Source organism: Pseudomonas sp. 13B_3.2_Bac1 (assembly GCF_025466205.1).
Lineage (GTDB): Bacteria > Pseudomonadota > Gammaproteobacteria > Pseudomonadales > Pseudomonadaceae > Aquipseudomonas > Aquipseudomonas fluorescens_H.
Window position 1 is genome coordinate 1 of sequence record NZ_JANLOG010000138.1, and the last position, 43910, is coordinate 43910.

Consider the following 43910-nt stretch of genomic DNA (forward strand, 5'->3'; position numbering starts at 1 on the left):
AGCAAGCCCGCTCCCACATGGGATGTGTGTTGCCCCTTCAATAATCGAAAAACACCGTCTCCGCCTCAGTGCCCTGCAAAATCACATTCCACTGATAAACACCCGCCGCATCCGGCTTCGCCAGCAACGTCCCGCGGCGCTCAGCCGGCACACATTCCAGCAGCGGATCATTGACGTTCGCCGGATCGCCTTCAAAGTAGATGCGTGTCAGCAAGTGTTTGACCAGACCGCGGGCAAACACCAGCACCACCAGGTGCGGGGCCTGGGTCGAGCCCTTCAGGCCTTCGACCGTGCCCGGTTTGATCGTGGTGAAACGGAAGCGCCCTTCGGCGTCTACCGGCACCCGGCCGAAACCTTCGAAGTGCGGGTCCAGCGGTTTGTCCTGCTCGTCTTCCGGGTGCGCGTATTTGCCGGCGGCGTTGGCCTGCCAGACTTCGAGCATCGCGTCGTTGACCACATCGCCGTTGCCGTCAACGACTTGGCCGGTGATCGCCACGCGCTCGCCGAGGGTTTGTTCGACCGCGAGGTTTTCGCGGTTCAGCCAGGTCAGGCCGATGTGGTAGTACGGCCCGACGGTATGGGACGTGGTGGCAGTCAGCGTCATCTTATTTCTCCATCGGCGTGGCGTCGCGGCCACGCAAGACGATGTCCCAGCGATAGCCGAGGGCGTAAGACGGAATGGTTTTTTCCAGATCGAAAGCGGCGATCAGACGCTCCTTGGCGGAGGTGTCCGGCACGCAGTTGTAGATCGGGTCGTAGGCCAGCAGCGGGTCGCCGGGGAAATACATCTGCGTCACCAGACGGGTGAGGATGCTCGGCCCGAACAGCGAGAAATGGATGTGCGCCGGGCGCCACGCGTTGTGGTGGTTGCCCCACGGATAGGCGCCGGGCTTGATGGTCTGGAACTGATACCAGCCGTCGGCGTCGGTCACGGTGCGGCCGGTGCCGGTGAAGTTCGGGTCCAGCGGCGCGTCGTGCAGATCGCGTTTGTGGTTGTAGCGGCCGGCGGCGTTGGCCTGCCAGATCTCCACCAGAATCCCCGGCACCGGCAGACCGTTTTCGTCGAGCACACGGCCGTGAATGATGATGCGCTCGCCCAACGGCTCGCCGTCGTGCTGAGCAGTCAGGTCGTTGTCTTTCTCGGCGACGCGTTCGGCACCGATGGTCGGGCCGGTGATCTCCGACAACGAATGCGGCAGAAACACCAACGGCTTGGACGGCGAGCGCAGGTTGGTGGATTGATACGTCGGGTGCAGGTACTCAGGCTGGGTGCCTTCCTGCGGACGACGGTAGCCAGGCTTGTCAGTCATTTCGCTTTCCTCAGTTCTTATTCGTGCAGCTGTGCGTCAGACGCGTTCGATGGCCAGCGCCAGACCCTGCCCGACGCCGACGCACATGGTTGCCAGACCTTTCTTGCCGCCGGTCTTTTCCAACTGATGCAACGCGGTCAGCACCAGTCGCGCGCCGCTCATGCCCAACGGGTGACCCAAGGCAATCGCGCCACCGTTCGGGTTGACCTGCGGCGCGTCGTCGGCCAGACCCAGTTCACGCAGCACCGCCAGGCCTTGGCTGGCGAAGGCTTCGTTGAGTTCGATCACGTCGAAATCGCTGACCGCCACCCCGAGACGCTCGATCAGTTTGCGCACCGCTGGCACCGGGCCGATGCCCATCACCCGTGGCGCGACGCCGGCACTGGCCATGCCCAGCACTTTGGCGCGGGCGGTCAGGCCGTGTTTCTTCACCGCTTCAGCCGAAGCGAGAATCAGCGCGGCCGCGCCGTCGTTGACCCCGGACGCGTTGCCAGCGGTCACGGTTTTGTCCGGGCCGTTGACCGGTTTGAGTTTGCTCAGGGCTTCAAGCGTCGTGTCGGCGCGTGGATGTTCGTCCTGGCTGACCACGGTTTCGCCCTTCTTGTGGGCGATCCGCACTTCGACGATTTCCTCGGCGAAGTAGCCCGCCGCCTGCGCGGCGGCGGTGCGTTGCTGACTGCGCAGGGCGAACGCGTCCTGGTCGGCGCGCGATACTTTATAGTCGTCGGCGACGTTGTCGGCGGTCTGCGGCATCGCATCGACGCCGTACTGCGCTTTCATCAACGGGTTGATGAAACGCCAGCCGATGGTGGTGTCTTCCAGTTTCATGTTGCGCGAGAACGCCGCGTCAGCCTTGCCCATCACGAACGGCGCGCGGGACATCGACTCGACGCCGCCGGCAATCGCCAGCTCCATCTCGCCACTGGCAATGGCGCGGAACGCGGTGCCGATCGCATCCATGCCCGAAGCACAGAGACGGTTGAGGGTCACGCCCGGCACGCTGTCCGGCAAGCCCGCCAGCAGCAGCGCCATGCGCGCCACGTTGCGGTTGTCTTCGCCTGCCTGGTTGGCGCAGCCGAGGAACACTTCGTCGATGGCATTCCAGTCCACCGAGGGATTGCGCTCCATCAGCGCCTTGATCGGCACGGCGGCCAGATCGTCGGCGCGCACGGCGGCCAGACCACCGCCGAACCGGCCGATGGGGGTGCGAATCGCATCGCAGATATATACGTCACGCATCATGCTTCTCCCGGTGCCTGGCCGTGGGCGGCGGCGGTGCGCGCTTCGAGATCGCGCAGTGCAGTGAGTTCGACCTCGGTCGGTGCCGCCGTGGTTTCAACGTTGTCGGCAAAGCGGATCGCCCAACCGGTGGCTGCGATCACCTGCTCGCGGGTCACGCCCGGATGCAGTGCGGTGACCACAAATTCGTGGGTGCCCGCTTCCGGCTCCATGATGCACAGGTCGGTGATGATCCCGACCGGACCGGCCCCCGGCAGGCCCAGACGCTTGCGCGAATCGCCGCCCTCGCCGTGACCGACCGAGGTAATGAAGTCGAGCTTGTCGACGAACGACCGCGCCGACTGTTTGAGGATGATCAACACGCTTTTCGCCGAACCGGCGATTTCCGGCGCGCCACCGGCACCCGGCAGGCGCACTTTCGGTGCGTGATAGTCGCCGACCACGGTGGTGTTGATGTTGCCGAAACGGTCGACCTGCGCCGCGCCGAGAAAACCCACGTCGATGCGCCCGCCCTGCAGCCAGTAGCGAAAAATCTCACCGGTCGGCACGACAGTGTCGGCGGTCTCCGCCAACTCGCCGTCACCGATCGACAGCGGCAACACGCTTGGCTTGGCGCCAATCGGGCCGGATTCGTAGATCAGCACCACGTCCGGCGACGAAGTCAGGCGCGCGAGGTTGGCGGCTTTCGACGGCAGGCCGATGCCGACGAAGCACACCGAGCCGTTTTTCAGGCGACGGGCCGCAGCGACGGTCATCATTTCGTTGGTGGTGTAAGTCATTACTTGGCCTCCGAAGCAGCGGCCAACTTGGCCTGGAACTCGCTGAAGTCAGCGCAGCCATGGATGTATTCGTTGATCCAAGCGGTAAACGTCTCACGGTCACGGGCGATCGGATCCCACGCCTGATAGAAACGATTGTCACGCTCGGTGTAACCGTGGGCGTAGGACGGATGCGCACCGCCCGGCACGTGGCAGACCGCGCTCAAGGCCCAGGTCGGCAGCACGCAGGCGTTCATCGGGGCGTTGAGGTTATCGACGATCTCCTCGACGGTGACGATGCAACGCTTGGCCGCCAGTGCGGCTTCTTTCTGCACACCAAGAATGCCCCACAGCAGCACGTTGCCTTGGCGGTCGGCCTTCTGCGCGTGGATCACGGTCACGTCCGGACGTACCGACGGCACCGCCGCCAGCACTTCACCGGTGAACGGGCAGGTCACGGATTTGATCAGCGGGTTGACCTTCGGCAGGTCGGATCCGGCGTAGGCCCGCAGCACGGCGAACGGTAGGCCGGAAGCGCCGGCGACGTAAGCGTTGGCCAGGTCGGCGTGGCTGTGCTCTTCGATTTCCAGCGCATGCGGCCACTGCTTCTCGACCGCATCGCGCAGGCGGTGCAGCGAACCCACACCCGGGTTGCCACCCCAGGAAAAGATCAGCTTGCGTGCACAACCGGCACCGATCAGTTGGTCGTAGATCAGGTCAGGCGTCATCCGCACCAGGGTCAGATCTTTCTTGCCCTGACGAATGATTTCATGACCTGCGGCTGTCGGAATCAGGTGAGTGAAGCCTTCGAGCGCGACGGTGTCGCCGTCGTTGACGAATTGCTTCACCGCGTCGTGCAGCGAAAGGATCTCAGCCATGGAGCAGGCTCCCGTTTTTGTAGTGAATCGCCAGTGAGAAAAAGGCGCGAGGTTCAGCGCCGGAGTCACTGCAGATTAAGCCGCTGAAAATTGCCAAACAATCCGATAATCGACTGAGTGTTCGTTTATCGAACGGATTGTTACCACCCTATCAATCACAAGCAAAAGCTTCGCGAGCAAGCCCGCTCCCACATTTGAAATGTGTTTTCCCTGTGGGAGCGGGCTTGCTCGCGAAGGCGTCGGAACATGCAGCGCGGATCAAAATGACTCGACTCAAGTCGCATCCGCATGACTCACCATGCCTTTAATCACCACCGCCGTCGTCGCCAACGCCGCCGGAATCACCAGTGCCGTCAACACCTGCTCAAAGTTCCAGCCCAACCCCAGCAACGTCGCGCCCATCCACGCCCCGAGAATCGCGCCAAACCGGCCAATCCCGAGCATCCACGACACCCCGGTTGCGCGGCCCTGGGTCGGATAAAACCGCGCCGCCAGCGACGGCATCGCCGATTGCGCGCCGTTGACGCACATCCCAGCCACCAGCACCAACGTCGCGAGCAAGGTGATGTTGCCCAGGCTCTGCCCCACCGCGTAGGCAAACACCCCGGCCAGCAGATAGAACGTGCCAATGACCTTGTGCGGATTGAAGCGGTCCATCGCCCAGCCCACAGCGACCGCGCTCAACACCCCGCCGAACTGGAACAACGCGCCGATGAACGCCGCCTGCTCCATGCTCGCGCCGCTGTCACGCATCAGGGTCGGCAGCCAACTGGTCAACAGGTAGACGATGACCAGGCCCATGAAGTAGGTCAGCCACAGCAGCAAGGTGCCGGCGCTGTAGGTGCCGGAGAAAATCACCGCGAACACGTTGCGCGCCTTGACGGTTTTCTGTTCCGGCACGCTGAAGCTCGAGGCCTGCGCGACGGTGACCGGATCGATCGGCGACAAGGTCTTGCGCACTTTGTCGGTGCCGCGATTACGCACCACCAGATAGCGCGCGGATTCCGGCAGCCAGAACAGCAGCACCACCGCGAGGATCAGCGGCAGGATCCCGCCGATCAGCAACAGGCTGTGCCAGCCAAACGCCGGGATCAGCTTCGCCGAAATGAAGCCGCCGCCGGCCATGCCGAGGTTGAAACCGCAGAACATGCTGGTCACCAGCAAGGATTTCTTCCGCTCCGGGGTGTATTCCGAGAGCAGCGTGGTGGCGTTGGGCATGCCCGCGCCCAGCCCGAGACCGGTGAGGAAACGCAGCACCAGCAATTGCTCGACGTTGGTGCTGTAGGCCGAAGCCAGACTGAAAGCGCCAAACAGCAGCACCGCGCCGACCAGTACCACTTTGCGCCCGAAGCGGTCAGCCAGTGGGCCGGAACCCAGTGCGCCGAACACCATGCCGATCAGCGCAGCACTGATCACCGGGCCGAGGCTGGCGCGGTCGATGCCCCAGTCCTGGGACAAGGCCGGCGCAATAAAACCCATCGCCGCGGTGTCGAGGCCGTCGAGAAACACAATCAGGAAACACAGGATCACCACGCGCCACTGATAGCGCGAGATCGGTTGGGCATTGATGAAGGTCTGCACGTCGAGGCAGTTACCTACAGCGGACTGAGGCTGGTTCATTATTTTTATTCCACGCAAAAAACGCAGTCGAACGGCGGCCGGCCAAAAAGCGGCACGGTCACAAGAATAGAAGGCTGGAATCAGGCGTTGCGGTGAATCCGGCAACAGGGAATGGGGCTGAGACAGTCGGGGAGCATGCGCATGGTGAGTTGCCTCTTGTCATTATTATGGGAGTCGACAATCCGGCAGGCTCATTCACATCTGCGCCGGATGACGCTGCCGCGACATTAATGATCCGAGGCTTTTAGCGTCAATTCGATAAACGCAACACTGTGCGTTTATCGAACAGCTTCATCAGGCGAACAACTGGGCGCTGAGGTCGCGGCTGGCACTGAGCAGGCCCGGCAGAAAGCGTTGCTCCAGCTCGGTACGGCTGACGCGACCGGCGTGGGTGCTGACGTTGAGCGCCGCGACCACCTGGCCCGACGCGTCGTACACCGGCACGGCAATCGAACGCAGGCCTTGCTCGAGTTCCTGATCGACGATGCACCAGCCCTGCTGCCGAACTTCCTGCAGGCATTCGAGCAGACTTTCCGGGGTATGCAGGGTGCGACTGGTTTTGGCCACCAGTTCGGCATGGTCGAGGTATTCGCCCAGCGAGGTGTCGTCCAGCGCCGCCAGCAGGATTCGGCCCATCGACGTGCAATAGGCCGGCAGCCGACCGCCCACCGACAGGTCCACCGAAATCAACCGCTGCGTGGTCGCCGAACGGGCGATGTACAGAATGTCGTCGCCTTCAAGTGTGGCCATATTGCAGGCTTCGTGCAGTTGCTCGCTCATGCGGTCGAGGTACGGCTGGGCCGACACCGCCAGCGGCGTCGATGACAGATAGGCGTGGCCAAGGGTCAGGACTTTGGGCAGCAACGAATATGTGCGGCCATCGGTGGTGGCGTAACCCAGTTTGATCAAGGTGTGCAGGCAACGACGCACGGCGGCGCGGGGAATTTCCGTGCGGTGGCTGATCTGGGCGATGGTCAGGTGTCGCTTACGCTCCTGAAACGCCTGCACCACCGCCAGGCCACGGGCCAGCGAAGTCATGAAATCCGGGTCGCCGGTCAACGCCTGGATGCGCTTGGCCGGCGAAGCGACGATCGGCGGCGCCACGGAGGTGAAGGAGTTGCGCATTTGATCGTTCATTTCTTGTCCTTTTGCATCACGGATCAATGGCTATACAAGCGGCTCGCCGACAGATGCACAAGGGCCGAGACGCCAAGATTGGGCGATTATCGAACTGACGACCGATTATCGCAATCCATCAGCCGCCGTCCTTCGCGGCTTCTTCAATCGTTGGGCCAACCTGTTCAGCCAACTTTGCATGACCCATTAGTTGCTCGACTTAATGGCGCCAGAAACTGAACGCGCGTCCTTAAAGGTTTCGACAAATTTCAACTAGCGATAAAACTTGTCAGCAACAAAACGATCACACATCCCGAACCGTTTTTAACTTGGCAAAGATAGTCAATCCCGATTCGACCGCTATAATGCACCTCAGTGGCGCCGCGTTTTCACTGGCCGAGGGTGCCGCCCGCTGATGCGCTGCCTATTGCCGTCAGCCCCGGCCAGCGCCTGACGCTCATTATTCATGCACCGCCAGCGCGCTTGCTGAAACAGGAAACTGATGCTGCGTCAGTTTTAATCTGGTGCCGTAGCCGCCTGCAACATGGAAGTCTTGATCGCCCTGCCGACAACTCCAATGCCTGAACTGGCATTGCCCCTCGGTGGACGTGTTCAATCGACTCGTTGCCGTGCGTTTCACCAGACATTTATCTCAACTCAAACAGGTAGCACTGTGACGAAAGACGAACTGCGCGCGGAACTTGAGCGCCAGGAACAACGTTACAAGGAAGTTTACGGCGGGGAAGTCACCACCTACGCCGCTCAACCCGAACCGGAACGCAAGGCATGGCGTAAACGCCCCACAGTTCAGGATCAGGTTTTCCAGCAAGAACTGAAAAAGATGGAAGAAGAACTCAAAACCGAAGAGCCATGAACGGGCGATCCTGAGTTTTTCGAGGGCCTGCGTCGCCACCGGCTACAAGCACGGTGACCCGATGATGCCTTGCGCGCCCGCTACCCGCGGGCAGCGGCCACCTCCCCCGTCCTGCACGGGAAAGGAGCGTGTCTGACTCGTTTCAGAGATATTTCACACAAACGTTTGAGGCCCCTGCGCACTCGACAAAATGCCTGTTGCCTGAAAGTTTTTCCAAGCGAATCAAACACTTGAAAAACCCTGCAACACGCTCGGGCTTTGCACCTTGCAACAATTTAATTCGACATTGATTGCTACCGATGAGCAGGTAGGGGATCGATTTCCAGTCTTTTCTGGCATAATCGCGCCCCCTTATGACCGGGTCAGAAAACCTTCATGATCGATTTATTCAGCGGACTGGATGCTTGGGTGCTTGTGAGCCTCTTGCTCGCCCTGACGTTTGTCCTCGCCTTCGAGTTCATCAATGGATTTCATGACACCGCTAACGCGGTAGCCACTGTTATCTACACCAAAGCCATGCCGCCTCACCTGGCGGTGTTCTTCTCCGGTGTGTTCAACTTCCTCGGCGTGTTGCTGGGCGGCGTTGGCGTGGCGTATGCCATTGTTCACCTGCTGCCGGTAGAACTGCTGATCAATGTGAACACCGGCCATGGCCTGGCGATGGTGTTCTCGTTGCTCGCCGCGGCGATCACCTGGAACCTGGGCACCTGGTACTTCGGTATCCCGGCCTCCAGCTCCCACACCCTGATCGGCTCGATCCTCGGCGTCGGCCTGGCCAACGCCCTGATCAACAACATCCCGTTGGCCGACGGCGTGAACTGGCAGAAAGCGATCGACATTGGCGCCTCGCTGGTGTTCTCGCCAATGGCCGGTTTCCTGATCGCCGCGCTGATCCTGATCGGCCTGAAGTGGTGGCGCCCGCTGTCGAAGATGCACAAGACCCCGGAACAGCGCCGCAAGATCGACGACAAGAAGCACCCGCCGTTCTGGAATCGCCTGGTCCTGGTGATCTCGGCCATGGCCGTAAGCTTCGTGCACGGTTCCAACGATGGTCAGAAAGGCATCGGCCTGATCATGCTGGTACTGATCGGTATCGTGCCTGCGCAGTTCGTGCTTGACCTGAGCAGCACCACCTACCAGATCGAGCGCACCCGCGACGCGACCCTGCACCTGAGCCAGTTCTACAAGCGCAACGCCGATTCCCTGGGCGAATTCCTGGCCCTGGGCAAAAGTGTTGAAGGCGATCTGCCGGAAAAATTCCGCTGCAACCCGCAGCAGACCGAACCGACCATCAACGCCCTGCTTGGCACCCTTAAAGGTGTAGCGGACTACCATTCGCTGTCCTCGGAAAGCCGCATCGAAGTCCGTCGCTACTTGCTCTGCCTGGACGACACCGCGAAGAAAGTCGGCAAGCTGCCAGGCCTCGAAGCGCGTGAAAAAGCTGACCTGGACAAACTGCGCAAAGACCTGACCACCACCACTGAATACGCGCCGTTCTGGGTGATTCTGGCGGTCGCACTGGCCCTGGGCCTGGGTACCATGGTCGGCTGGAAACGCGTGGTACTGACCATCGGCGAGAAGATCGGCAAGCAAGGCATGACCTACTCTCAGGGCATGTCGGCGCAGATCACTACTGCCAGTCTGATCGGCATGGCCAACATTTTCAGCCTGCCGGTGTCCACCACCCACGTGCTGTCCTCGGGCGTGGCCGGCACCATGGTCGCCAACAAGAGCGGCCTGCAGGGCGGGACTGTTCGCACTATCCTGCTGGCGTGGGTGCTGACCTTGCCGGCGACTGTGGCGTTGTCGGCTGGGTTGTTCTGGTTGGCGTCCAAAGCGTTGGGTAGCTGATAGACCGCTGCACATGAGAAAGGCGTGATTCGTGAGGATCGCGCCTTTTTTTGTTTTGGTTGGGGTTGGAGTTGGATTGGGGGCATATCCGTTGCTGCGGGGGTTGCTGATTACGGTTCCGCCCTTACGGCGGGTCACTTTTTCCAAACGCCGGAGTGCCGGCCCAGCGAAAAAATAACCAAAAAGGCTTCCCCCGGCGTACGGCACTTCGCTGAGGCTCAGTGTTCCCTCGCTACGGTGTCCATCAGGGGGCATCGCCTACGGTTTGCTTCGCTGCACCTCCTCTCGATGTATGCGGCTCCGCCGCATGGCGCTGCGCGCCTACCCCCTGATGGACACCTTCGCTCGGCCTGTCGAAGGGGCTTGAAGATCAAAAGCCACATCAAGAGCCAGAGCCAGAGCCAGAGCCAGATCAAAAGATCGCAGCCTTCGGCAGCTCCTACATGGGATTGGGTGTATTCAGTAAGAGATTGTTCGGCTGGCAGGCCGCCTTCGCGAGCAAGCCCGCTCCCACAGTGGGGCCGGGCATATCAGTAAGAGATTGGTCGGCTGTCAGGCCGCCTTCGCGAGCAAGCCCGCTCCCACAGTAGGGCCGGGTATATCAGTAAGAGATTGGTCGGCTGTCAGGCCGCCTTCGCGAGCAAGCCCGCTCCCACAGTGGGGCCGGGTATATCAGTAAGAGATTGGTCGGCTGACAGGCCGCCTTCGCGAGCAAGCCCGCTCCCACAGTGGGGCCGGGTACATCAGTAAGAGATTGGTCGGCTGACAGGCCGCCTTCGCGAGCAAGCCCGCTCCCACAGTGGGGCCGGGTACATCAGTAAGAGATTGTTCGGCTGGCAGGCCGCCTTCGCGAGCAAGCCCGCTCCCACAGTGGGGCCGGGTACATCAGTAAGAGATTGTTCGGCTGGCAGGCCGCCTTCGCGAGCAAGCCCGCTCCCACAGTGGATTGGGGTAGGCAGTTGGAGATTGGTAGGCTGGTCGGCCGCCATCGCCAGCAGGCTGGCTCCTACAATTTAGAGAGCGTGCCCCCCCCTGCGGCGCAGCCGCCCCACTCAACACAATGAGCGTTAGCTCGAGTACCGCTTTTGATCTGAGGGCCCGTCGGCAGGCTGAGTGGAGGGATTTATCCGGGGGTGGGAGCGCAGCGACCGTTTGGCGCAGCCAAACACAGCGAGAGGAGGTGCAGCGAAGCAAACCGTAGGCGCTGCCCCCCGGATGAATCCCGGAGCGAAGGAACCCGAGCCCAGGCGAGGGCCGAACGTCAGGGTAAAGCCTTTTTGGTTACTTTTTCGGCGTCTGGAAAAAGTGACCCGCCGTAAGGGCGGAACCCTAATCAGCAACCCCCACAGAAACGGATATACCCCCAAAACCCCAAGAACATGGTCGGCCCAAAGGCCGCCAAAAACACAAAAAAAAGGGCAACCGAAGTCGCCCAAAATGCCTTGCGTGCTCATCAAACCCAGAAAGACTACTTCTTGCGCTTATTCGCATCTTTCCAGATAAAAAATCCAAACCCTGCAAAAAACAGAACCATGAGACCTACGGTCAGAACCCCGGCAAACACCACGTTATCGAAAAACATGACTGTGGCCTCCTGGCCCCTGCTTTGCTGCGATGGAGCTAAGTTAACCAATCACGCAGGCGCAGAAATTGACCAGGATCAAGTCCGGTCAACACAGAAGGCAAAGGCGGGAAAATAACTGACCTGCATCAAAGGACGCAGGGGGAGATCAACGCTTTTTCGGCTTGTTTTTCGACTTTTTCTTGGCTTTTCCCAGCGGCATCGCTTGCTCGAAGGCCTTGCGCACTTCGTTCAGGCGTTTCTCGTTGAGGTCATGCACACGCTTGGCGCGCTCGGTGCTGAGGTCGATCAGTTTGTCGTCTTGGCTCATGGCGGGTGCATCACTTAGAAGAATCACAACTGCCGCATCAAAGGCAGGACTGCGCCAATAATGCCGCCTGGCGCCGAGCCTGACCAGCCATCGACGCTGGCGACCTGGAACAATTGATATACCGCATGACGGTTTTCACCGCACAATCTGCACTTTGCCGCGAACCCAAGGATGTTTGCCGTGCCCCTGCATCAGGACCTGCCACCGCTGATGGCCCTGCGCGCCTTTGAAGCCGTGGCCCGCCATTTGAGTTTCATCAAGGCTGCCGACGAGTTGTCAGTGACCCAGAGTGCGGTCAGTCATCAGGTGCAAAAACTCGAAGAATTTCTCCGCCTGCGTCTGTTTGTCCGACGCACCCGGGCCATCGATCTGACGCCGGCCGGGCAAGCGTACTACCAGCAAATTGAACCTGCCCTCGCCGCCATCGCTGCCGCCACCCGACCACTGCGCGGTGAGCAGCCAAGCACCTTGCGCATTGGCCTGCTCGCCTCGTTCGCCACTTTATGGCTGGCACCGCGACTGGCGGATTTCAGCACGAAAAGCCCACACATCCACGTCGAACTGCTGCCCTCCGTGCAATTGGCCGATGTCGATGGTGGCGAGGTGGATCTGGCGATCCGCTATGGCAAGGGTGGCTGGCCGAAAGTCCAGGCCCGACGCTTCATGAGCGAAACCCTGACCCCGGTATGCAGCCCGGACTTCAAAGCCAATGGCGTGAAAAACGGCCCGTTGCTGATGGCCAAATCGCACCAGCCTTTCGAATGGACAGACTGGTATCAGCACAGCGGCATCGACCTGAGCCACGTCCCCAGTGTCATGCTCCATGACTACAACATCGTCGTCGAGGCGGCGGTCGCCGGTCAGGGCATCGCCATGGGCCGTCAATGCCTGATCGAACGCCGGCTCAAGGAGGGCTCGCTGGTCCCTGCCTTTGACACGCCGCCGTTGCACGGCGAAATCGGTTATTGGCTGGTCACTCCCCAGCGCCCGCCCGAGGCAGACGTGCAGAGTTTCAGCCAATGGCTGGATGAAAAAACCCACGCATGAGCGATTTCGATACATCGGATTAGATCTATCCGTTTGTCGGTGATCCGTCGCTTCAACATGCTGACGCCCTCACTCAGGAGGACTCAACATGACAGATCTGCTCAGCAAGCGCGTTGAACAACTCGGGCTGCAACTTCCGCCTCCCAGCCAGCCCATCGCCAATTACGTCAATCAGGTCGGTACGCAAAACCGCCTGTACATCTCCGGACAAATTCCGTTGATTGACGGCAAACCGGCCTTCATTGGGCGTCTGGGTGAAGCCATCAGCGAAGAGGAAGGGGTCAAGGCTGCCGAACTGGCAGCCTTGGGCCTGCTCGCACAACTGGGCGATGCCTTGGGCGATGATCTGTCCAGGCTGGGACGTATCCTGCGACTCGGCGTTTTTATCGCCACCACGCCCGACTTTCAACGCCAGGGCGCTGTGGCCAACGGTGCTTCGAATCTGCTGGTCAACGCGCTCGGTGAAAAGGGCAGGCATGTCCGTACCGCCGTGGGTGTGTGCAGCCTGCCGAGCGGTGTGGCGGTTGAAGTCGACGCGATTTTCGAGCTGCTCCCGTGAATGCCGAGGCCGTCGAATATCTGCGAGCGGCCACGCCCGGCTGCGCCCGGATCATTCACTTCAACCATGCGGGTGCCTCCCTTCCGAGCCAGGCAACCCTCGATGCAATCATCGAGCAGTTGCAACGCGAAGCGCTCGGCGGCCCGATGGAGGCTGCTGATACTCAACTGCAGCACAGAGCTCGCAGCGCCGCCGCGACACTGCTCAATGCTCCCCCGGACGACGTCGCTTTCGCCAGCAGCGGCTCTGCGGCATGGAGTCAGGCGTTCAATGCGCTGGGGCCGTGGCAACCCGGCGAGCGGATCCTCGTCGGACGTCACGAATGGGCCGGTAATCTGGCCTGCATGGCTGAAGCGGTAAAGGCCGGTGCGCGACTGCAGGTGATCCCCTGCGATACCGATGGCGCTGTCGATCCGCAAGCGCTCGCGCAGATGATCGATCGTCACGTGCGCCTGATCGCCCTGACCTGGCTGCCGGCCAATGGCGGCCTCATCAACCCGGCCGCGCGAATCGGTCAGGTCGCTCGACAACATGGAGTCCCATACTTCATCGACGCCGGTCAGGCGCTGGGGCAGTTGCCCTGCGACGTCCAGGCCTTGCAGTGCGATGTGCTCAAGGGGGCCGGGCGCAAGTTTCTGCGCGGGCCGCGGGGTACGGCATTGATGTACATCCGGGGGGCGTTTCTGCAACGGCTGTTGCCACAGCAACGCGATGTGTTTTCGGCGCCTTGGGATGGCCGGCGCTTCACCCTGCGCGATGATGCGCGCCGTTTTGAAACCAGTGAAGTGTCGCTGGCCCTCCTGGCCGGGCTGGCCAATGCGCTGGAAGAACACAATCGGATCGGCGCACGCTCGATTCGCCAGCGCATCCGGCGCTTGAGCGATCACCTGCGTCAACGCCTGCCGAGCATTCCCGGCCTGACCCTGCGCAATCTCGGTCCGGCGGACCAACAGTCCGGGCTGATCGCCTTCACCCTTGAGGGCTGGGATTGTGTCGAACTGAAGCAGGCGCTGGCTGCACGGCGAATCAACATCGGCGCCAACGGCGTGGCCTACACGCCCCTCGACATGCAGGCCCGCGGGCTCGAAAGCCTGGCGCGGGTGGCGGTGAGCTATCTGAATACTGAAGAGGAAATCGATGTGTTGCTGGCCAGTCTGGGCGAGCTGGCGGCGGCGCCTCAGATCTCGATATCGACCCACAAGCCTTGACGCGGCTGATCTTCCATCAGCGGCACCACCGGCACGGTGTTGTCAGCATTCAGCTCGGTGCCCGGCACGGCCAGATGTTCTTCCGGGTCTTCGTCGGCTTCGCGACGGCGACGATCACGCTCCTGCTGGCGACGCTGTTCTTCGCGCGCCAGTAGTCGATCCTCTTCCGGATCGCGCTTTTGCAGATCGATCGTGCTTTCGTTGGAGCTTTCCTGCACCGGCACCACCGGAGGAATGTCCGGCCGCTGGCGAATCGGATCCTGCTGGGAAGTGATCGGCACAGCGCTCAGGGGGAGCATCGGTGGCAGCATATATAGGGTCTCCTGTCAGCTAGCTATCGGCTGCGGCAAAGGCGCCTTGAGCCATCCGTCGCAAATCTGTGACGCACTTGGCACCTGCAGGAGCTGCCGCAGGCTGCGATCCTTTAATCGGACACCACGAATCTCAAGTGTTTCCAAAGATCAAAGGATCGCCGCCTGCGGCAGCGCCTACCCAGTAATCTTTGGCCCTGAAGCCTGCATTCCGTTAAGATAGCCCGCTTTTTCAAGGTGGGAGTCAGGCAGCATGGCGCAGCAGTATCAACCGGGGCAACGCTGGATCAGTGACAGCGAAGCAGAGCTTGGTTTAGGCACCGTTCTGGCACAGGACGGCCGCTTGTTGACCGTGCTTTACCCGGCCACTGGCGAAACCCGCCAGTACGCGCTACGGAATGCGCCCCTCACCCGCGTGCGGTTCTCGCCGGGTGACACCATTACTCACTTCGAAGGCTGGAAGATGACCGTGCGCGAAGTCGACGACGTCGACGGGTTGATGGTCTATCACGGTCTCAACGGGCAGAACGAAGCCGTTACCCTGCCGGAAACCCAGCTGTCGAACTTCATTCAGTTCCGTCTGGCCAGCGACCGTCTGTTCGCCGGGCAGATCGACCCGCTGTCGTGGTTCTCCCTGCGCTACAACACCCTGGAACACACCAGCCGCCAGTTGCAGTCCTCGCTCTGGGGCCTGGGCGGCGTGCGTGCGCAGCCAATCGCGCACCAGTTGCACATCGCCCGTGAAGTCGCCGACCGCATCGCGCCACGGGTTCTGCTGGCGGACGAAGTGGGTCTGGGGAAAACCATCGAAGCCGGTCTGGTGATCCATCGCCAACTGCTCTCGGGCCGCGCCAACCGTGTGCTGATCCTGGTTCCGGAAAACCTGCAGCACCAGTGGCTGGTGGAAATGCGCCGCCGTTTCAACCTGCAGGTCGCGCTGTTCGACGAAGAACGCTTCATCGAAAGCGATGCCACCAACCCGTTCGAAGACACCCAGCTGGCATTGGTTGCCCTGGAATGGCTGGTCGAAGACGAGAAGGCGCAGGACGCCTTGTTCGCCGCCGGCTGGGACCTGATGGTGGTCGACGAAGCCCACCACCTGGTGTGGCACGAAGACAAGGCCAGCCCTGAGTATTCGCTGGTCGAACAACTGGCTGAAGTGATTCCCGGCGTGCTGCTGCTCACCGCAACCCCGGAACAGCTCGGTCAAGACAGCCACTTCGCCCGTCTGCGCCTGCTCGACCCGAACCGTTTCCATGACCTGGCCGCGTTCCGCGCCGAGAGCGAGAACTATCGCCCGGTGGCCGAAGCCGTTCAGGAACTGCTCGACAAAGGGCGCCTGTCGCCTGCAGCACACAAGACCATCCACGGTTTCCTCGGCAACGAAGGCGAAGCCCTGCTGACTGCGGTCAACGATGGCGACAGCGAAGCCAGCGCGCGTCTGGTGCGTGAACTGCTCGACCGCCACGGCACCGGCCGCGTGCTGTTCCGTAACACCCGCGCCGCCGTGCAGGGTTTCCCGGAGCGCAAACTGCACCCGTACCCGCTGCCATGCCCGGACGAATACCTCGAACTGCCGCTGGGCGATCACGCCGAGCTGTACCCGGAAGTCAGCTTCCAGGCCCAGCCTGACGCCAGCGAAGAAGAGCGCTGGTGGAAATTCGATCCGCGCGTCGAGTGGCTGATCGATCAGCTGAAAATGCTCAAGCGCACCAAAGTGCTGGTGATCTGCGCCCACGCCGAAACCGCGATGGACCTGGAAGACGCCCTGCGCGTACGCTCCGGCATCCCGGCCACGGTGTTCCACGAGGGCATGAACATCCTCGAGCGTGACCGCGCCGCCGCCTACTTCGCCGACGAAGAGTTTGGCGCACAGGTGCTGATCTGCTCGGAAATCGGCAGTGAAGGGCGCAACTTCCAGTTCGCGCACCACCTGGTGCTGTTCGATCTGCCGTCGCACCCGGACCTGCTCGAGCAGCGTATCGGGCGTCTCGACCGGATCGGTCAGAAGCACATCATCGAACTGCACGTGCCGTACCTGGAAACCAGTCCGCAAGAGCGCCTGTTCCAGTGGTACCACGAAGCGCTGAACGCGTTCCTCAACACCTGCCCGACCGGCAACGCCTTGCAGCATCAGTTCGGCCCGCGCCTGCTGCCGCTGCTTGAAGAAGCCGATGACGGCGAGTGGCAAGCGCTGATCGACGAAGCCCGCGCCGAGCGCGAGCGTCTGGAACAAGAGCTGCACACCGGTCGCGACCGTCTGCTGGAACTCAACTCCGGCGGTGCTGGCGAAGGTGACGCGCTGGTCGAGGCGATCCTTGAGCAGGACGACCAGTTCGCCCTGCCGATCTACATGGAAACCCTGTTCGACGCGTTCGGCATCGACAGCGAAGACCACTCGGAAAACGCCCTGATCCTCAAGCCGAGCGAGAAGATGCTCGACGCCAGCTTCCCGCTGGGTGACGACGAAGGCGTGACCATCACCTACGACCGCAACCAGGCGCTGTCGCGCGAAGACATGCAGTTCATCACCTGGGAACACCCGATGGTGCAGGGCGGCATGGATCTGGTGCTGTCCGGTTCGATGGGCAACACCGCCGTCGCGCTGATCAAGAACAAGGCGCTGAAACCGGGCACCGTTCTGCTGGAACTGCTCTACGTCAGCGAAGTGGTTGCACCGCGCTCGCTGCAACTGGGCCGCTACCTGCCGCCGGCCGCCCTGCGCTGCCTGCTCGACGCTAACGGCAACGATCTGTCGCCGCGGGTCTCGTTCGAAACCCTCAACGATCAACTGGAAAGCGTGCCACGTGCCAGCGCCAACAAGTTCATCCAGGCCCAGCGCGATCAGCTGACGCCACGGATCAACGCCGGTGAAGACAAGATTGCCCCGCGTCACGCCGAGCGCGTGGCCGAGGCCCGTCGTCGTCTGGCGGCCGATACCGAAGAAGAACTGGCGCGCCTGACCGCGTTGCAAGCGGTCAACCCGACCGTGCGCGACAGCGAACTGGATGCGTTGCGCAAGCAGCGTGAACTGGGTCTGGCGATGCTGGATAAAGCGGCGCTGCGTCTGGAAGCGATCCGGGTGTTGGTAGCGGGTTAAACCGCCCTGCTTCAGTGCTGAAAACAAGAAGGCCCGCAGTGATGCGGGCCTTTTTGTTTGTCTGTTATTTATCCGGTGATGCTACTGGCCCTTTCGCGAGCAGGCTCGCTCCCACAGGGATTGTGTTCACGCTGGAGATCCAATGTGGGAGCGGGCTTGCTCGCGAAGGCGATCATGCAGTCGCCACCGCACCATCAGGTTCACTCACCGCCACCAACCCCTCCTTCATCCGCTGCGCATCCCGCACAAAACACCGCGCCGCCAGAAACAGAAACACCATGGTGAAAAACAGCGCCACCGGAATCAGATACATCGCGTCATGCAGCCCGACAGCCTTGAATGCCTCGGTCATCTGCTCAGCCCCCGCCGAAATCATCGCCGACTGGGCGAAGTGATCCGACAAACCACCGACCACCACCGGCCCCAGGCCACCGCCCAGCAAATACAACCCGGCGAAGAACAACGCCATGGCCGTGGCCCGCAGGCGCGGCTCGACCACGTCCTGAATCGCCGTGTACACGCAGGTATAGAAGTTGTAGGCAAACAGCCAGCCGACGCTGAACAGCGCGACGAACACTCCGATCTCGACACGCCCGACATACAGTGCCCACACCGTGCACACCGTTGAGACGATCAGGCTGAACCCGGCAAACAGTAGGCGTCCGTTGGCAACACGCTGATGAATCTTGTCAGCGATCCAGCCACCCAGGGTCAGGCCGATCAACCCGGTGATACCGACAATCACCCCGGTCGCCACCGCCGCATCGTGCAGAGGCATCAGGAAATAGCGCTGCAGCATCGGCACCATGAACGAGTTGCAGGCATAGGTGGCGAAGTTGAAACACAACCCGGCCAGCACCAGCCAGAGGAACGTCGGCACCGCGAGCACCCGGCGAATCGGTTTGTCGACTCTCTCCTGAGACACCTGCACGGTTTCTGCCGCACCGCGTTTGGGTTCCTTGATGAAAAACATGAACACCGCAAGGATCAGCCCCGGCACTGCCGCGATAAAGAACGGTGCGCGCCAGCTGTCGAACGCCTTGACCATCGCGCCGATGGTGAAGAACGCCAGCAGCAGGCCCAGCGGCAGGCCCAGCATGAAAATGCCCATGGCCCGCGCCCGACGGTGAGCCGGGAACAGGTCGCCGATCAACGAATTGGCGGCGGGCGCATAACTGGCCTCGCCGATACCGATGCCCATGCGCACCAGCAGAAAACTCCAGAAACTGCCGACCAGACCATTGACTGCGGTCAGCGCGCTCCAGGTCGCCAGGCCCCAGCCCATCAGTTTGCTGCGCGAACCGGTATCGGCCATGCGCCCCAACGGCAGGCCGGCAATGGCATAAACCAGGGTGAACGCGGTGCCGACGATCCCCAGTTGAAAGTCGCTGAGGTGCCATTCCATGCGGATCGGCTCGATGATGATCGCCGGAATGGTGCGGTCGAAGAAATTGAACAGGTTGGCAAGGAACAACAGGAACAGAATGCGCCAGGCATTCGCCGCTTGGGTCGAGTTCTGCATGGGTCCGTCTCTTTATTGTTATAGGGCTTCACTGCCGACGCATCCGAGCCCGGAACCTGCAATCTAGACAGGCGGGCCGGGGCTGTCTGTGATCATTCGTCAAGCTGATAACGAGGCATGGCACTGTAAAGAAACGTAAGCCCTTGATAAGTCAGCAATCCCCCATAAACCGGGGGTTTTGCGGCAAAATCCGGCTACAAAAAAATACTTTCGCGCCCCCCTTCCCAAGTCCATGGCGAAGCCTAGAATAGCCGCCGGATCCGTCCGGATTCGCCGATCAACCCCTTTGATGCCCTCCCCATGTCCGAAGTCAGTCCGTGTCTGAATTGCGGTGCCTGCTGTTCCCATTTTCGCGTGTCTTTTTTCTGGGGTGAATGCGCCTCCTCCGGCGGCACAGTGCCCGATGAACTGGTCACGCAGATCAGCCCCAGTCGGGTGGCGATGAACGGCACCGACTGCAAATCGCCGCGTTGCACGGCGTTGGTCGGCGAGGTAGGCAGCCAAGTGCAGTGCTCGATTTACGAACAACGCTCCAGTCCCTGCCGCGAATTCGATGCTTCCTGGGAAAACGGCGAACAGAATGTCGATTGCGACAAGGCGCGCGCCCGCTTCGGCTTGCCGCCTCTCGAACCGGAATGGAATCAGATCCCTTACGAGCAAAGCGCCTGAGATTTAGCGCCAATCGCTATAAAGCTCATGCCGAAATCGTTGGCGCCAATGTGCCACTATCGCTTGCATGGCAAAAACCGCCTCTATACTCCAGTCATTCGCCTGCGTTGAAGACGCAGTAGGGACGACTTCAGAGACGGGGCATGCTATGGAGTGGCTTGGTTTGCAGTTTGTTACCGAGCTGCCGGAGAGCGGGCAGGTCATTCTCGATTGCACACACAATCCCTTGCTGGTGCTGGTGGCCTATCTGGTCGCCTGCGCCGCGAGTTTTGCCACCCTCGACATGGCCGAACGCGTCGGTCACGCCGAAGACCCGGGCTCGCAACGGGTGTGGCGCTGGATCGGCGCCTCGTGCCTGGCCGGCGGCATCTGGGCCATGCACTTCATCGCCATGCTGGCGTTCCAGGCGCCGATCGAAGTCCACTACGATCTGGCGATCACTCTGTTTTCCCTGCTGATTGCCCTGCTCGCCTCGTGGCTGGCGATGCACACCTTGAGTGATCCGCAGCCGAGCCTGGTGCACTACCTGAAAACCGCCATCGTCATCGGTCTGGGCATCGCCGGCATGCATTACGTCGGCATGGCGGCAATGCACTCGGTGGCCACCGCCTACTACCAGCCGCTGTTGTTCTGCCTGTCGATCGTGATTGCCATCGGCGCCAGCTTCGCCGCGTTGTGGGTCGCCGGTTATCTGCGTGAAGGCACTGGGCGTTTTCATCAATTACTCAAATACACCGCTGCGGTGATTCTCGGCGCAGGCATCATCAGCATGCACTTCACTGGCATGGCCGCGCTGCACCTGGTGTTGCCCGAAGGTACAGCACCGACGATGGCCGCCGACCCCAGCCATCTGCAACTGGGCCTGACGGTTGCGCTGATCATCCTGCTGATTCTCGGCAGCGCGATCAGTGCGGCCCTGGCCGACAAGAAACTGCAGAACAAGGAGCACGACCTGCGCCGGGTCAACGCCCTGCTCGGGCAGCTCGATCAGGCGCGGATGTCACTGCAGCAAGTGGCCAACTACGACGCCCTGACCAACCTGATCAATCGCCGTGGATTCAACCAGATCTTCGCCGAGAAACTCAGCCAGAAAACCAGCGAAGGCGGCATGCTCGCGGTGATGTTTCTCGACATCGACCACTTCAAGCGGATCAACGACAGCCTCGGCCATGACGCCGGTGACGCCCTGCTCAAAGTCATCGCCAATCACATCAAAGGTTCGGTGCGCAGTCATGAGGATGTGGTCGCACGTTTCGGCGGTGACGAGTTCTGCATCCTGATCGGCCTGCGTGACCGCGAAGAGGCGCGCAGCATGGCGCAGCGGATCATGCAGAAAATGAAGGAGCCGATCGAGCTGGCCGGACGGCGCATGGTGATGACCACCAGCATCGGTATCAGCCTGTTCCCCGACGACGGCACCACCTGCGAAGAACTGCTCAAGCATGCGGATCTGGCGCTGTATCAATCCAAGGGTGCCGGGCGAAACGGCCTGCATTTTTTCAGTTCCAACATGAAGACCCGCGCCAGTCTTGAACTGCAACTGGAAGAAGAGCTGCGCCACGCCCTGCGCGAAGAAAACGGGCTGATGCTCTACTACCAGCCGATCTTCGAACTGAAAACCGGGCGGGTGACCAAGCTCGAAGCGCTGATTCGCTGGCAGCACCCGGTGCATGGCCTGCTGGCGCCAGACCGTTTCATCGCGATTGCCGAAACCAACGGCCTGATCGCCGAGCTGGATAACTGGGTGCTGCGCCGGGCCTGCACCGACCTTGGCGAACTGACGCGCCACGGCTGCGACGAACTGAAAATCGCCTGGAACTGCTCGCCACTCAATCTTGCCCGGGAAGAACTCGCCGATGAAATCGAAAGTGCGCTGCGCACCGCCGGCGTCGCGCCGGAGCGGCTGGAACTGGAGGTCACCGAAAACGCCTTGATGGGCAACATCGCCAACACCCTGGTGCTGTTGCGGCAGATTCGCGCCCTCGGGGTTTCGCTGTCGATCGATGACTTCGGCACCGGTTATTCATCGCTGGCCTACCTCAAGCGCCTGCCGCTCAACACGCTGAAGATCGACCGTTCGTTCATCCTCGACATTCCCAAGGCGACCGCCGACATGGAGATCGTCCAGGCGATCATCGTCATGGCTCACACCCTGCATTTGCAGGTGGTGACCGAAGGCGTGGAAAGCCTGGAGCAGTACGAGTTTCTTGAGCGCTCAGGCTGCGATTTCATTCAGGGCTACCTGCTCAGTCGCCCGGTGCCGCTGAATGAACTACGTCCGGTACTTGAGGAAATCAATCAGCGCAAACACTCGCACGCGGTCAATCCGCTGAGTCTGGCGCGCGGTACATTTGTACCAGTGTCGCTGGATCCTTCTGCAAAAAACCCTGCGCCCCATGCAGGCGCATCAGTTGTGCGGCCAATCCGCTGATCGGCGTGGCCGAGCCTTGTTCGCGGGAGAATTTCACCGCGGTGTCGAGATCCTTGAGCAACGTGCGCACGTGCCACTTCACCGGTTCGAAACGGCTCTCGGCCATTTGCGGGGCGAGGATCTGCAATGGTTTCGAATCGGCAAAACCACCGGCCAGCGCCTCGGCGATCAGGCGCGCATCGACCCCGGCCTGCTCGGCCAGCGCCACCACTTCGGCAATCACCAGCGCGTTGCAGGCGACGATCATCTGATTGCAGGCCTTGGTGACTTGCCCGGCGCCGATGCCGCCCATGTGCGTGACGCGCTGACCGAGGCTGAGCAGTACCGGGCGCACCCGCTCCAGATCCGCCGCCGCACCGCCGACCATGATCGCCAGACTACCGGCCTCGGCGCCGACCACGCCGCCGGACACCGGTGAGTCGAGCCAGGCCATCCCGGTTTGGTCTGCCAACTCGGCGGCCATCTCGCGGGTAGCGGTCGGTTCGAGGCTGGAAAAGTCCACCAGCAACTGGCCGTTTTTCGCGCCTTCAGCGACACCGGCGGGGCCAAACACCACCTCGCGCACCACCGCCGTATCAGCCAGACAGAGCATCACCACGTCGGCGTGTTCGCACAGTTCTGCGGGGCTCGCCACCTGCCGGGCGCCGGCCTCGACCAGTGGCGCGCACTTGGCCGGGTTGCGGTTCCACACGGTCAGCGGATAACCCGCGGCCAGCAGACGACGGCACATCGGCAAGCCCATCAGGCCGATTCCGGCAAAACCCAACGAAGGTAGCGTTGACATCATTTCGCCTCTTTTCGATTAAAGATCACTGAATAATGGCCGATTCATGAACGATCAGGAAAGGATTCCCCCGCGCGACGATCAGGCCAAGCCCCTGACGCCCGGGCCAAATACGCGCAGTCAAAGACGCGAGATCCTCTTTCCGTGAGGCTCGATGACATCGGTCGCCGAGCCAACCCTGTCCAGGTATATGGCGCACAATGACTTCTAAAAACAATCCGGCCACTGCGGTATCCGATCTGACCCTGAGCCCTGCGGCGAACAGCCCGGCTCCGATGAAGCCATTGCCTCCTTCGCGCCCGCTGGGCACTCACCAATACCTGTACTACACCGAAACCAACACCGACCGCATCCTCGACAACCTCGACGGTCTGCGTGACCTGGTGTTCCCGCGCCCGCCGCACCTGGAAGGCGACAACGAACAGCACAACGACCAGGAATTCCCCTCGGTGTGCCTGATCGGCCTCGGTCGCTGCGGCTCGAACATCGCCCTCGACGTCGCGGAGCTGGTGTACAACGCGCGCAAGTTCTACCTCAACGAATTCAACAACGAAGACCGTGCGGCGGATCGGCGTCTGGCCGACAAGGGCTACAGTCCGGCGCAGTGGATCAAGCACAACCTGCGGATCGGCCCGAACAAATCGAGCAAACCGGTGTTCCTCGTCGAACCGCTGGTGATGCTCGGTGACCTCGACAAGGATATCGCCGGGCGCATCCGCTTCTCGCGCAAGGGCGAGAAAAGCGGCTTCCTGCGCGACTACAGCAAAATGAAGATCATGGACTTGTCCGAAGTCCACGCCGGTGGCGCCGGTAACGCGCCGATCCTCGGCCAGTATCTGGCGAAGATCATCCTCAACAAGGATACCCAGCGTTTCTCCAGCCCTGACTGGAAAATGATCCACTCGTACCTGATCGACAGCTGCGGCATCAAGGCTAACCAGTCGCGCCTGTACTTCTCGATCTTCAGTGCCGGCGGCGGTACCGGTTCGGGCATGGCCTCGGAGTTCGGTCTGGCCCAGCAGCACTCGTACATGAACAAGACGTTCGACACCAAGCCGATGGATGAGCACGACGGCAAGAGCGGGCATTCGTTCGTGTTCGAGCCGATCTTCACCAGCGGCATCTGCGTGCTGCCGAACATTTCCGACCACCGCAGTGAAATGTCCGAGGCGCTGCACATCAACGCCGGCCGCCTGCTGTGCAAATACCTGTCGGAAGAATGGGATTTCTCCTACAACTTCGCCAATGAAGACAGCAGCGAAGCCAGCGTCATGGGCCGTATCCGCCCATGGAACGCGATGATGCTGATCTCCAATGACATCATGCGTTACGCCGAAGAAAGCGATGACGGCAACATCCAGAACATTGATGTCAATGCGATGGAGAAGCACGCCAACCAGTACATCTCGCAGCAAATCTTCAACATTCTGACGGCGCAGGCGGTGACCACCGACTACGACCAGAACTACTTCCGTCGCGCCGGCATCGACATTGGCGAAACCATTCGCCTGGACGCCAACGACCTGTTCATGAGTCTGGCCGGCCCGGTGGCGATTGCCTACGCCGAATCGGTGGTGCCGGAAACCCCGCCGCCGAGCAGCGACAAGTTCAAGGTGTTCGACAAGGAGCCGCAGCGCCTGAACATCGACGACCTGTTCTTCCGCTCGATCGACCTGCCGCACTTCAACAAAGTTACCCAGGCCATCGAAGGCATCAGCCTGCTGCCGATCGAATCCAAGCGCTATCGCGCCTCGCTGGAGCAGTACAAGAATTCCGGCTACGACGCCGCCGCGCTGCACGACCTGCACTTCTTCAAGAACTGCTCGTCGGTGGTCTCGATCGTCTCGCTGCCGAAGGACTACAAGCTGTCGTACATGGACCTGAACCGGTTGAAGACCCACCTCAACAGCCTGTTCCCCAACACCACGCTCAAGCGCTATGCGCTGGTGATCGGTGCCTCGGCCAACCTGTCGCTGACCACCCTGATCGCCAAGAGCCCGTGCCTGTCGGACGACTTCCTGACCCTGATCGTGGCGTTCATCAAGCGCTGCTTCGCCAAGACCCCGTACCGTTTCGACGAGACCCTGGACAACTCGATCCTCGACTTCATCATCAATGAAGACTTCGACGAAGACCGTATCGACGATCTGCTCAACGAGTTCGAAAACCCGGCAAAGATCCTCGACACCAACTGGTACGCGATCAAGCCGATGTACGAGAAGAAGTACCGCGAGCTGATCAACGACAAGGACAAGTTTGTCTCGATCAACGACATTCGCCTGTCGCGTGATTGCGTGAAGAAAGCGATCAAGTACCTGCGCGAGATCTACCGTCACCGGATCGGCAAGACCAAGGTTATTTCCCTGAATAACCATACCGGGAAGACTTACTCGGTCTGATCCAAGATCGAGTCGCCCCAATTCGCGAGCAAGCTCGCTCCCACATTTGAAATGCGTTCCCCTGTGGGAGCGAGCTTGCTCGCGAAGGGGTCGGCACATTCACTGCAGATTGCAGCCCTTCCAACATCCAGAAACAATTAAGCAGCCCTCAGGCTGCTCAATAAACTGTTCCCGTTACGTTTACGTCACCGTGAGGCCACCCACGCTTGTGGCATTTCTCTACGGCAACGTGCCATCACGCTACTCGGCTACACACTTTCTTTTGCATGAGGCGCGCACCATCAAGGTGCGAGCGCTCAGACCTGCGCCCTTTCCTGGACCAGAATCCACGGCCGTACCACCACCGCCCACATCTTGGGATCACGCTCGAAAATATCCAGCGCCCGCGTTTCAGACAGCTTGGCGAGTTTGTCTTCGGCCAGCCAGGTGGCGACTTTCTCGCCATCGTCCGATGCCACGGCCTCGGCGGCAGCGATCAAATCAAGCGCCGGGTCGACCCACAATAGGGCACCCTTGGCGAAGAACGGCTCCAGCTCTTTCCAGGTAATAGATGCGGTTTCACCAAGCAGCTTGGCATAGAGGGTGCTAGGTTCTTGATTCATGGGACTGTCCGGAAAAGAAATCGACGCGAATGATAACGTGGGTGGTCCGGCAGAAAAACCCGGTTGCAAATGGCTTCACCGAACGAAAAGAGCAGGAACGCCAAGGAATGCTGCTGTTTGGGGCATAAGCCCCAGGAAAGCCCCGCCGCAATTCTGTCTTTTTCATTCAAAAATGCGACACCCACAAGTTTTGCCCCCTGGCGCCAGCTTCCCAGGCTAACAACCGGCGCTCTACACTGTACCGGTACAGTTGCCGGGGGCATTTCCGGAGGGTATCGCAAAGATATCTGACCCGGTTCTGCTGCTACGGCGCCAGAACTCAAAAAAATTACAACAGTAAGAGTGGAGCACTATGACTAAGGCTACTAAGCAGATTTCCAAACTGTTTGCCGCTATGGTTCTGGCCGGGGTTGCCAGCCATTCGTTCGCCGCTGACACCATCAAGATCGGTATCGCCGGCCCTAAGACCGGTCCTGTAGCCCAATACGGCGACATGCAGTTCAGTGGCGCGAAAATGGCCATCGAGCAGATCAACGCCAAGGGCGGCGTCGACGGCAAGAAACTCGAAGCCGTTGAATACGACGATGCCTGCGATCCGAAACAAGCCGTAGCGATCGCGAACAAGGTCGTCAACGACGGCGTCAAGTTCGTGGTCGGTCACCTGTGCTCCAGCTCCACTCAGCCTGCTTCGGACATCTACGAAGACGAAGGCATCGTGATGATCACCCCGGCTGCCACCAGCCCGGACATCACTGCCCGTGGTTACAAAATGATCTTCCGCACCATCGGTCTGGACAGCGCCCAGGGCCCTGCCGCCGGTAACTACATTGCCAAGTACGTCAAACCGAAAGTCGTCGCTGTACTGCACGACAAGCAGCAATACGGTGAAGGCATCGCCACCGCGGTTAAACAGACGCTGGAAAAAGACGGCGTGAAAGTCGCGGTATTCGAAGGCATCAACGCCGGCGACAAGGACTTCTCCTCGATCATCGCCAAACTCAAGCAAGCCAACGTCGACTTCGTCTACTACGGCGGCTACCACCCGGAACTGGGTCTGATCCTGCGTCAGTCCGAGGAAAAAGGCCTGAAAGCCAAGTTCATGGGTCCGGAAGGCGTGGGTAACGACTCCATTTCGCAGATCGCCAAAGACGCCTCCGAAGGCCTGCTGGTGACCCTGCCGAAATCCTTCGACCAGGATCCGGCCAACGTTGCCCTGGCTGATGCCTTCAAGGCGAAGAAAGAAGATCCGAGCGGCCCGTTCGTGTTCCCTTCCTACTCGGCGGTTGAAGTGATTGCCGGCGGTATCACCGCAGCCAAATCCGAAGACCCGGCCAAAGTGGCCGCAGCCATTCACGCAGGCTCCTTCAAGACCCCTACCGGCGACCTGAGCTTCGACGCCAAGGGCGACCTGAAGGACTTCAAATTTGTGGTTTACGAGTGGCACTTCGGCAAACCGAAAACTGAAGTTTCGCCTCAGTAAGGCGCGCCCTGACTGACTGCCAATAAAGCCCACGGCGTGCCGTGGGCTTTGTTTTACGAATGTATGGGCCGCGCTGGCGTGATCCGCCAGTCTCCCCACCTGAAAATCTCAAAACCGTCATCAGCGGTTCGCTGGCAAAACCCGGATTCGAAGTGGATAAAGATCCACGGGGCCGGGCGGGAAAATGACTCCACCAGTGAAATGCGTATCAGGTTTTTAGGAGCGCTGTAATGCCTGACATCTATCACTTCTTCCAACAGCTGGTTAATGGCCTGACCATTGGCAGCACGTATGCCCTGATTGCCATCGGCTATACGATGGTTTACGGCATCATTGGAATGATCAACTTCGCCCACGGCGAGGTGTACATGATCGGCTCCTACGTGGCGTTCATCGCCATTGCCGGGCTGGCCATGATGGGAATCGACAACGTCCCGCTGTTGATGACCGCCGCGTTCATCGCGAGCATCGTCGTCACCAGTTCCTACGGTTACAGCATCGAACGGATCGCCTACCGCCCCCTGCGCGGCAGCAACCGTCTGATCCCGCTGATTTCCGCGATCGGTATGTCGATCTTCCTGCAGAACACGGTTCTGCTCGCGCAAGACTCCAAGGACAAATCCATCCCCAACCTGATCCCCGGCAACATCTCCATCGGGCCAGGTGGCGCACATGAAGTGCTGATTTCCTACATGCAAATCGTGGTGTTCGTGGTGACCCTGGTCGCCATGCTCGGCCTCACGCTGTTCATCTCCCGCTCTCGCCTGGGTCGCGCCTGCCGTGCCTGCGCCGAAGACATCAAGATGGCCAACCTGCTGGGCATCAACACCAACAACATCATCGCCCTGACCTTCGTCATCGGTGCTGCGCTGGCAGCCGTCGCTGCTGTGCTGCTGAGCATGCAGTATGGCGTGATCAACCCGAACGCCGGTTTCCTCGTCGGCCTCAAGGCCTTCACCGCTGCGGTACTCGGCGGGATCGGTAGCATCCCCGGCGCGATGCTCGGCGGGCTGGTGCTCGGGGTGGCGGAAGCCTTTGGCGCCGATATCTTCGGCGACCAGTACAAGGACGTCGTGGCTTTCGGCTTGTTGGTTCTGGTGCTGTTGTTCCGTCCGACCGGCATTCTGGGCCGTCCGGAGGTTGAGAAAGTATGACTAGGAATCTTAAACAGGCACTGTTCAGTGCCTTGCTGGTGTGGGCCGTGGCCTACCCGGTACTCGGTCTGAAACTGACCATCGTCGGCATCAACCTCGAAGTGCATGGCACCAGCCCGGCCATTCTGGCGACCATCGCCGTGTGCTCGGTGCTGATGTTCCTGCGCGTGCTGTTCAACCAGCAGATCAGCAAGGCGTGGAAATCCTCGCCGGGCCTGCCGTTGATCCCGGCCAAGGCCAGCAACTTCCTGACCCTGCCGACCACCCAACGCTACATCATCATTGCGCTGATCCTCGGTGCACTGGTGTGGCCGTTCTTCGGCTCCCGTGGCGCGGTGGACATTGCGACGCTGATCCTGATCTACGTGATGCTCGGCCTCGGTCTGAACATCGTCGTCGGTCTGGCCGGTCTGCTCGACCTCGGTTACGTCGGTTTCTACGCCGTCGGCGCCTACAGCTACGCGCTGCTGTCGCACTACTACGGCCTGAGCTTCTGGATCTGCCTGCCGATTGCCGGTCTGATGGCGGCGACGTTCGGCTTCCTGCTGGGCTTCCCGGTGCTGCGTCTGCGCGGTGACTATCTGGCGATCGTGACCCTGGGTTTCGGCGAAATCATTCGTCTGTTCCTGCGTAACCTGACCGATATCACTGGCGGTCCGAACGGCATCAGCAACATCGAGAAACCGACGTTCTTCGGTCTGACCTTCGAACGTAAAGCGGCGGAAGGCATGCAAACCTTCCACGAATATTTCGGCCTCGAATACAACTCGATCAACAAGGTGATCTTCCTCTACCTGGTGGCCCTGGTGCTGGCACTGGCGGCGCTGTTCATCATCAACCGCTTGCTGCGCATGCCGATCGGCCGCGCGTGGGAAGCGCTGCGTGAAGACGAAATCGCCTGCCGTGCCTTGGGCCTGAATCCGACGATCATCAAGCTGTCGGCGTTCACCCTGGGGGCAAGCTTCGCCGGTTTCGCCGGGAGCTTCTTCGCTGCCCGTCAGGGTCTGGTCACACCGGAGTCGTTCACCTTCATCGAGTCGGCGATCATCCTCGCCATCGTCGTGCTGGGTGGCATGGGCTCGCAACTGGGCGTGATTCTCGCGGCCGTGGTGATGATCCTGTTGCCGGAAATGATGCGTGAGTTCAGCGAATACCGGATGTTGATGTTCGGTGCGCTGATGGTGTTGATGATGATCTGGCGTCCACAAGGTCTGCTGCCGATGCAACGCCCACACATGGAGTTGCGAAAATGAGCCGCGAGATCCTTAAAGTCGAAAACCTGAGCATGCGCTTCGGCGGCTTGCTGGCGGTCAATGGCGTGGCCCTGACCGTCAAGGAAAAACAAGTGGTGGCGCTGATCGGGCCGAACGGCGCGGGCAAGACTACCGTGTTCAACTGCCTGACCGGTTTCTACCAGCCATCGGGTGGCAGCATCCTGCTGGACGGCGAGCCGATCCAGGGCCTGCCGGGGCACAAGATCGCCCTCAAGGGCGTGGTTCGCACCTTCCAGAACGTGCGTTTGTTCAAGGACATGACGGCGGTCGAGAACCTGTTGATCGCCCAGCACCGTCACCTGAACACCAACTTCCTGGCCGGCTTGTTCAAGACCCCGGCGTTCCGCAAGAGCGAGCGCGAGGCCATGGAATATGCCGAGTACTGGCTGGAAAAGGTCAACCTGAAAGAGTTCGCCAACCGTACCGCCGGCACCCTGGCCTATGGTCAGCAACGACGTCTGGAAATCGCCCGCTGCATGATGACCCGCCCACGGATCCTCATGCTCGACGAACCGGCCGCCGGCCTGAACCCGAAGGAAACCGAAGACCTCAAGGCGCTGATCAGCGTGCTGCGTGAAGAGCACAACGTGACCGTGCTGTTGATCGAACACGACATGAAACTGGTCATGAGCATTTCCGACCACATCGTCGTGATCAACCAGGGCACGCCTCTGGCCGACGGCACGCCGGATCAGATCCGCGACAATCCTGAAGTGATCAAAGCCTACCTGGGGGAAGCGTAAATGCTGCAGTTCGAAAACGTTTCCACCTTCTACGGCAAGATCCAGGCCCTGCACAGCGTCAACGTCGAAGTCCGTCAGGGCGAGATCGTGACCCTGATCGGCGCCAACGGTGCCGGCAAGTCCACGCTGCTGATGACGCTTTGCGGTTCACCGCAGGCGCACAGCGGCAGCATCCGCTACATGGGTGAGGAACTGGTCGGCCAGGACTCGTCGCAGATCATGCGCAAGAGCATCGCCGTAGTGCCGGAAGGTCGTCGGGTGTTCGCCCGTCTGACCGTCGAAGAAAACCTGTCGATGGGCGGTTTCTTCACCGACAAGGGCGACTATCAGGAGCAGATGGACAAGGTCCTCGGCCTGTTCCCGCGCCTGAAAGAACGCTTCAACCAGCGCGGCGGCACCATGTCCGGTGGCGAACAGCAGATGCTTGCCATCGGCCGTGCGCTGATGAGCAAGCCGAAACTGCTGCTGCTCGACGAGCCGTCGCTGGGCCTGGCACCGATCATCATCCAGCAGATCTTCGACATCATCGAACAACTGCGCAAGGACGGTGTAACGGTGTTCCTGGTCGAACAGAACGCCAACCAGGCGCTGAAAATCGCCGACCGTGCGTACGTTCTGGAGAACGGCCGCGTGGTGATGCAAGGCACCGGTGAAGCCCTGTTGACCGACCCGAAAGTGCGCGAGGCGTACCTCGGCGGTTGAGGCTTTTCACTGAACAGAAAAACGGCCTTCGGGCCGTTTTTTGTGCCTGGCAGATAGTTTGAATCCAACACAGATCCCCTGTGGGAGCGGGCTTGCTCGCGAAAGCGATTTTACATTCAGCCTATGTGCTGACTGATCCATCGCATTCGCGAGCAAGCCCGCTCCCACACAATCAAAAGCCGTCAGTACGGATTGCAGTGTTGGGCTACAGCGGTGGCCTGATCGACATAAGGCCGTGCCGGCTCAAGGTTCCACTCAGGCTTGTTCCTCACAGGCTTGCCTTCGTAGGTAGCTGCCAGATGGCAAACCATCTGCCGCCGCAATGACCCGCCATTGACGCTGTATTCGCGCCACTGCGGATCGTCCTTGTGCTTGTTGTACAGCTCGGCAAACATCCGGTCGGTCTGGTCATCCTTGATCGCCCGGCCGCATGCGGTCGGTACCACCGCGAGCGACCAGGTGTTCGGCCCCAGTTTCGGGTCGGGACGTTGTACCCAAGTGCTGGACTCGATGTACTTGTCGCAGAATTTTGGCGCGGTCGGCGTCGAGGTCTGAATGCACGAGAATGTGGCCTTGGCGACCGGGGTTTTCGGGAAGTCGATCTTGATGATGTTGCGATCCTTGCCGGTCTTGGCCTTGTAATCCTTTTGATTGGCCAAGGCATCATTCAAGCCGCGCTGATCGCTGTAGAAAAACGCCAGAATCGGCAGTTCATCGGTTTTCGGGTTGCCCAGGCGCAGCTCGGTCTGGGTCTGAAATTCGCGGCTGTTGATGACCTTGCGCGCGCCCATGAAATTGCGAAAGGCGTCGACCCGCTCCTTGCTGCTCATCGGATTGCGCATGTTGAAGCCGCACTGCAACTGGTCCTGCTGGCGGTTGTTGTTGAATTGGGTGAAGTGCGCCACCCAGGCACTCGGACTCGTGATAGGTGGCTTCATGGCCTGGCAGACTGCCTCGGTCGGGGCGGTGTTCTTGTTGTCGCCACAGCCACGGTCGTTGCGAAAGTCGGTCCAGGCATCGTTGGGAAACGCGCAGTAGACGTGCACTGGCGTCTCGGGGTCTTTCACCAGATCCCGGGGCGTAATCAGGTAGCCGTTTTGTGTGCTCATGCCAGGGTCTTCATAACTGATGCCGTCGGCCCGCATGAACGAGGCAGCAAACGTACCCAGCTCCACGGCTTTCGGGCTGGGATTCCACACGTCCCACTTTTGCCCTTTGGCCGGATCGGCGCGGTGCGTGCCGCGAACCAGCAGCCCTGAGCAGTCCGACGCGGGATCCTGCCCGCAACTGTCGACGGTGTTGTTGTAGAGCTTTTCAACCTTCCTCAGCGTCTCGTCACATGACTCGGCGCTGGCCCATGCCGCATGCACCAACAGCGGCAACACGAGCAACGGGGCGATCCTGTTCAGACGTTTCTTCATGGCTAGCATCTCCTTGATTAGCCAACACACTCAACGCGGAACCGGGTTGCAACCCGCGGCGCGAGTCTCGCTGTCCGACAACGCCGGCCTGAACGGTTCCAGATTCCATGGCGTCTTGTTGCGGTAATTGACCAGCACGCAGCGCAGTTGCTGACGCATGCTGCCAGCGGACTTTTCGTTGTCGCGCCAGTTGCTGTCCGGCCCCTTGAGGGCGAACAACTGATCGTACAGAGCGCCGACTTGCTCACCGGGCAAGGCGCGCCCCGCCGCGGTGGGCACGATGCTCAGGCTCCATTCATCCTTGCGGGTGCCGGGGTCGTAACGTTTGATCCAGTCGGCGGAGGCGATGTATTGCGGCACCGGGGCGCCACCCACCACCATTTCGTCGATCGCCTGATCGGCGGCGACATAGCTGAAGCGCTGCTCTGCAGGCTTGGTGAAATCCAGGCGCAGGATCGGCACGCTGTAGCCCTGAGCCTGAAGTTTTTTCTGGAAATTGCGCGCGCTGTTCAGGCCGTTCTCCGGTTTCGGCGGCGCCTGATCACCGCGGGTGGCGAAGTTCTGCGTGCTGTTGACGTTGTAGATGAAGGCATCGATGTACTTCATGTTTTCGCTGCCATCGTTGGTCGCGGTAGCGTTCTTCAACATGAACTCGTTGACCTGGGCACTGAAGGCAAAAGGATCCTTGTTGGTGGTGTTCGGCCGCGACTCGTGCACGCGGATCATCGCGTGCCAGTCGCTGGGTTTTTCCGCGTTCCACGAACATTGGCCGTACTGGATCGGCCCCTTCATCAGCCCGGTGTATTTCTGCGTCCACTGCTCGGCGGTGGTTACACCGGCCTCCGCGCAAGTGCCATAAGCCAGTGCGGCATTGCGATTGTTCATCGTGCCTTGCGCCGCGCGCGGCGGTTCGCGGCTGTCGAAGAAACCGCAGCCATACCACTTGCGCTCCGGCCCGGTGCCGCCATCGAACGCATAGATGCAGGTAAAGCCCTGCTCTTTGACCGGCAGCTTCAATGCCGCGGCATCGGTGGGCGTGCGCAGGATGAAACCGGCAGGGTGAATCAGAATGCGCGTGCTCAGATCCTTGCGGATCCACGAGTAGGACGTCGCGCCGATCTTGATCGCATAGGGGCTGTAATCCCACGGATTGAACGGCCCGTCATTGACCATGCGCAAGGTCACGCCGCTGCAGTAATACAGCCCGCGCGCAGCACCGGTATCGGGTTCCTGGCAAGCGTCCTTGAGGGTGTTGTAGTTGCTGTTGATGCGCTTGAGCGTGTCCAGCGGATCAACCTGCGTCTGGGCGCAAACCGTGCCGAACAGCAAGGGCAGCGTGCAGGCAAGCGCAAAAGATGAAGTCCTGCGCCATAACACAGCGTGGGCTGAGCGATCCTTCGTCATGAGATACCGTCCTGGTAAATCGGCCTGTGACAGAGGCCGTTGAGATGACTATAGAACAGGCGGGAATGAACACAATCCAGTGTGGGAGCGGGCTTGCTCGCGAAGGCGTAGTGTCAGACGCCATTGATGTTTGATGACACACCGCCTTCGCGAGCAAGCCCGCTCCCACAGTGGATTGCAGTGTTCGAAAATCTTTTCGAAAAAACTTTGCACTGCGCTGTAACGCATCGCCACGAGCGTTCTCTAGTGGGGTAAGCAAGCGCACTTCGCTTGTAAAACCCAAGCTCAAATCTGGAGAAACATCATGACTACCACTCGCACCCTGTCCGCCGCTGCCCTGGTTCTGGCTCTTGGTTCCGCCCTGAGCATGACTGCCGTTTCCAGCGCCAATGCCGCCGATAACAGCAACATGGAAAAATGCTTCGGCGTGGCCATGAAGGGTCACAACGATTGCGCCGCGGGCGCAGGCACCACCTGTGCCGGCACAGCGAAGATGGACTACCAGGCCAACTCGTGGAAGTTCGTGCCAAAAGGCACCTGCACCACCACCGAGAGCAAGACCTCGCCGACCGGTTTCGGTCAGATGGAAGCCTTCAAAGCCAAGTCCTGAACCATTGCCTGCCCGAGTGACGCTCATGTTGACCACCCGCGAAACTGTCCCACCGCGCACTCGGGCAGCCCTCTGCGGGCTCCCGCCCCGCGCGGGGTTGGGGCTCAAGACCGGGCACTTTGTTGAAGTGCTCGGCACCCAACCGGACATCGGTTTCTTTGAAGTCCACGCCGAAAACTACATGGTCGACGGCGGTCCGTTTCATCATTTTCTCGGGTTGATCCGCGAGCAGTATCCGCTGTCGCTGCACGGTGTCGGGCTGTCCATCGGGGCCGAAGGGTCGCTGGATGCTCAACACCTGCAACGCCTGAAAACGCTGATCGAGCGCTATCAACCGCAATCCTTTTCCGAACACCTGGCCTGGTCGAGCCACGGCCCGGTGTTCCTCAATGACCTGCTGCCACTGGCGTATGACACTCCGACCCTGAACCGCGTCTGCGCGCATATCGACCAGGTGCAGACCAGCCTCAAGCGCCCGATGCTGCTGGAAAATCCAGCGACCTATCTCGGCTTCGAACGCTCGACCATCGATGAGCCGGAGTTCATTACCGAGGTGATCCGCCGCAGCGGCTGTGGTCTGCTGCTCGACGTCAACAACGTCTACGTCTCGTGCGTCAATCATCAACGCGATCCACGGACCTACCTCGACGCGCTGCCTTTGCACGCGGTCGGCGAGATTCATCTGGCCGGGTTCGCCGAAGATGCCGACAGCCTCGGCGACCGTTTGCTGATCGACGATCACGGCGCGCCGATTGATGACGCGGTCTGGGCGTTGTACCGACTGGCGCTCGAACGAATCGGCCCGGTGGCAACCTTGATCGAACGGGACAATCAGGTTCCGGCGTTCAATGTGCTGCTGGCCGAGGCGCAGCAGGCCGAAGCATTATTGCTGCACGCCGGGAGTCAGCCATGAGCACTCAAGCCGACTTCAGCGCCGCCCTGCTCGACACTCGCCGGCCCTGCCCCGCTGGCCTGTGCAGCGTTAACGGTGCTGATCCCGCCAGCCGATTCTCGGTGTATCGCAATAACGTGCAAGGTTCGTTGATCAACGCGCTGGCCGACAGTTATCCGGTGGTGCAGCAGTTGGTCGGCGAGGAATTTTTCCGTGGCATGGCCAGCATTTTCATCCAGCAGCAGCCGCCGCGCAGTCCGTTGATGAGCCGTTACGGCGACGGTCTGGCGGACTTCATTGGCGCCTTCGAACCGGCGGCCGGCGTCCCTTATCTGGCCGACGTCGCACGGCTCGAACGCCTGCGCACCCGCGCCTATCACGCCGCCGATGCGCTGGCGATCAATGCGCAACAGATCAGCGCCGCTTTGGCCGATCCGCACACACTGGCCGAACTGACCATCGCCCTGCATCCCTCGCTGCACCTGCTCGATTCGGCCTACGCGGTGGTTTCGATCTGGGCGGCGCATCAAGGAGACGCGACGCTGGCGGGCATCGACGTCCATCAAGGCCAACACGCACTGGTGCTGCGCAACGCACTCGAGGTCGAGGTCGAGGTCTTTGCCCTCGATCACGGCGCCAGCGTGTTTATCCGCCACCTGCTCAACCACCAACCGCTGCTGCAAGCTGCGCAAAACAGCCCACCCTTCGATCTGCCGCAGATCCTTGCCCTGCTGATCGGCCACAACGCCATCACCGACCTGAACAACAAGGTATCGCCATGAACAACCTCATCACTCGTGCCATCGGGCTCATGGAAAAAATCCCCCACAGCCTGATCGCCTTCATCGCGCGGTTTTCGATTGCCGCGGTGTTCTGGAAGTCGGGGCAGACCAAGGTCGAGGGGCTGGCCATCGATTTGATCGACGGCACCTTGCAACTCGGCTGGCCACATTTGGCGGACTCGACGATTCCGTTGTTTCAGAGCGAATACCACGTGCCGCTGCTGTCACCGGAAATCGCCGCGCACATGTCGGCGTTCGCCGAGCACTTCTTTCCGGTGCTGATATTGATCGGCTTCGCCACGAGATTTTCAGCGCTGGCGCTGCTGGGCATGACGCTGGTGATCGAGGTGTTCGTCTATCCCGATGCCTACCCGACCCACGGCACCTGGGCGGCGGTGTTGCTGTACCTGATGGCGACCGGGCCGGGGAGATTGTCGATCGATCACCTGATCGCACGACGTTTTGCCAGCTAACCACAAACTGTAGGAGTGAGCCTGCTCGCGATAGCGGTAATCCAGCCAACATTTCTGTTGGATTTGCTTACGCAATCGCGAGCAGGCTCACTCCTTCAGGAAATGAGTTAGTGCTGAAGGCGATCCAGCGCCTCGCCGCTGCGCTTGAACCAGCCAATCAGATAATCCGCCAGCACTTGCGTGCGCTTGGGCAAACCGCCCTGATAAGGATGCACCAGATACATCGGCATCCGGCGCGTCTGAAAGTCGCGCAGCAGCCAGCGCAACCGACCATCAGCCAATTCCGTTTGCAGCAGATACGACGGCAAACGGGCGATGCCAGCGCCGGCCAGTGCGGCTTTCTTCAGCAGGTTGTAATGGTTGCTGGCGAACGGCCCCGACACCCGCACCCGCAGCAATTCGTGCTGTTGGTGATACAGCCATTCCTCGCGACCACTGTAGTGACTGTTGAGCAGGCAACGGTGCTCGACCAGCTCCTGCGGGCTCAGAGGTTCGCCGAACTGCTCAAGATACGCCGGGCTGGCACAGGTCATTTCCTGCCACGCCAGCAGTGGCCTGGCCACCAGCCGTTCGTCATTGGCCACTTCGCTGCGGATAGCCAGATCAAACCCATCCCGGGACAGGTCGCGATAGCTGTTGTTCAGCTCCAGCTCGATCTGCACCTCGGGGTATTTCTGCGAGAACTCCAGCAGCAGGCCATCGAAAAACGTTTCCCCCAGCGACACCGGTACCGTCATCCGCACCGGCCCGGCCATGTCGTCCTTCAAGCGCGCCAATGCCTGACGCGCGCGCTCCACCTGAACGACCAGCGCTTGCGCCTGCGGCAGCAAAGCGGCGCCGGCGGCAGTCAGGCTCAGACGGCGCGTCGTGCGTTGCAGCAACACCACGGAAAACTGTGCTTCCAGCTGACTGATGCGTTTGGACAACTGGCCCTTGCTGCAACCCAGTTGCTGCGCCGCCAGGGTAAAACTGCCGGCCTCGATCAACACCGCAAACGCCGCCAGATCATCCATCTCGCTCATGGATTGTTTCCATTTGAAAACCAAAGGTTGCCTATTAGTGCGCTTATCCGCAGAAAAAACCACTCTAGACTGAAACCTCATTCAACCCATTGAGGAACAGCCCATGAAGATTCTGTTGATCGGTGCCGCCGGCACCATTGGTTCGGCCGTGGATAAAGAGCTGAGCCAGCGTCACGAAGTCATTCGTATCGGTCGCAACAGCGGCGATTTCCAGGTAGACATCAGCGACAGCGCGTCGATTCGCAAGCTGTTCGAGCAGACCGGCAAGTTCGACTCGCTGGTCTGCGCCGCCGGCAACGTGACCTTCGCCCCACTGGGCGAGATGAACGCCGACAGCTTCGCCCTGGGCCTGAAAGACAAGCTGATGGGCCAGGTCAACCTGCTGCTGATCGGCCGCGAATATGCCAACGACGGCGCCTCGTTCACCTTCACCACCGGCGTGCTCAGCCACGACCCGATCCGCTCCGGCGCCTCGGCAGCATTGGTCAACGGCGCCCTGGACAGTTTCGTCAAAGCCGCCGCCATCGAATTGCCGCGTGGCTTGCGCGTCAACTCGATCAGCCCGACCGTGCTGCTGGAAGCCATGGGCAGCTACGCCCCGTACTTCCGTGGCTACAAGCCGGTTCCGGCAGCCGATGTGGCATTGGCCTACGCCAAAAGTGTCGAAGGCCTGCAAACCGGTCAGACCTTTCACGTGGGCTAAACCCTTGTGATCAACGGTCAGCCTGCGTAACGTGGCGGCACTTGTCTGGAGAGCCGAAGATGCGTGTTGCCCGTTCGTTGATCGTTGTTGCCCTGCTGCCGTTGTTCGCCGCCTGCCAATTGCTCGATGGCCCGCGTGAAAGTGCATCCCACGTCGGGCAGTCCCGGATGCAGGGGCAACTGACGGCGGCCGACGGCAAACTGGTGTTCCAGCCCTGTGGCGAACAGCGTCAGTACGTGGTCAACGACATCGGCGGCACCAGCGTGCTGCAAGAGGCCGCGACCCTCGCCGATCAGCAGGGCAAGCTGTTTGCCGATGTGCGCGGGAAGATCGCCGGCGACCGGCTCGACCTTGGCCAGTTGTATCGCGTCGAGCGCTCCGGCACCGCGTGCGATGACCCGAATTTCAAACTGTTGATCCTGCGTGCCGCCGGCCACGGTCCCGAGTGGAACGTCAAAGTCAGCGGCAAGGGCATGGTCATCGATCGTGAAGGCCAGCCGGCACTGGCCGTGCCTTATGTCGAAGAGCAACTGGGCGACGGTCGCTTCAACCTCAGCAGCGAAGCCAACAACCAGCGCATCGAGTTGTGGGTCGCGCCGCAGCGCTGCGTCGACAGCAGCACCGGCAGCGTGCAGCACATGAGCGCCGAACTGCGCATCGACGGCAAGGTCGAGCGTGGTTGCGGGTATTTCGGCGGATCGCGTAACGACTGAGCGTTTTAGCCTCACCGGATCCGGCCTTTGCGGCTTATAATCGCGGCCTTCAAACGCACTGGCGCAGTTGTGCGCCCCGCGAATCCGGATCCTCGCCATGTTACGAATCACCGAACTCAAGCTGCCAATCGACCATCCCGAAGAAGACCTGCGTGCCGCCATCGTGCAGCGCCTGGGCATCGCCAGCGATGACTTGCTCGATTTCACCTTGTTCAAGCGCAGCTACGACGCGCGAAAAAAGTCCTCCGAACTGTGCTTCATCTACACCATCGACCTCAACGTGCGCGACGAGGCCAAGGTGCTGGGCAAGTTCGCCGACGACCGTAACGTCAACGTGGCGCCGGATGTCAGCTACAAATTCGTCGGTCAGGCGCCGAGCGACCTGAGCCAGCGCCCGATCGTGGTCGGTTTTGGCCCGTGCGGGATCTTCGCTGGCCTGTTGCTGGCCCAGATGGGCTTCAAGCCGATCATCCTCGAACGTGGCACCGAAGTCCGTCAGCGCACCAAGGACACCTGGGGCCTGTGGCGTAAAAGCGTGCTCAACCCCGAGTCCAACGTGCAGTTCGGCGAAGGCGGCGCGGGCACGTTCTCCGACGGCAAGCTGTACAGCCAGATCAAGGATCCGAAGTTTCTCGGTCGCAAAGTCCTGCACGAATTCGTCAAGGCCGGCGCGCCGGAAGAAATCCTCTACGTCAGCAAGCCGCACATTGGTACATTCCGTCTGACCGGCATGGTCGAGACCATGCGTGAAGAGATCCGCGCCCTGGGTGGCGAAGTGCGCTTCCAGGAGCGCGTCACCGATGTGCTGATCGAAGACGGCCAACTGGTCGGCGTCGAGTTGGCGAGCGGCGAAACCCTGCATTCGAAACACGTGGTTCTGGCCCTCGGCCACAGTGCCCGTGACACCTTCCGCATGCTCCACAGCCGTGGCGTGTTCATGGAAGCCAAGCCGTTCTCGGTGGGTTTCCGCATCGAACACCCGCAGTCGCTGATCGACCGTGCGCGGCTGGGCAAGTACGCCGGCCACCCGAAACTCGGTGCTGCCGACTACAAACTGGTGCACCACGCCAAGAACGGCCGTTCGGTCTACAGCTTCTGCATGTGCCCGGGCGGCACCGTAGTGGCGGCGACGTCCGAGCCGAATCGCGTGGTCACCAACGGCATGAGCCAGTACTCGCGTAACGAGCGCAACGCCAACTCCGGGATCGTCGTCGGCATCACCCCGGAAGTCGATTACCCGGGCGGCCCGCTGGCCGGTATCGAGTTGCAGGAGCGTCTGGAATCCCACGCGTTCATCCTCGGCGGCAGCGACTACAAGGCCCCGGCGCAACTGGTCGGCGACTTCATCAACGGCACCCCGTCGACCGAACTGGGCGAAGTCGAGCCGTCGTACAAACCGGGCGTGGCCCTGGGCGACCTGGCCCTGGCGCTGCCGGACTTTGCCATCGAAGCGATTCGTGAAGCGTTGCCGGCGTTCGAGAAGCAGATTCGCGGTTACTCGTTGCACGATGCGGTGTTGACCGGGATCGAGACTCGCACCTCGTCGCCGCTGCGCATCACGCGTAACGAGTCGCTGCAGAGCATGAACGTCAAAGGTCTGTTCCCGGCGGGTGAAGGCGCGGGTTATGCGGGCGGGATTCTGTCAGCGGGTGTCGATGGGATTCGCATCGCGGAAGCGGTGGCGCGGGACATTCTCGGTCTGGAAGCCTGATACCTCTGTTTTGCAGTAACAGCAATCTCCTGTGGGAGCGGGCTTGCTCGCGAATGCAGTGTGTCAGTCGACGAAGATGTTGACTGACCCGACGCATTCGCGAGCAAGCCCGCTCCCACATTGGTTTCCGCGTTTGGCTTTAGATATTGGCGCGCAGCACTGAAGTCGGCAGCGCCTCACCTTTCTCGGCACTCGCCGCCACCGCCGCTATCAACCCCTCCAGCTCATAGCCCTGCGCCTTCAGCCAGGCCTGATCGTAATAGGTGTCGGCATACCGCTCGCCACCGTCGCACAGTATCGCCACGATCGACCCCGACTCCCCCGCCGCTTTCATCTGTTGCGCCGCCATCAGTGCGCCGATCAGGTTGGTACCGCTCGACCCGCCGACATGCCGTCCCAGACGCTGTGCCAGATAATGCATGGCCGCCAGCGACAAGGCGTCCGGCACCTTGACCATCGCGTCGATCACCTTGGGCAGGAACGACGCCTCGACCCGTGGCCGGCCAATGCCTTCAATTCGCGAACCGCAATCCAGGCGCAGACTCGCGTCGCCAGTCTGGTAGTAATCGAAAAACACCGAACGCTCGGCGTCGGCGCACAACACCCGGGTGCAATGCTGGCGATAACGCACGTAACGACCCAGGGTCGCGGTGGTGCCGCCGGTGCCGGGGCTGGAAATCAGCCAGCTCGGTTCGGGGTGTTGCTCGAAACGCATCTGCTGGAAGATCGACTCGGCGATGTTGTTGTTCGCCCGCCAGTCGGTGGCCCGCTCGGCATAGGTGAACTGGTCGATGAAGTGGCCGCCATGCTCGCGGGCCAGACGTTCGGATTCGGCGTAAATCTGCGTCGGATCCTTTACCAGATGGCTCTGGCCACCGTAGAAAGCGATCTGCGCGATCTTCTCTTTCGAGGTGGTCGCCGGCATCACCGCAATGAACGGCAAACCGAGCATGCGCGCGAAATACGCCTCGGAAATCGCCGTCGAACCGCTGGACGCCTCGATCACTGGCGCGCCGGGCTTGAGCCAGCCGTTACACAACGCATACAGGAACAACGACCGCGCCAGGCGATGCTTGAGGCTGCCGGTGGGATGACTGGACTCATCCTTGAAATACAACTCGATACCCGGGAAACCCGGTAGCGGCAAGGGGATCAGATGGGTGTCGGCGCTGCGCTGGAAGTCCGCTTCGATAATGCGGATGGCTTCGCGGGCCCACTGGCGGTTGTCGCTCATGATCATGCTCTCGTTGATTCGGGCAGAAATTGCCTCGTCACTGGCTCAGCCGCCAAGCATAGGAAAAAACCTACAGGCCTCACAGATACAGCTGAGCCTCAATATATCCGCCAACTGCTAGGCTCTGTGCAAGTGGGTGTCCGACCTTTTGCCATGTAGATGGAGAGTGACCTTGCCGCTGCGCAGAACCTTTACCCGATTCTTTCAGCTGGAAGCGGCCAGCGGCTTGCTATTGATTGCCGCCGCCATCCTCGCCCTGATCATCAACAACTCACCGCTGTCATGGCTGTACACCGGTTTTCTCGACACCCCGGTGGTGACGCAGATCGGTGCGCTGAAAATCGCCAAGCCGCTGCTGCTGTGGATCAACGACGGCCTGATGGCACTGTTCTTCCTGCTGATCGGTCTGGAAGTGAAGCGCGAAGTGCTCGACGGGCAGCTGTCGAAACCGTCGCAGATCGTCCTGCCGGGCGCAGCGGCGGTCGGCGGCATGGTCGTACCGGCATTGATTTACTGGTTTCTTAACCGCGACAACCCGCCCGCCCTGAACGGCTGGGCGATTCCCACCGCCACCGACATCGCCTTCGCTCTCGGCGTACTGGCGCTGCTGGGCAAGCGTGTGCCGGTGTCGCTGAAACTGTTTCTGATGACGCTGGCGATCATCGACGACCTCGGCGCCATCGTGATCATCGCGGTCTTCTATTCCGGCGAGCTCTCGAGCCTGTCGCTGGGTCTGGCGGCGGCATGCATCGCAGCGCTGGTGGCGATGAACCGGCTCGGCGTGGTCAAGCTCGGCCCGTACATGATCATCGGTCTGATCCTGTGGGTGTGCGTGCTCAAGAGCGGGGTTCACGCGACACTGGCCGGGGTCACGCTGGCGTTCTGCATCCCGCTGCGCACGAAAAATGCCGAACCCTCGCCATTGATGACCCTCGAACACGCGCTGTATCCGTGGGTGGCGTACGGCATTCTGCCGCTGTTCGCCTTCGCCAACGCCGGGCTGTCGCTGAGTGGGGTGACCATCGAGAGCTTCACCCATCACGTCCCCATGGGGATCGCCATCGGCTTGCTGCTGGGCAAAACCGTCGGTGTGTTCGGCCTGACCTGGCTGGCGGTGAAAATCGGCATCGCCGCTCTGCCCCAAGGTGCCAATTGGGGTCAGGTACTGGGCGTGGCGATCCTCTGCGGCATCGGTTTCACCATGAGCCTGTTTGTCGGCTCGCTGGCCTTTGAACCGGGCGTGAGCGACTACGCCGGCATGGATCGGATGGGCATTCTGACCGGTTCGATTCTGGCGGCGTTGATCGGGTATGCGGTGACGGCGGCGGCGAGTCGCCATAACGCACATTCATCTGCATAGGACCTGTGAATGGGCTCGTTGTGGGGGGGGGGGGGGGGGGGGGGGGGGGGGGGGGGGGGGGG

General features: G+C 60.9%; 39 protein-coding genes. 22 read left to right on the plus strand and 17 right to left on the minus strand.

The features are described 5' to 3' along the window. Positions 1-37: 37 nt before the first annotated feature. The 7 genes from pcaG to pcaR form a co-directional block, all read right to left on the minus strand. Positions 38-604 (minus strand): protocatechuate 3,4-dioxygenase subunit alpha, encoded by a 567-nt coding sequence (gene pcaG / locus NTD85_RS22305; protein WP_003222412.1) that lies wholly within the window; start codon positions 602-604, stop codon positions 38-40. Position 605: 1 nt separating this feature from the next. Beyond that, a complete protein-coding gene (pcaH, locus tag NTD85_RS22310) occupies positions 606-1310 on the minus strand; it encodes a protocatechuate 3,4-dioxygenase subunit beta (protein ID WP_027614394.1) in 705 nt (234 codons plus the stop codon). Positions 1311-1346: 36 nt separating this feature from the next. Next, complete coding sequence (gene pcaF, locus NTD85_RS22315) at positions 1347-2552, minus strand: 3-oxoadipyl-CoA thiolase (protein WP_262143239.1); 1206 nt, start codon at positions 2550-2552, stop codon at positions 1347-1349. Then, positions 2549-3328 carry a CoA-transferase subunit beta gene (locus NTD85_RS22320; protein WP_103485655.1) on the minus strand — a complete coding sequence of 260 codons (780 nt, stop codon included), beginning with the start codon at positions 3326-3328 and terminating at the stop codon, positions 2549-2551. Before NTD85_RS22320 ends, pcaF begins: the two co-directional genes overlap by 4 nt. After that, a complete protein-coding gene (locus NTD85_RS22325) occupies positions 3328-4185 on the minus strand; it encodes a CoA transferase subunit A (RefSeq protein ID WP_003222404.1) in 858 nt (285 codons plus the stop codon). The genes NTD85_RS22320 and NTD85_RS22325 overlap by 1 nt, the downstream gene beginning before the upstream one ends. A gap of 273 nt (positions 4186-4458) precedes the next feature. Next, on the minus strand, positions 4459-5805 hold the full coding sequence (locus NTD85_RS22330; protein WP_262143240.1) for an MFS transporter: 1347 nt from the start codon (positions 5803-5805) through the stop codon (positions 4459-4461). A gap of 294 nt (positions 5806-6099) precedes the next feature. Beyond that, the gene (gene pcaR, locus NTD85_RS22335) at positions 6100-6942 is read right to left on the minus strand and encodes a pca regulon transcriptional regulator PcaR (protein ID WP_003222399.1); all 843 of its coding nucleotides are present in this window, start codon (positions 6940-6942) and stop codon (positions 6100-6102) included. A gap of 652 nt (positions 6943-7594) precedes the next feature. Between pcaR and NTD85_RS22340 the strand changes: the two genes are divergently transcribed. Together NTD85_RS22340 and NTD85_RS22345 are read left to right on the plus strand one after the other, a co-directional pair. Next, entirely contained in the window at positions 7595-7795 is a 201-nt protein-coding gene (locus NTD85_RS22340; RefSeq protein ID WP_003222398.1) for a hypothetical protein, read from the plus strand. A 375-nt stretch (positions 7796-8170) separates the two neighbouring features. After that, the gene (locus NTD85_RS22345) at positions 8171-9646 is read left to right on the plus strand and encodes an inorganic phosphate transporter (RefSeq protein ID WP_003222397.1); all 1476 of its coding nucleotides are present in this window, start codon (positions 8171-8173) and stop codon (positions 9644-9646) included. A gap of 1468 nt (positions 9647-11114) precedes the next feature. Here the strand turns inward: NTD85_RS22345 and ccoM are convergent. Together ccoM and NTD85_RS22350 are read right to left on the minus strand one after the other, a co-directional pair. Next, positions 11115-11228, minus strand: a complete 114-nt coding sequence (gene ccoM / locus NTD85_RS27675; RefSeq protein ID WP_003222396.1) for a cytochrome c oxidase subunit CcoM — start codon at positions 11226-11228, stop codon at positions 11115-11117. Positions 11229-11376: 148 nt separating this feature from the next. After that, the gene (locus NTD85_RS22350; RefSeq protein ID WP_177327516.1) at positions 11377-11538 is read right to left on the minus strand and encodes a hypothetical protein; all 162 of its coding nucleotides are present in this window, start codon (positions 11536-11538) and stop codon (positions 11377-11379) included. Positions 11539-11718: 180 nt separating this feature from the next. Here NTD85_RS22350 and NTD85_RS22355 point away from each other — a divergent pair, with 180 nt between their 5' ends. The 3 genes from NTD85_RS22355 to NTD85_RS22365 all read left to right on the plus strand — a co-directional run bounded on the left by NTD85_RS22355 (position 11719) and on the right by NTD85_RS22365 (position 14352). Then, complete coding sequence (locus tag NTD85_RS22355) at positions 11719-12585, plus strand: LysR substrate-binding domain-containing protein (protein ID WP_262143241.1); 867 nt, start codon at positions 11719-11721, stop codon at positions 12583-12585. Positions 12586-12673: 88 nt separating this feature from the next. Next, entirely contained in the window at positions 12674-13144 is a 471-nt protein-coding gene (locus tag NTD85_RS22360; RefSeq protein WP_262143242.1) for a RidA family protein, read from the plus strand. Continuing rightward, positions 13141-14352, plus strand: coding sequence for an aminotransferase class V-fold PLP-dependent enzyme (locus NTD85_RS22365; protein WP_262143243.1), 1212 nt, complete (start codon positions 13141-13143; stop codon positions 14350-14352). Before NTD85_RS22360 ends, NTD85_RS22365 begins: the two co-directional genes overlap by 4 nt. Here the strand turns inward: NTD85_RS22365 and NTD85_RS22370 are convergent. Further along, positions 14322-14663 carry a hypothetical protein gene (locus NTD85_RS22370; protein ID WP_003222394.1) on the minus strand — a complete coding sequence of 114 codons (342 nt, stop codon included), beginning with the start codon at positions 14661-14663 and terminating at the stop codon, positions 14322-14324. The two genes, NTD85_RS22365 and NTD85_RS22370, sit on opposite strands and share 31 nt — an antisense overlap. 253 nt (positions 14664-14916) lie before the next feature. Here NTD85_RS22370 and rapA point away from each other — a divergent pair, with 253 nt between their 5' ends. After that, entirely contained in the window at positions 14917-17763 is a 2847-nt protein-coding gene (gene rapA / locus NTD85_RS22375) for an RNA polymerase-associated protein RapA (RefSeq protein WP_003222393.1), read from the plus strand. A gap of 172 nt (positions 17764-17935) precedes the next feature. Here the strand turns inward: rapA and NTD85_RS22380 are convergent, their stop codons facing one another. After that, on the minus strand, positions 17936-19285 hold the full coding sequence (locus tag NTD85_RS22380; RefSeq protein ID WP_103485742.1) for a spinster family MFS transporter: 1350 nt from the start codon (positions 19283-19285) through the stop codon (positions 17936-17938). A gap of 300 nt (positions 19286-19585) precedes the next feature. Here NTD85_RS22380 and NTD85_RS22385 point away from each other — a divergent pair, with 300 nt between their 5' ends. After that, a complete protein-coding gene (locus NTD85_RS22385) occupies positions 19586-19954 on the plus strand; it encodes a YkgJ family cysteine cluster protein (RefSeq protein WP_262143244.1) in 369 nt (122 codons plus the stop codon). A 148-nt stretch (positions 19955-20102) separates the two neighbouring features. Further along, complete coding sequence (locus NTD85_RS22390; protein ID WP_262143245.1) at positions 20103-22385, plus strand: putative bifunctional diguanylate cyclase/phosphodiesterase; 2283 nt, start codon at positions 20103-20105, stop codon at positions 22383-22385. Here NTD85_RS22390 and NTD85_RS22395 read toward each other — a convergent pair. Beyond that, positions 22276-23172, minus strand: coding sequence for an NAD(P)-dependent oxidoreductase (locus tag NTD85_RS22395; protein WP_262143246.1), 897 nt, complete (start codon positions 23170-23172; stop codon positions 22276-22278). The two genes, NTD85_RS22390 and NTD85_RS22395, sit on opposite strands and share 110 nt — an antisense overlap. A 197-nt stretch (positions 23173-23369) precedes the next feature. Here NTD85_RS22395 and NTD85_RS22400 point away from each other — a divergent pair, with 197 nt between their 5' ends. Continuing rightward, entirely contained in the window at positions 23370-25568 is a 2199-nt protein-coding gene (locus NTD85_RS22400) for a hypothetical protein (RefSeq protein WP_103485739.1), read from the plus strand. Positions 25569-25864: 296 nt separating this feature from the next. Here NTD85_RS22400 and NTD85_RS22405 read toward each other — a convergent pair whose 3' ends face one another. Beyond that, positions 25865-26170, minus strand: a complete 306-nt coding sequence (locus NTD85_RS22405; protein ID WP_003222387.1) for a DUF2288 domain-containing protein — start codon at positions 26168-26170, stop codon at positions 25865-25867. Positions 26171-26522: 352 nt separating this feature from the next. On the opposite strand from NTD85_RS22405, the gene NTD85_RS22410 reads away from it, so the two are divergent. From NTD85_RS22410 to NTD85_RS22430, 5 genes are all read left to right on the plus strand, one after another. Continuing rightward, positions 26523-27650: a branched-chain amino acid ABC transporter substrate-binding protein gene (locus NTD85_RS22410; protein ID WP_003222386.1), complete on the plus strand. Its 1128-nt coding sequence runs from the start codon at positions 26523-26525 to the stop codon at positions 27648-27650. 230 nt (positions 27651-27880) lie between these two features. Next, positions 27881-28804, plus strand: a complete 924-nt coding sequence (gene livH / locus NTD85_RS22415) for a high-affinity branched-chain amino acid ABC transporter permease LivH (protein ID WP_003222384.1) — start codon at positions 27881-27883, stop codon at positions 28802-28804. Beyond that, the gene (locus NTD85_RS22420; RefSeq protein ID WP_003222382.1) at positions 28801-30057 is read left to right on the plus strand and encodes a high-affinity branched-chain amino acid ABC transporter permease LivM; all 1257 of its coding nucleotides are present in this window, start codon (positions 28801-28803) and stop codon (positions 30055-30057) included. The genes livH and NTD85_RS22420 overlap by 4 nt, the downstream gene beginning before the upstream one ends. Further along, on the plus strand, positions 30054-30821 hold the full coding sequence (livG, locus tag NTD85_RS22425; protein ID WP_003222381.1) for a high-affinity branched-chain amino acid ABC transporter ATP-binding protein LivG: 768 nt from the start codon (positions 30054-30056) through the stop codon (positions 30819-30821). The genes NTD85_RS22420 and livG overlap by 4 nt, the downstream gene beginning before the upstream one ends. Further along, positions 30822-31523 carry an ABC transporter ATP-binding protein gene (locus NTD85_RS22430; protein ID WP_003222380.1) on the plus strand — a complete coding sequence of 234 codons (702 nt, stop codon included), beginning with the start codon at positions 30822-30824 and terminating at the stop codon, positions 31521-31523. Positions 31524-31705: 182 nt separating this feature from the next. Here NTD85_RS22430 and NTD85_RS22435 read toward each other — a convergent pair whose 3' ends face one another. Both NTD85_RS22435 and NTD85_RS22440 read right to left on the minus strand, forming a co-directional pair. Beyond that, positions 31706-32944 (minus strand): DUF2599 domain-containing protein, encoded by a 1239-nt coding sequence (locus NTD85_RS22435; RefSeq protein ID WP_262143247.1) that lies wholly within the window; start codon positions 32942-32944, stop codon positions 31706-31708. A gap of 30 nt (positions 32945-32974) precedes the next feature. Further along, positions 32975-34348 carry a DUF2599 domain-containing protein gene (locus NTD85_RS22440; RefSeq protein WP_226501930.1) on the minus strand — a complete coding sequence of 458 codons (1374 nt, stop codon included), beginning with the start codon at positions 34346-34348 and terminating at the stop codon, positions 32975-32977. Positions 34349-34649: 301 nt separating this feature from the next. Between NTD85_RS22440 and NTD85_RS22445 the strand changes: the two genes are divergently transcribed. From NTD85_RS22445 to NTD85_RS22460, 4 genes are read left to right on the plus strand one after another with little or no spacing between them, the layout of a single operon-like run. Next, positions 34650-34958 (plus strand): DUF2282 domain-containing protein, encoded by a 309-nt coding sequence (locus tag NTD85_RS22445; protein WP_086803514.1) that lies wholly within the window; start codon positions 34650-34652, stop codon positions 34956-34958. 25 nt (positions 34959-34983) lie between these two features. Further along, entirely contained in the window at positions 34984-35871 is an 888-nt protein-coding gene (locus NTD85_RS22450; RefSeq protein ID WP_262143248.1) for a DUF692 domain-containing protein, read from the plus strand. Further along, positions 35868-36632, plus strand: coding sequence for a DUF2063 domain-containing protein (locus NTD85_RS22455; protein ID WP_262143249.1), 765 nt, complete (start codon positions 35868-35870; stop codon positions 36630-36632). Before NTD85_RS22450 ends, NTD85_RS22455 begins: the two co-directional genes overlap by 4 nt. After that, complete coding sequence (locus tag NTD85_RS22460; RefSeq protein ID WP_262143250.1) at positions 36629-37105, plus strand: DoxX family protein; 477 nt, start codon at positions 36629-36631, stop codon at positions 37103-37105. Before NTD85_RS22455 ends, NTD85_RS22460 begins: the two co-directional genes overlap by 4 nt. Positions 37106-37212: 107 nt before the next feature. Here the strand turns inward: NTD85_RS22460 and NTD85_RS22465 are convergent, their stop codons facing one another. Continuing rightward, positions 37213-38127: a LysR family transcriptional regulator gene (locus tag NTD85_RS22465; RefSeq protein ID WP_103520434.1), complete on the minus strand. Its 915-nt coding sequence runs from the start codon at positions 38125-38127 to the stop codon at positions 37213-37215. A 103-nt stretch (positions 38128-38230) separates the two neighbouring features. Between NTD85_RS22465 and NTD85_RS22470 the strand changes: the two genes are divergently transcribed. From NTD85_RS22470 to NTD85_RS22480, 3 genes are all read left to right on the plus strand, one after another. Then, positions 38231-38830, plus strand: a complete 600-nt coding sequence (locus NTD85_RS22470) for a short chain dehydrogenase (RefSeq protein WP_262143251.1) — start codon at positions 38231-38233, stop codon at positions 38828-38830. Positions 38831-38889: 59 nt separating this feature from the next. After that, entirely contained in the window at positions 38890-39543 is a 654-nt protein-coding gene (locus NTD85_RS22475) for a COG3650 family protein (RefSeq protein ID WP_103485731.1), read from the plus strand. Positions 39544-39640: 97 nt separating this feature from the next. Then, positions 39641-41254 carry an NAD(P)/FAD-dependent oxidoreductase gene (locus NTD85_RS22480; protein WP_135295099.1) on the plus strand — a complete coding sequence of 538 codons (1614 nt, stop codon included), beginning with the start codon at positions 39641-39643 and terminating at the stop codon, positions 41252-41254. A 139-nt stretch (positions 41255-41393) separates the two neighbouring features. Here the strand turns inward: NTD85_RS22480 and NTD85_RS22485 are convergent, their stop codons facing one another. Next, positions 41394-42491, minus strand: coding sequence for a PLP-dependent cysteine synthase family protein (locus NTD85_RS22485; RefSeq protein ID WP_262143253.1), 1098 nt, complete (start codon positions 42489-42491; stop codon positions 41394-41396). Positions 42492-42660: 169 nt separating this feature from the next. Here NTD85_RS22485 and nhaA point away from each other — a divergent pair, with 169 nt between their 5' ends. After that, on the plus strand, positions 42661-43848 hold the full coding sequence (gene nhaA / locus NTD85_RS22490) for a Na+/H+ antiporter NhaA (RefSeq protein ID WP_262143252.1): 1188 nt from the start codon (positions 42661-42663) through the stop codon (positions 43846-43848). Positions 43849-43910 lie beyond the last annotated feature (62 nt).

Bases quoted from the DNA above. Each gene is read 5' to 3' on its own strand.
- pcaG (WP_003222412.1), bottom strand. From the start codon at position 604: ATGACGCTGACTGCCACCACGTCCCATACCGTCGGGCCGTACTACCAC.
- pcaH (WP_027614394.1), bottom strand. From the start codon at position 1,310: ATGACTGACAAGCCTGGCTACCGTCGTCCGCAGGAAGGCACCCAGCCT.
- pcaF (WP_262143239.1), bottom strand. From the start codon at position 2,552: ATGATGCGTGACGTATATATCTGCGATGCGATTCGCACCCCCATCGGC.
- NTD85_RS22320 (WP_103485655.1), bottom strand. From the start codon at position 3,328: ATGACTTACACCACCAACGAAATGATGACCGTCGCTGCGGCCCGTCGC.
- NTD85_RS22325 (WP_003222404.1), bottom strand. From the start codon at position 4,185: ATGGCTGAGATCCTTTCGCTGCACGACGCGGTGAAGCAATTCGTCAAC.
- NTD85_RS22330 (WP_262143240.1), bottom strand. From the start codon at position 5,805: ATGAACCAGCCTCAGTCCGCTGTAGGTAACTGCCTCGACGTGCAGACC.
- pcaR (WP_003222399.1), bottom strand. From the start codon at position 6,942: ATGAACGATCAAATGCGCAACTCCTTCACCTCCGTGGCGCCGCCGATC.
- NTD85_RS22345 (WP_003222397.1), top strand. From the start codon at position 8,171: ATGATCGATTTATTCAGCGGACTGGATGCTTGGGTGCTTGTGAGCCTC.
- ccoM (WP_003222396.1), bottom strand. From the start codon at position 11,228: ATGTTTTTCGATAACGTGGTGTTTGCCGGGGTTCTGACCGTAGGTCTC.
- NTD85_RS22350 (WP_177327516.1), bottom strand. From the start codon at position 11,538: ATGAGCCAAGACGACAAACTGATCGACCTCAGCACCGAGCGCGCCAAG.
- NTD85_RS22360 (WP_262143242.1), top strand. From the start codon at position 12,674: ATGACAGATCTGCTCAGCAAGCGCGTTGAACAACTCGGGCTGCAACTT.
- NTD85_RS22370 (WP_003222394.1), bottom strand. From the start codon at position 14,663: ATGCTGCCACCGATGCTCCCCCTGAGCGCTGTGCCGATCACTTCCCAG.
- rapA (WP_003222393.1), top strand. From the start codon at position 14,917: ATGGCGCAGCAGTATCAACCGGGGCAACGCTGGATCAGTGACAGCGAA.
- NTD85_RS22380 (WP_103485742.1), bottom strand. From the start codon at position 19,285: ATGCAGAACTCGACCCAAGCGGCGAATGCCTGGCGCATTCTGTTCCTG.
- NTD85_RS22385 (WP_262143244.1), top strand. From the start codon at position 19,586: ATGTCCGAAGTCAGTCCGTGTCTGAATTGCGGTGCCTGCTGTTCCCAT.
- NTD85_RS22390 (WP_262143245.1), top strand. From the start codon at position 20,103: ATGGAGTGGCTTGGTTTGCAGTTTGTTACCGAGCTGCCGGAGAGCGGG.
- NTD85_RS22395 (WP_262143246.1), bottom strand. From the start codon at position 23,172: ATGATGTCAACGCTACCTTCGTTGGGTTTTGCCGGAATCGGCCTGATG.
- NTD85_RS22400 (WP_103485739.1), top strand. From the start codon at position 23,370: ATGACTTCTAAAAACAATCCGGCCACTGCGGTATCCGATCTGACCCTG.
- NTD85_RS22405 (WP_003222387.1), bottom strand. From the start codon at position 26,170: ATGAATCAAGAACCTAGCACCCTCTATGCCAAGCTGCTTGGTGAAACC.
- NTD85_RS22410 (WP_003222386.1), top strand. From the start codon at position 26,523: ATGACTAAGGCTACTAAGCAGATTTCCAAACTGTTTGCCGCTATGGTT.
- livH (WP_003222384.1), top strand. From the start codon at position 27,881: ATGCCTGACATCTATCACTTCTTCCAACAGCTGGTTAATGGCCTGACC.
- NTD85_RS22420 (WP_003222382.1), top strand. From the start codon at position 28,801: ATGACTAGGAATCTTAAACAGGCACTGTTCAGTGCCTTGCTGGTGTGG.
- livG (WP_003222381.1), top strand. From the start codon at position 30,054: ATGAGCCGCGAGATCCTTAAAGTCGAAAACCTGAGCATGCGCTTCGGC.
- NTD85_RS22430 (WP_003222380.1), top strand. From the start codon at position 30,822: ATGCTGCAGTTCGAAAACGTTTCCACCTTCTACGGCAAGATCCAGGCC.
- NTD85_RS22435 (WP_262143247.1), bottom strand. From the start codon at position 32,944: ATGAAGAAACGTCTGAACAGGATCGCCCCGTTGCTCGTGTTGCCGCTG.
- NTD85_RS22440 (WP_226501930.1), bottom strand. From the start codon at position 34,348: ATGACGAAGGATCGCTCAGCCCACGCTGTGTTATGGCGCAGGACTTCA.
- NTD85_RS22450 (WP_262143248.1), top strand. From the start codon at position 34,984: ATGTTGACCACCCGCGAAACTGTCCCACCGCGCACTCGGGCAGCCCTC.
- NTD85_RS22455 (WP_262143249.1), top strand. From the start codon at position 35,868: ATGAGCACTCAAGCCGACTTCAGCGCCGCCCTGCTCGACACTCGCCGG.
- NTD85_RS22460 (WP_262143250.1), top strand. From the start codon at position 36,629: ATGAACAACCTCATCACTCGTGCCATCGGGCTCATGGAAAAAATCCCC.
- NTD85_RS22465 (WP_103520434.1), bottom strand. From the start codon at position 38,127: ATGAGCGAGATGGATGATCTGGCGGCGTTTGCGGTGTTGATCGAGGCC.
- NTD85_RS22470 (WP_262143251.1), top strand. From the start codon at position 38,231: ATGAAGATTCTGTTGATCGGTGCCGCCGGCACCATTGGTTCGGCCGTG.
- NTD85_RS22475 (WP_103485731.1), top strand. From the start codon at position 38,890: ATGCGTGTTGCCCGTTCGTTGATCGTTGTTGCCCTGCTGCCGTTGTTC.
- NTD85_RS22480 (WP_135295099.1), top strand. From the start codon at position 39,641: ATGTTACGAATCACCGAACTCAAGCTGCCAATCGACCATCCCGAAGAA.